This window comes from Rhodobium gokarnense, assembly GCF_025961475.1.
Classification (GTDB): Bacteria; Pseudomonadota; Alphaproteobacteria; order Rhizobiales; family Rhodobiaceae; genus Rhodobium; species Rhodobium gokarnense.
Genome location: NZ_JAOQNS010000008.1, coordinates 171758 through 228117, shown reverse-complemented (window position 1 = coordinate 228117; position 56360 = coordinate 171758). Strand labels below are relative to the sequence as shown.

The following is a 56360-nucleotide window of genomic DNA, read 5'->3' as shown; positions in this document are numbered from 1 at the left end:
GAGGCGCGTGGTCGCCATCCAGCACGGACGGGCGATCTTTTCCATGGCCGCCTCGTTCCAGGTCCGCGAGGACGGGCTCGACCACCACGTCGCCATGCCCGAGGTGCCGATGCCGGAGGACCTGCCGGGCGAGGCGGAGATGCGCGACTATTTTCTGGAAAACGGGCCGGAAAATGTGCGCCGTTACTGGGAGCGGGAGCGGCCGCTGGAGCTCAGGCCGGTCAACCTCGCCCACTACCACAGCCGTGAGAAGTTCCCGCCGGTCCAGCATGTCTGGATCCGCGCCACCGGCCCCCTGCCGGACGACCAGGACATCCACGACTGCGCGCTCGGCTATGCCTCGGACATGACGCTCCTCGACACCGCCCTGTTCGCCCACGGCCGATCCGTCTTCGACAAGGACCTGCAGCCGGCGAGCCTCGACCACGCGATCTGGTTCCACCGGCCGTTCCGGGCCGACGACTGGCTGCTCTACGCCCAGGACGGGCCGAACACGTCGGCCGGGCGCGGGCTCGGGCGCGGGCTGGTGTTCACGCGCGACGGCACGCTCGTCGCCAGCGTCGTCCAGGAAGGCCTCTTGCGGATCGCCGGCTGACACCCGACATGGTGAGCGATTCGGATTTGGGCATTGGCGCGCGAATTCGCATCTTCCTTGTGCATTTTTCCATTTTTGCATGATTTTTGGGCAGCGGATACGCGCTGGATACGCGCAAAATTGCGCCAATTCTTAACAGACCGTTGATTCTTGGCGGTTTTTCCCCTTTGGCACACGGCTTGAAAGTAGCCGCGCGGTCGCGACCGGTCTTGGAGGCAACAAACCCTTCCGGTCGTCCCCAGTAAACGGAGTCCGGTCCTTGGGGCCGGTCTCAAGGCAACGAAGTCCGTCGTGAGAGTCGACGGCGGGCAAAGCGAGCGGGAGAGCCGCACATGAAAATCGTTATGGCCATCATCAAGCCGTTCAAGCTCGAGGAGGTGCGCAACGCACTGACGAGCATCGGCATCGAGGGGCTCACCGTCACCGAGGTCAAGGGCTACGGGCGTCAGAAGGGCCACACGGAGATCTACCGTGGCGCGGAATACGCGGTGAACTTCCTTCCGAAACTGAAGATCGAAGTCGCCGTGCCGGCCGACCGCGCCGATGCGGCGGTCGACGCGATCGTCGGCGCTGCCAAGACCGGGCAGATCGGTGACGGCAAGATCTTTGTCGTTGATCTCGTCAAGGCCGTCCGCATCCGGACGGGCGAAGCGGACGCAGCCGCGCTGTAAGCGTCGCGTATCATATCCAGGAGACAACCATGAAACCCCTTTCCATCTTCTCCACTGTGACTGCGCTTACGGCGCTGGCGGCATTTGCCGACCCGGCGCTGGCCCAGGACGCGGCAACGACCGCGCCGGCGGCCGCGCCCGCCGGCTCCGGCACGCTTTCCGCCGAGGCCCAATACATCTTCAACACCTTCCTGTTCCTCTCCATGGGCTTCCTGGTGATGTGGATGGCGGCCGGCTTCGCGATGCTGGAAGCCGGTCTCGTCCGCTCCAAGAACGTCTCGATGCAGTTGCTGAAGAACATCGCGCTCTATGCGATCGCCGGCATCATGTACTGGGTCGTCGGCTATGCGCTGATGTACACCGACGTTGCCGCCAATGGCGGCTGGTTCGGCACCCCGATGCCCTATTCCTGGCCAGCGGCCGGCGCGGGCTCGACAGCCGACGGCGGCTATTCGGTGCCGTCCGACTGGTTCTTCCAGATGGTGTTCTGCGCCACCACCGCCTCGATCGTCTCCGGCACCCTTGCCGAGCGCATCAAGCTGTGGCCGTTCCTGATCTTCACCGTCCTTCTGACCGGCATCATCTATCCGCTCGCCGGTTCGTGGAAGTGGGGCGCGGGCTGGCTCGACCAGATGGGCTTCCAGGACTTCGCCGGTTCGACCCTCGTGCACTCCGTCGGCGGCTGGGCCGCTCTCGCCGGTGCGCTCATCCTCGGCGCGCGTTCGGGCAAGTACGGCACGAACGGCGAAGTGAACGCTCTTCCGGGTTCGTCCATGCCGCTCGCCACGCTCGGCACCTTCATCCTGTGGCTCGGCTGGTTCGGCTTTAACGGCGGCTCGCAGCTCGCCCTCGGCACCGCCTCGGACGCCGCCGACGTGTCGCGCATCTTCGCCAACACCAACCTGGCCGCGGCCGGCGGTGTCGTCGTCGCGATCATCCTGACCCAGATCCTCTACGGCAAGGTCGACATCACCATGGCCCTCAACGGCGCCCTGGCCGGCCTCGTCTCGATCACCGCCGAACCGCTGACGCCGAGCCCGCTGATGGCGATCATCATCGGTGGCGTCGGTGCCGTCATCGTCGTCTTCGCCGTGCCGCTGCTCGACAAGCTGAAGATCGACGACGTGGTCGGCGCCATTCCGGTCCACCTTCTGGCCGGTATCTGGGGCACCATCGCGGTTCCGATCACCAATGGCGACGCCAGCTTCGCCGTCCAGGCCATCGGCATCGTCGCCTACGGCGTGTTCGCCTTCGTCGTCTCGCTCGTCGCCTGGGTCATCCTGAAGATGGTCATCGGCATCCGCGTCTCGGCCGAGGAAGAATATGCCGGCCTCGACAAGGCGGAGATCGGCGTCGAAGCCTATCCGGAATTCGGCACGGGCAGCCAGCGCGTCTGACGCCCCGCCCGAAACCGACACCACGACATCAGGCGCCGGGGGATTTTTCCCCCGGCGCTTTTTTTGTGCGTTGGCATGAGGCCCTCGTTGCGGCGCAATTATCTGAACGGCACACCGTCGACGCCGGCGCCCGGCACGGCCCGCTGCGCCCCGCAAATCGGGCCGCTGGAACTGCCTCGGAACCGAGGTCGAAAAACAGGCATTTGCCCGCCCAGACGGCACAAACCCGCCGCCGGGCCGGTTCCAGCAGTCAACGTAGAATGCGAGCAGTTCCGAGTTTCCCCGCATTTCCAGGGGTTTCAGCGCGCCCGACGCGGTTGGCACGGAACTTGTGAGTAGAAATGCGAGGTATCAGGATTCCCGGCGCGTTTGCCGAAGAATCCGGCAGTTTGCTTTTGTGACCACCGTGATTGCCGGTGGCGCCGTCCCGGAGACCGCCCGGGTTCCCTTGCGGTCAGCGTTCATCTCTCCCAAGCCGTGACCGCTCTGTCGGTGGGCTTCATAACTACCCGGACCGTTTCGCACGGTCCGGGCTTTTTTCTTGGCGTTCGAAAAAATTCTCGCGGCGCGGGAATCCGGGCGCTTGCGGGAGCGGAGCCTACCCCTCGAAGCGGGCGATCACCGGTACGTGGTCGGACGGCTTTTCCCAGCCCCTGGCGTCGGCCACCACCCGCATGTCGCGGTAGGCCGGGGCAAGGGCGGGCGTCGCCCAGACATGGTCGAGCCGGCGGCCGCGATTGGAGGTCTGCCAGTCGCGCGCCCGGTAGCTCCACCAGGTGTAGAGCTTTTCCGTCTCCGGCACGGTCTTGCGCATGACGTCGACCCAGCCGCCGGCGGCCTGCACCTCCTTCAGGAGGTCGGTCTCCACCGGGGTGTGGCTGACGACCTTCAGGAGCTGCTTGTGGGACCAGACGTCCTCTTCGAGCGGCGCCACATTGAGATCGCCGACGAGGATCGCCGGGCGGGCGGTCTCCTCCCCCCTCAGCCAATCCTTCATCTCGGCGAGGAAGTCGAGCTTGTGGGCGAACTTGTCGTTGACCGCGGGGTCCGGCTCGTCGCCGCCGGAGGGGACATAGAAATTGTGGATGACGACGTCGGCGCCGGCAAAGGGGAGCGTCACGGCGAGGTGGCGGGCATCGCCCTTTTCGCAGAAGTCACGGGTGTCGACGGCGGTAAACGGCCGTTTTGAGAGGACGGCGACGCCGTGATAGCCCTTCTGGCCCTTCATGGCGATGTGCTCGTAGCCGAGCTGGCGGAACCCCTTTTCCGGAAAGGCGGCGTCGGGGCACTTGGTCTCCTGCAGGCAGACGACGTCCGGCGCCTCCTCCGTCAGGAGCCGTTCGACCAGGCCCGCGCGCAGGCGCACGGAGTTGATGTTCCAGGTGGCAACCTTGAGGGCGTCGGTCATGGCTCGTCGTGTCCGGAAAGAGAATCGGCGGGAAGTGCCTCCCTTGATACCCAATCGGCCGGCAAAAGGCACCACGTCGCGAACGCACTTGGCAAAGGGGAGCGGAATCGAAAGCGCCCAGCCCCGGGGGGAGGCTGGGCGCCTGCGCGATGATGGCGCATGGCGCTGGGAGGGAATTCCAGCGCCGAAAGGGAAACCGTCCCCGGCGAGACGGGGGGCTTACCGAAGGAACGGACGGACCCTTTCTTGCCGTGAAGGTGGTGCGGGTGAAACGCCCGTCAAGCCTCGCGCGATGCCGTGCCGTCCGCGCGCCGCTCAACTAAATGTGACCGCCTAGAGCGCTTCAGCCTTATACGGCAGCCTCGAAAACCACCAGCAGGTCCTTGGCATCGATCTGCATGCCGGGCTGGACGACGACCTCGGCGACGGTGCCGTCGCGGTCGGCGTGGAGCGCCGTTTCCATCTTCATCGCCTCGATGGAGAGCAGCATGTCGCCGCTCTTGACCTCCTGGCCGGCCTTGACGTTGACCGTGGAGACGACGCCCGGCATCGGGGCCGCCACATGGTCGGCGTTGCCGGGCTCGGCCTTGCGGCGCACGGCGGCATCGCCCGCACCATGGGCGCGGTCCGGCACCTTGACGTAGCGCGGCTGGCCGTTCATCTCGAAGAACACCCGCACCTGGCCCTCGTCGTCGACGTCGCCGACCGCCTGGCAGCGGATCACCAGCGTCTTGCCGCGCTCCAGGTCGACGAAGATCTCCTCGCCGGCCGGCAGGCCGTAGAAATAGACCGGCGTCGGCAGCACCGCCACCGGGCCGTAGAGCGCCTCGGCCTTGGCGAATTCGGTGAAGACCTTGGGGTACATCAGGTAGGAGGCGAGCTCGTTGTCGGTGAGCTCACGGCCGATCGCCTCCTCAGCCTCCTTGCGCACGGCATCGAGGTCGGCGGGCTTTAAGAGCGAGCCCGGGCGCACCGTCACCGGCTCGGTCGACTTCAGCACCTTCTTCTGCAGCGCCGGCGGCCAGCCGCCGGTCGGCTGGCCGAGATCGCCGTGCATGAGCTGCACGACCGATTCCGGGAACGCCACGTCGCGCTTCGGATCCATCACGTCGTCGACGGTGAGGTCCTGGGAGACCATCATCAGCGCCATGTCGCCGACGACCTTCGACGTCGGCGTCACCTTGACGATGTCGCCGAACATGTCGTTGACGTCGGCATAGGTCTGGGCGACGTCGTGCCATTTGCGCTCAAGGCCGAGGGAGCGGGCCTGTTCCTTCAGGTTGGTGAACTGGCCGCCCGGCATTTCGTGCAAATAGACCTCGGACGCACCGGAGCGCAGGTCCGGCTCGAACGCCGTGTACTGCTTGCGCACGCCCTCCCAGTAGAACGAGATCTCGCGGATCTTGGCCGCATCGAGGCCGGGATCGCGCGGGCCGCCGCGCAGCGCCTCGACGATGGAGCCGAGGCAGGGCTGGGAGGTCATGCCGGAAAGCGCGTCCATCGCCCCGTCGACCGCATCGACGCCGGCATCGACCGCGGCAAGGACGGTCGCCGCGGAAATGCCCGAGGTGTCGTGGGTGTGGAAATGGATCGGCAGGTCGGTCGCCTCGCGCAGCGCCTTGACGAGGACGGTGGCGGCCGCCGGCTTCAGGAGGCCGGCCATGTCCTTGATGCCGATGATATGGGCGCCGGCATCCTCCAGCTCGCGGGCAAGGCCGACATAGTATTTGAGGTCGTACTTGGCCCGCTCGGGATCGAGGATGTCGCCGGTGTAGCACATGGCGCCCTCACACAGCATGCCGGCCTCGCAGACGGCATCCATGGAGACGCGCATGTTCTCCACCCAGTTGAGGCAGTCGAAGACGCGGAAGAGGTCGACGCCGGACTTTGCCGCGCGGTCGACGAAATGGCGCACCACATTGTCCGGATAGTTGGTGTAGCCGACACCGTTGGAGCCACGCAGGAGCATCTGCAGGAGGAGGTTCGGCACCCGCTCGCGCAGGGCTGAAAGCCGCTCCCAGGGGTCCTCGGTCAGGAACCGCATGGCGACGTCGAAGGTCGCCCCGCCCCAGCATTCCAGCGACAGCAGTTCAGGCAGGCCGTGGGCGTAGGTCTCGGCGATGCCGGTGATGTCGTGGCTGCGCATGCGGGTGGCGAGCAGCGACTGGTGGGCGTCGCGCATAGTGGTGTCGGTGACCAGCACCTTCTCCTCGCCGCGCATCCATTTGGCAAACGCCTCCGGCCCTTCGGCATCGAGGCGCTGCTTGGTGCCGGCCGGCGGCGTTCCGGTCGGCTTCGGCATGTCGGGCCGGCGCGCCTCGGCCGGCGGCAGCGGCCGGTCGCGGGTCTCCGGATGGCCGTTGACGGTGACGTCGGCGATGTAGGTGAGGAGCTTCGTTGCCCGGTCGCGGCGCGAGACCTGGGAGAACAGGGCCGGCGTCTCGTCGATGAAGCGGGTGGTGTAGTCCGCGTTCTGGAATTGCGGATGGGAGATGACGTTTTCCAGGAACGTCAGGTTGGTGGCGACGCCGCGGATGCGGAACTCGCGCAAGGCGCGGTGCATGCGGGCGGTCGCCTCTTCGGCCGTCGGCGCCCAGGCGGTGACCTTTTCCAGGAGCGGGTCATAGAAGCGGGTGATGACGGCGCCGGAATAGGCGGTGCCGCCGTCGAGCCGGATGCCGAAGCCGGTGGCACCGCGATAGGCGGTGATGCGGCCATAGTCCGGAATGAAGTTCTGCTCCGGATCCTCCGTGGTGATCCGGCATTGCAGGGCGTGGCCGTGCAGGTCGATGTCGGCTTGTGCCGGGACGCCGGAATCGGGCGTTCCGATCACCGCACCGTCGGCGATCTTGAGCTGCGCCTTGACGATGTCGATGCCGGTGACCTCTTCGGTCACCGTGTGCTCGACCTGGACCCGCGGATTGACCTCGATGAAGTAGAAGGCGCCGGTATCGGCGTCCATCAGGAACTCGACCGTGCCGGCGCCGACATAGCCGGCCTCGCGGCCGATGGCGAGCGCGTAGCCGGTCAGTTCGGCACGGCGGGCGGCGTCGAGATAGGGCGCCGGCGCGCGCTCGACGACTTTCTGGTGGCGCCGCTGCACGGTGCAGTCGCGCTCGTTGAGGTGGACGATGTTGCCGTGGCTGTCGCCGAGGAGCTGCACCTCGACATGGCGCGCTCGCTCCACCAGCTTTTCCAGATAAACCTCGTCGCGGCCGAAGGCGGCCTTGGCCTCGCGCTTGGCGGCAATGGTCTCCCTGGCGAGGTCGTCCTCGTTGCGGATCACCCGCATGCCGCGGCCGCCGCCGCCCCAGGAGGCCTTCAGCATCAGCGGATAGCCGATCTCTTCGGCGACCCGTTTCGCCTCGGAAATGTCGTCGGACAGCGGCTCGCTCGCCGGCATCACCGGGACGCCGGCCTTGATCGCCAGGTTGCGGGCGGCGATTTTGTCGCCGAGCCGGCGCATGGTTTCCGGCGTCGGGCCGACGAAGACGATGTTGGCCTCAGCGCAGGCCTCGGCGAAGTCGGGGCTCTCGGAGAGAAAGCCGTAGCCCGGATGGATGGCATCGGCGCCGGATTCCTTGGCGACGCGGATCACTTCCGGGATCGACAGATAGGCCTCGATGGGGCCCATGCCCTGGCCGATGCGATAGGCCTCGTCGGCCTTGAACCGGTGCAGCGCCAGCTTGTCCTCGTCGGCATAGACGGCGACCGTCTTCAGCCCCAGCTCATTGGCGGCGCGAAAGACGCGGATCGCAATTTCGGACCGGTTGGCGACGAGCAGCTTCTGGATCGGCATTCGGCAATATCCTCTTTCTCCCGGCCGTGGCAGGCGCGGGGCAAACGGCCGGCGGCGACGACAGGGAGGAGACGTCGTCTCGGCGCGGGCCATCCCGAAAACTTCGTACCCGATTCGTACACGCAGGCCGCTGTGATGAAAAGAGCGACGGCGGCATCCCGGCCAGCCAATGCTGCAACGCAAAACGGCGCGGAGCGGGTCCACGCCGTTTTTTGTTGTCAGCGCTGAAGCGGTCAGTGCTGCAGGCGCAGCTCGCCGACGGGCATTTCCTCGCGATCCGGCTCCAGCACGCTGTGCGGGATACCGACGACGCTGCGGGTCGTCTCCAGGGTCTTGTCGCTGAACGTCATCTTCACCGCGACCACCGGGCCGTCATCGATGACCTCCGGCAGGCCGAGCGGATCGACGTCGAAGCCGAGCTGCAGGAAGCCGGAGATCCAGACCGGATCGCTCTCGCCGGTGCATTCGGTGATGCCCCGCGGCAGGCAGTATTCCAGCACGCCGAGGATCAGCTCCGCGCCGACGCGGCTCGGCTGGCCGCCGTCGCGCCAGGCCTTGGCGACGCAGTGGCGGCCCCACTCGATGATGTGCGGTCCGCGGGGGATCGGTCCCCTCTCGCAGAGCCAGGGATAGACGTCGGTGAGGAGGTGCGGGCCGACGGTCGGAAGCAGGCGGGCACAGCCGGCCGCCTCGCCGTTGCGGAACGCTGCGATATGCACCGCGCTTTCCGTATCGAACTGATCGATCTCGCGGCCGTCCGGCTTCCAGAGGTCTTTCCAGCCCCGCTCTTCGACGAATACCTGGTGCCGGAGCCGGTAAATTTTTTCCAACTCGTCGCGGTAGAGATGGGCCTTATGACCCTCGATTACGCATGCCATATGTACGCCCCCGTTAAGGTGGCGTTAACTATGACCGACGCGTTAAGGTTAACAAGCCCCTAATTTTTCGTATTGGCAAAACTACAGGGAAGGCCGCTTTCGGCGCCCTGCAGGTCCAGGTTGTCCGGGGATTTCTGGCGGATCGGCCGGGGCCGAAAGGCGTTTTGCCGGCCTGCCCCAGCCCTTAGATTTGGGCGGAAATCGGGCGAAGCGGACGGCCCCGCCGGGGCCTAGTGCAGGAAGCCGCGGCGGAAGCCCTCGGCGACGGCCTGGGTTCGGTTGACGGCACCGAGCTTGCGCCCGAGGGAGCCGAGATACCAGTCCACCGTGTGCTGGGAGATGTTGAGGATCTTGGAAATTTCCCAGCTCGTCTTGCCGGCCGACGTCCACTTCAGGCATTCCAGCTCACGCGGCGTCAGGCGCACCGACGGCAGCTCGACGCGGTCGCGCATCAGGAGCTCGCGAATCTGGTTGTGGACGTAGATGGAGATGAGATGCAGCGCGCCGCGGTGACGCTCGGAAAGATCGACGTCCGGGGCGCCTAGGGAGACGCCGGCCTGGAAGCCGTCGGCGCCGTGGATCGGCACGCAGAAGCCGTCGCCGAGGCCGTGTTCATGGGCCTCGTTCATGATCTTGGTGCCGAGCTCGTTGGTGGTGCGGTCGTTCAGCGTATCGCGCCAGACGAAGGGCTGGGCGCTGGAACGCAGCCTTTTGACGACCGGATCCTCGCCGACATAGTTCTCCTGCATGTAGCGCTCGAACCACGACAGCGGCAGGCCGGAGGCCATATGATAATCGTCGAGCCGTTCGCCGGGCAGGGGCACGCCGGCGATCAGATAGGACTTGAAACCGAAGGCGGTGATGGTCCTGGCGAACTGATCGCGCACATCGTCGATCGACGTCTTCTTCTTGACGTCCTCGACGAAACTCATGGCAAGGTCTAGTTCGGTCATCGTTTTTTGCATGGCTGGATTCGGATTATCAGGCGCCTACAATGCGCCCGCCGCGTTAACGAGCGGTTAAATCCTTCGTGGAAATACCGATCCGATGCTTCCAGGTGCCTGATTTAAAATCGGAATCTACTGTATAAGCTCTCGGGAAATTATTTTCCGGGAAAGCGTCGCCCCGGCCGCGCTTTTTGCTCTTTTCGCCGTGCTTTCGAATATTATAATATGAATATGTATTTGCGACGGCGACGCGCGCCGGCGGCATGGAACGCTGCCGGACGGGCTTTCCGGACCGTCCTTTCTGGGGAGAAAACGACCTATGTCCTTGACCTTCAACGGAACCGAGATCGCAACCAATGCCGGCGGGTACCTGGAAAACCAGGACGACTGGTCGAAGGACCTCGCCGTCCACATGGCCGAGGCGGAGAACATCACGCTGTCCGACCGGCACTGGGACGTCATCGACTATCTGCGCGACGAATATTTCACCAACAACCAGACCCAGCCGAACACCCGCGCCATCGTCAAGGCGATGTCCGACAAGTGGGGGGCGAAGGTCGGCCAGAAGGATCTCTACGATCTCTTCCCGCTCGATCCCTCCAAGCAGGGCGGCCGCATCGCCGGATTGCCGGAGAGCCGGCGCAAGGGCGGCTACTGATCCCCGCAAAAAAGCGGGCCGCACGAGGCGGCCCGCCATTCCTGTCCGTTCCGTTGACCGGCGATGCCGCCGGTCGCCTCTGCCGCTTTAACGCAGCGAGATCTGCATGCCCGACGTGGCGAGCGAGGCCTCGATGCCGGCCTGCTTGCCGTGCAGGAAGATCTCCACGCCCTTGGAGTTCTTCAGGCGCATTTCGCCCTGGCCGCCGCCGGCGGTGACCGAGCTTTCAATCGCCGTATAGATGCCCTCGATGTCGCTGGCGCGGCGCAGATTGTAGACGTCACCGACGAGGTCGGCCTCGGCGGCACCGATGGTCAGGCCGACGCTCATGCCGGCAACGCTGAGCGGATAATGCTGGCCGCGATAGGCGAGCGTGCCATTGCCGCCGGAAGCGCCGACGATGAAGCCGACCTTGCCGACGCGCAGCGAGATGGTGGCGTCCTGGGCCTTCGCCTGGTCGGGCAAGAAGGCGCCGGCGGCGATCGTCATCATGAGCGCGGCAACAATGGTGCGCAGCCCAAAAAAGGTGGTCATTGGAAAGTCCTCTCGTCCGAATTCGCGAAATCCATAACCGCCCTTCGGGACGGCAACGCACAGCCTGCAGCCGAATGGCGGCGTTTTCGCGTCAACTGTACGGGTTTCTGGATCCGCCGGCGTTGAAACGCCCGGTAACGGGTTATTGTTCCGTGTCTTCAACTACGGCGTCGCCCTTTTCCGGCGCCTTCTCCTCGGCCTGGCGCTCCTCCCGGCGCTTGCGGAAGCGCTCGCGGAGCTCGGCGCAATGGTCGATGAGGGTCGCCCGGGGCGTGAACCAGACGAAATCGTAGATCGGCCGGTCGGTCCCGACCCCGTCGCTTTCGGCGTCCAGATAATCGGTGACGGCGGGCTTGTCGGCCATCGCCTCGATAAAGGCGAGGCTCCTGACGCGCAGCTTCGGCGCCCTTTGGGTGAGGTACCACGGCACCGCCCAGTCGCGGCGCACATGGCCGGCGCCGGCGATCAGGACCGAGCCTAGCTTTTCCGCCGATTCCAGGAGCACCGTGTCGGCCATCACCGCATCGCGCAGGCGCTGGACGCCGAGCATCGGCCTCAGCGCCTCCTTGGGCATCATGCCGCAATGGCCGGCATGGAGGGTTTCCAGCAGCCCGTCCTCCGCCACCGGGTCGAGCGGGCGGTCCATCATCAGCCGTTCCCGGTCGCCCGGCGCGACGGCCTTGATGCCCTTGCGGCCGACCTGGCGCTGCAGGTCGCGGGCGACGTCGCCGGCCTTGATCGGCAGGTTGGCCTTGAGCGCCACCTCGGCGATCGGCTGGTAGATTGTCCAGTCGGGCCAGCCGCGCTCGTTCCATTCCAGCACCTTGCCGAGATCGGCCGGATCGCGCCGCGAGCGCTTGAGGAACGCGGCGAGCGTGCCGGCAAGGTCCTGGGGCACCATCTCGAACACCACGGCCGGCCGGCCGCCGCGCTCAAGGAGCTGGCCGATCGCCCAGGCCTGCAGGGTGTGGTGGTCGGGATTGTCGTGGATCTCGCCGAGGAGAACGGAATTGGCCCCGGCAAGGCTGTCGACCAGCTCCTTCGCGCTCACCTCCCGGTTTTCCCGCAGCGACCAGATGCGGCCGACCAGCGGGTGGTCGACATTGTGGGTGCTTTGCCAGCCGCCCGGCGGCGCCTCGGCAAGAACCGTCCCCGGAAGCAGAAACAGACCGGCAAGGGCGCATGCAAAGAGGCCGCCCCGCCTGAGGCTCGATCCTTTGGTCACGTCGATCCTTTCAAAGGCAGGAAAATAACTAGGTATGCGTATACAAGATAGGTTGCGACGCGCGCCCCGGCCATGGACTGCTGGTCGCACGACCGTAAGTCGTGCGCCTCAGTAGCCGACGGTTGCCGCGCCGCGGCGGCGCGGATCGGAAGCGCCGGTCAGCATGCCCGGCCGGACACGGATCGACTGGGTCGAGCCCATCGTCGTCTTGACGGCGATCTCGTGGCCGCGCTCGGTCAGAAGCCGGATCGTGTCCGGGCTGAAGCCCTCCTCCACGCGCAATTCGTCCGGCAGCCACTGGTGGTGCATGCGCGGCGCCACCGTCGCCTCGGCGATGTTCATGCCGTGGTCGACGACGTTGACGATGATCTGCAGCACCGTGGTGATGATGCGGCTGCCGCCGGGCGATCCGGTGACCAGCACCAGGGCGCCGTCCTTGAACACCATGGTCGGGCTCATGGAGGAGAGCGGCCGCTTGCGCGGCGCCACGGCGTTGGCCTCGCCTCCGATCAGGCCGTAGGCGTTGGCAACGCCCGGCTTTGCGGAAAAGTCGTCGAGCTCGTTGTTGAGGAGGATGCCGGTGCCGGGCGCGACAATGCCGACGCCGTAGGAGAAATTGAGCGTGTAGGTGTTGGAAACCGCATTGCCGTCGGCGTCGACGACGGAGAAATGGGTCGTCTCGGCGCTCTCATAGGGCGCCGGATCGCCCGGCTTGATCTCCGCGGCCGGCCGCGCCCGCTCCTTTTCGATGGTCTTGCGCAAGTCGTCCGCATAGGCCTTGGACGTCAGCGCCTTCACCGGCACCGCCACATGGTCCGGATCGCCGAGGAATTCGGAGCGGTCGGCAAAGGCGAGCTTCATGGCCTCGGCCATCTCGTGCATGGTCTCGGCGCTGCCGAAGCCGGAGGCGGCGAGCGGAAAGCCCTCCAGGATGTTGAGAATCTGGACAATATGGACGCCGCCGGAAGAGGGCGGCGGCATGGAGACGACATCGAAGCCGCGATAGCTGCCGCGCACCGGTTCGCGCTCCTTGACCTCATAGGCGGCAAGGTCGTCCTCGGTCATCGCGCCGCCGGCATCCGTGACCGCCTTGGCGATCGCCGCCGCGACCGGTCCCTTGTAGAAGCCGTCGGGGCCTTCGTCGGCGATGCGTTGAAGGCTGTCGGCGAGGTCCTTTTGCACCAGCGTGTCGCCGACGCCGTAGGGCGCGCCGCTCGGCTGGTAAAATATCCGGGCGGCGTCCGGGTCCTTCTTCAGGCGCAGCATGGCAAGGCCCAGTGACCAGGCGAGGTCGTCGGAGACGGCCATGCCGCCCCGCGCCAGCTCTTCCGCCGGGGCGATCAGCTCGGCGAGGGTGAACTTGCCGCTGCCATAGGTTTTGTGGGCATGGGCGAGGCCGGCAACGGTGCCGGGCACGCCGACGGCAAGGCCGGAATAGCGCGACCTGTCGCTGTCGGCGTTGCCCTCCTTATCGAGGAACATGTCCCGGAACGCCGCCTTCGGCGCCATCTCCCGGTAGTCGATGGCGACTATCTTTCCGCTCGCCTCACCCTCCTTTGCGGCCAGATGCACGATCATGAAGCCGCCGCCGCCGAGATTGCCCGCCCGCGGCAGGGTGACGGCAAGGGCAAAGCCGACGGCGACCGCGGCATCGACCGCGTTGCCGCCCTTCTTCAGCACCTCAAGGCCGATCTCGCTCGCCCGCGCCTCCTGACTCGCCACCATGCCGTGGCTTGCCGCAACGGGGTGGACCCGGTCGTTGCCGGACAGGATCGCCGGCTGGGCGGCAGCGGACCCCGAAGCAAGGACGGCCGGCACGAAAGCGAGGCTGGCGGCGAGGACAGAGCCGAGGAGGGTTCGCCCCACCTTCCGTCGCTCGCGGGCCGGGTGTGCCTTAAATTTGCACAATGTCATGTTGATCCTCCGCTTCTCCGCGGCCCATAGTAGACCGTTGCACAGTTTCGAATACGATTCGTCCCCCGCCAGTGGAGACTGCCGATGGCCTATCGATCCGCCCCGCTCGTGACCACCGCCGTCCTTGCCGGCCTTATTGCTGCGTCCGGCCCGGCGCTCGGCCAGGGAACGGGCAATCCGGCCGCCGGCGAGAGGATCGCCCGGACCTGGTGCGCCAACTGCCACGTCGCCTCGGCCGACCAGACGACGGCGAGCCCCGACGTTCCGACCTTCAGGAGCCTGGCGGAGCGGGAGGACGTCACCGAGGACGGGCTTTCCGTCTTCCTCGTCACGCCGCACCCGCCGATGCCGGACATGCACCTGACCCGCGACGAGATCGCCGACGTCATCGCCTATATCATGAGCCTTGCCGAGAAATAGGGAAGGGCTCGGGGACTAGGTTTCCATTGCCAAACAGGATGGGACGCCTGCTCGACTCTCCGTTCGGCGAAAGGCGGTGCATTGATTGCTGACCGTGCCGTTCAACGCCCTCGGCGTCATTGCCGGACTTGACCGACCGCCATCCGGTTTGCGGCTAAAGTACCACCGTACCCACCGCTCTGCGTCACTACCGGGCTTGACCCGGTAGTCCATAGGGCGCCAACGGATTGTTCTGAAAGGCAGAATGGATTGCCGGGTCAAGCCCGGCAATGACGCGGAGAGGGGGCAGGTTGGGGAGAGAGTCCACAACTGAATCGCCTTGCGCTCGGGCGCTGCCTGGGTTTTCGACGACAAGACGCGATCCCTCGCAATCCAAAAAAGGCTTGGCAGATCCGCTTCAATCCACGAACCGCGCGACCACCGGTGCGTGGTGGGATTCCGGCGCCCTTCGGCCGGTCGCCTGGGCGACCAGTTCGTCGGTCAGCGTCTCGTTGTGGATCTCCACCCCGTCGAAGCGGCCGAGCAGCGCCCGGCTGATCAGCACGTGGTCGAGCATCAGCGGCCGGCCGTGGTGCAGCACCGTGTAGCGCCGGTCGCCGGAGACGCTGCGCTCCACCGGGGTCAGGGAGCGGGATGCGAGATCGCCGTTGCCTGTGTCGTCCTCGCCGGCAATGGCGATCCTCAGCGGCGTTTCCAGGGCATCGGCGTTGAAGTCGCCGACGGCGGCGACGAAGGCGTCGTCGTTCGCATCGAAGATGGCATCGATCGCAAGCCGCAGTTCCACCGCCTGGCCGAGGCGCTTGACGGCGGCCAGCGCGAAGCCTTCCGCCCAGGCATCCGTGCGGCCCCAGGAGGTGGCCGTCAGCTTGCCGCCGGGGATCGGGGCGGCGAGCGGCGCGCGCAGATGGACGTTGAAAAGGTGCAGCGGCCGCCCGCCCGGCAGCGCGATTTCCGCCTGAAGCATCGGCCGGTCCCAGGTGACGGGCCCGGCCGCCTCATCGGGCGGGACAGCGGTGCGGCGACGCCAGGTCGGTGGATCGAGGAGGTCGTGGTGGAGCGCGCGGGCGGAGACGATCGGATGGCGCGACAGCACTACGAGATTGTGGACGTCGGCGGCGCCGCAGGACAGATCGCCGCTGGAGACAAGGTGGAAGCCGGCGCAGTCGAGGTCGGCAACAAGATCCTCAAGGGCATCGAGCCGGCGCGGGCCGCCGCCATGGGGCCGCTGGCCGTTGACTTCCTGGAAACAGATTATGTCGGCGCGCAGCCGCTCGATCTGTGGCTTCAACACGTCGATGCGCGCCGCGACGTCGGGATCGCCGGCCCGTTCGCCGCCGAAGGATTCCAGGTTGAAGGTGGCAAGGCGCATCGCCGCCGGGCTCCCGAACCCCGCCGAAGATCCTCGGTCGGCCCAGCATAGGACGCCGGAACGCGGCTGTCAGCCGCGCCCGATGGGCGCGGCATCCGGCGCAGCGGCGCGGTTCAGCCGGCGGACTTCGCGGCGATAGCCTCGGCGATGTGGACGGTACGCCGGGCCATCTCCAGGTGCAGCAGCTCGACCATCTTGCCGCCGATCTTGATCACGCCCTTGCCCTCGTTCTCCGGCTCCTCGAAGGCGGCGATGACCTTGCGCGACCAGGCGATGTCCTCCTCCGGCGGCGCGAAGACGGCGTTGCACGGCCCGAGCTGGCGCGGATGGATCAGGGTCTTGCCGTCCATGCCGAAATCGCGGCCCTGGACGCATTCGGCTTCAAAACCGTCCATGTCGTCGAGGTCGTTGAAGACGCCGTCGATGATGTCGAGGCCATAGGACCGGGCGGCAAGCACTGAGGTGGAGAGCCAGCCCAGCATCGGCTGGCGGCCGGCGACGAAGCGCGCCCGGCTGTCCTTGGCGAGATCGTTGGTGCCCATGACGAGGGCAGCGAGCCGGCGTCCGTACTGGCTGGCCGCGGCTGCGGCGATTTCGCCGGCATTGAGCATGGCGAGCGGCGTTTCCATCATCGCCCACATGCGCACATGGGCATCGGCATGGAGCTCGGCGAGCCGGCGTCCGACCTGGTGGATGTCCGCCGCCGTGTTGACCTTCGGCACCAGCACCGCGTCGGGGCCGGCCTCGGTCGCCGCCTCCAGGTCGGCGGCGCCCCAGGGCGTGCCGGCCGGGTTGACGCGGATGATCAGTTCCCGGGCGCCGTAGCCGCCGGATTTGACCGCTTCGACCACCTGCTCGCGGGCGAGATCCTTTTCCTCCGGCGCCACGGCGTCTTCCAGGTCGAGGATGAGGGCATCGGCGTCAAGGGTCTTGGCTTTTTCCAGTGCCCGGGCATTCGATCCCGGCATATAAAGGACGCTGCGTCGCGGACGGAAGAGTTCGCTCATAGTGCTACCTTTCGGGGCTGACGGAGTTGGCCGGACACTAGTCGTTGTCGGCGAACCGTGCCAGTCTCAAAATGGGCGTATCGGAGGACAAGGGTGACGACCGGTTTCGACGTGGTCATTGTCGGCGGTGCCGCCATCGGCGCCAGCACGGCCTATTTCCTGACCGAGACGGCGGGCTTCGCCGGCTCGATCGCCGTCATCGAGCGCGACACCACCTTCGCGCGCTCGGCGACGACACTCTCCGCCGCCTCGATCCGCCAGCAGTTTTCGACCCCGGAAAACATCGCCATGTCGCGCTTCGGGCTCGCCTTCATCCGGGAAATCCGCGAGCGCTTCGGCTTCGAGGCCGACATCGCGTTCCGGGAAAACGGCTATCTGCTGCTTGCCGGACCGGCCGGGCTCGACATTTTGACGGCCAACCACCGCGTCCAGCGGGCGGCCGGCGCCGATATCGACCTCCTCGGCCCGGACGTTCTTTCCGAGACCTTTCCATTCCTCAATGTCGACGACCTTTCCGCCGGCGCCTTCGGGCGCTCCGGCGAGGGCTGGTTCGACGCCCATTCGCTGCTGTCCCTGCTGCGCTCGGCCGCGGCCGCCCACGGCGTTGCCACCATCACCGGCGAGGCAAAGGGCTTTTCGCGCAGCGGCGACCGGCTGACGGCGGTGCACCTTGCCGACGGCACCGTCGTTCCGGCCGGCATCATCGTCAACGCGGCCGGGCCCGAGGCCGGTGCCCTTGCCGGCCTTGCCGGCGTCGCACTGCCCGTCGAGCCGCGCAAGCGCTCCGTCTTCGTCTTCGACTGCCGGGAAAAGATCGGCCCGATGCCGCTGATGGTCGACCCCTGCGGCGTCTATGTGCGGCCCGAGGGCCATCACTTCATCTCCGGCATGTCGCCGGCCGAGCCCAATGACGGCCCTGCGGAGCCGGGCGACTTCGACCCCGACTGGCACCTCTTCGACGAGGTGATCTGGCCGGCGCTCGCCCACCGGGTACCGGCCTTCGAGGCGATCAAGTGCCTCAACGCCTGGGCCGGCCATTACGACTATAACCGCTTCGACCAGAACGCCATTCTCGGACCCCACCCGGAGCTTTCCAACTTCTTCTTTGCCAACGGCTTTTCCGGCCACGGCCTGCAGCAGGCGCCGGCGGCCGGGCGGGCGCTCGCCGAACTGATCACCACCGGGGCCTACCAGACCCTCGACCTGTCGGTGTTTTCCTACGACCGGATCGCCCGGGAAAGCCCGGTGCGCGAGCTTGCCGTGATCTGACCCGTCCTGGCGCTTGCCGAAGCGGACCGTTCGGGTGAATGCTTTGAGTTCTGCGATTCGCGTGCGCCTTCGTACGCCAAAGGCCGACCCGAACATGCTGCTTGCGCCGAAAAAACCCGCCATCGTCGTCATCAACTCGCTGGTCTCGCGCGGTGCGGTCGGCGGACGGGGGGCGCTCTTTGCCCTGCAGCGCTTCGGCTTTCCGGTCTGGTTCGTGCCGACGGTCGTGCTGCCCTGGCATCCGGGCCATGGCCCCGCCACCCGGTTCGCGCCGCCGATGCGGGATTTCGCGGCGATCCTCGACGATCTCGCCAGCTCCGATTACTTAAGCGAGGTCGGCGCCGTCCTCAGCGGCTATCTCGGCGATGCGGAACAGGCCGAGGCGATCTCCTGCTTCCTGGCGATCGCCCGGGAGAAGAACCCGGACCTCAAATATCTCTGCGACCCGATCGCCGGCGATCGCGGCGCGCTCTACGTGCCGGAACCCGTCGCCGAGGCGCTGAAGGAAAAGCTGCTGCCGGTCGCTGATATCGCAACGCCGAACCTCTTCGAACTCGGCTGGTTCACCGGCACGTCGCCGGAGACGGCCGACGAGGCGGTGATGGCTGCCCGTGGTCTCGGGCCCGAACAGGTCCTCGTCTCCTCCCTTCCCGGCTATCTGCGCGGCGGCATCGGCAACCTTCTTGTGACCGGGACGGAGGCGATCATGGCCGAGCACACCACCGTGCCGGAGGCGCCGCACGGGCCGGGCGACCTCCTCGCCGCCCTGTTCCTTGCCCATCTCGTCGACGGCCGTGATCGGGAAGCCGCGCTGTCGCGGGCGGCGGCGGCCGTCTATGAACTGGTCTCGCGCAGCGTCAAGCGCGGCGACGACGAACTGGCGATCGCCGCCGAACAGATTGCCCTCGACAAGCCGATGGCCATGGTCACCATGCGCCGGATCGGCACCAAGGCCGCCAATGGCTGACAGACACGGCTGATCAAAATGGGTGATCGGGCGACCGTCATCGCCGGCGTCGACGGCATCCGGGGCGGCTGGGTCGCCGCGTTCCACCCGTCCGGGGACCCCGGCGCCACGGTCCTCAGGACCTTTTCCCGCTTCGCCGACATTCTGGATGCGCCGGAAGCGCCGGCGGTTGTCGCCGTCGACATGCCCATCGGCCTGCCGGAGCGGATTTCGGGAAGCGGGCGGGCCGCGGAAAAGGCGGTGCGGTCATTGCTCGGGCAGCGCCAGTCCTCTGTGTTTTCCATCCCCGCCCGCGCCGCGGTCATGGAGGAGGATTACCGAACAGCCTGCGCCCTCGCGCTTGCCGCCTCCGATCCGCCGAAGAAGATTTCCAAGCAGGCCTTCAACATTTTTCTAAAAATCCGCGAGATCGACGCGCTGATGACGCCGGCGCTGGAGGCCCGCGTCTACGAGGTCCATCCGGAGCTCGCCTTCTGGCGGCTCAATGGGGAAGCGCCGATGTCCCTGCCGAAGAAGGTGAAGAGCCGGGCGAACCCGGCGGGCATCGCCGAACGGGCGCAACTGCTGGAGCGTTTCGGCTACGATCCGAAGCTCTTCGAGCGCCCGCTCCCGGGATGCGGCCTCGACGACATGGTCGATGCCTGCGCCTGCGCGGCCATCGCGGTGCGTATCGTCAACGGCACCGCGACCCCGTTCCCGCCCGACCCGCCGCGGGATGCCAAGGGGCTCCGAATCGCCATCTGGGCGTAACCGGATTCTTTCGCGACCCAAGCCGCCGTCATTGCGAACGAGCGAAGCGAGTGCGGCAATCCAGTACGGCATTTCTGTCTGCGCGGAACGGCAAGCACCCTCTTCGGTCATCCCGGGCGGAGCGAAGCGCAGACCCGGGACCCATTGCCCGCCTCGGCACAGTAGCCCGTCGAGGGTCCTGCCGTGACGGATCCTCACGCCCACGCCTTGCGATGCCAACATCCGGCATACCGTGTGGACAGGGGCAATGGGCCCCGGGTCAAGCCCGGGGCGACGGCCGAGTGCGGGGCCGACGCGCGTGCATCCAAATGAATGCGGAGCCGGCCGCCGTCGTTGCGAGCGAGCGTAGGGAGTGCGGCAAGCCAGGGCCAGACGCTCCGAGCCAATTGCTCTGGATCGCCGCGTCGCCTTCCCAGGCTCGCGTCACGTGCCGCTCCCCGTCCTTCGGACCCTCGCGACGACGGAACTGCCGTGTACGATTTCAAGAAACCGGACACCTCAGGCGTCCGCGCGGGCCAGCACTTCCGTCAGCCTCTCGTGCAGGGCCGCGGGCTGGAACGGCTTGGCGATGAAGGCGGCAAAGAGGGTTTCGTCGGCCGCGGGCGATCCCGGCTCCGGCACGTCGGCGGACAGGCCGATGACCGGCGGTGGCGCGGCCATGGTGGCGATGTGCCTTGCGACGTCGACGCCGCTCATGTCGGGCATGCGGATGTCCATCAGGACGGCGTCGAAGCGCTCTGAGCGGAGCGCCTCCAGCGCTTCGCCGCCGCTTGCCGCCATCCTGTAGGTGGCGCCGAAGCCGTCGAGGCAGGCCGCGATCAGGCGCCGGCCGAGGGCGTTGTCGTCGACGACGAGGAACCGGGCGCCCGAAAGGCCCTGCCGCTCCGCCGGTGCCGCATCGGGCATGGCGGACGCCTCGACGTCGACATCCGGCTCCGCTCCGCCGGCATCGAGCACTTCGACCGGGAAATGCAGCCGGAAGGACGCACCGGCCTCCACGTCGTCGCTGAGGCCGAGGCTGCCGCCGGCCGCCTCGGCCAGCTTTGCCGTGATCCACAGGCCGAGACCGTAGCCGGAGGAAATGCCGTCGGCGCCGGTGCCGCGCTGGAACGCCTCGAACACCCGGGCCCGCTCGCTGCCGGCAATTCCGGGCCCGCTGTCGCGGATCGTCACGACGAGGTCGGCCGAGCCGCCATCCCCGCCGGCAAGCTCGGCCTGAAGCGCGACCGTGCCCCGGTCGGAATACTTGACCGCATTGTCGAGGAGCGCGGTGACCGCCTGGCGCAGGGTTTTCGGCCGCCCCGAGACCCTGCGGTGCGTCGCCGCAGGAAGGTCTGCCGCCATTTCCAGCCCCTTGTGCCCGGCCAGTGGGCGGAACAGGTCGACGACGGAGCCGATGACGGCGGCCGGCTCGAACGCGGCCGCCTCCTCGCGCACGCCGGCCGGTCCGCGCCGGCCCACGGCCAGCAGCAGTTCCGCCAGCATCAGGCTGCCCTCGGCCGCCTGTTTCAGGGTCTTCAGGTAGCCGCGCTGGCGCTCCGTCAGCGACGTTTCGCCGAGGAGATCGGCCGCCGTCATCATCGCCGCCAGCGGCGTGCGTAACTCATGACCGATCACCGCAAGGAAGGGTGCGTCCTCCTCGGCAACCTTGGATTCCACCGCAGGTGTCTTGTCATCGGGGCTGTCATCGGTCATGACCAAAATGCTGCTCGGTTGTCCTGTCAGCGCCGCACTCTACTCGAACTGCTCCCGAGGTCGACCGGAGCTGCGGTAAAAACTCGAAATTGTTCGGAATTCCAGACGGCGCAAGCGCGACATATCGCGCTCCGCCGGCGTGCCCGGAGGCACGCGCATGACTGACGTTGCCCTCATTGTCCTTCCCGCATTCGCGCTCATCGGCCTCGGCTATGCGATTGCCTGGTTCAACATCCTGAAGACCGAGACCGGCGAAGCGCTCGGCGATTTCGTCTTCACCATCGCCATGCCCGTGCTGATCTTCCGCACGCTGGCGACCGCCGACTTCCCCGACATCTCGCCCTGGCCGGTGTGGATTTCCTATTTCTCGGCGGTCGCGATCATCTGGGTCATCGCCGACCTCCTCATCCGCAAGGGCTTCAAGCGCAACGTCCATGCCGGCGTCGTCGCCGGTTTCGCCGCCGGCTATTCCAATCTGGTGCTGGTCGGCGTGCCGATCACCTACACCGCCTTCGGCGAGGCCGGCACCGTTCCGCTGCTGATCCTGATTTCGGTGCACCTGCCGATCATGATGGTGGTCGGGACCATCCTGATCGAACGGGCCAACCGGCTCGAGGACGTCGGCGGCGAGAAGCCGAGCCGGGCAAAACTGGTGCGCACCCTGGCGCGCAACCTGATCGTCAACCCGCTGATCCTGGCCATCCTCGTCGGCATCGGCTTCCGCTACACCGGGCTCACGCTCGACGGCCTGCCGAAGGCGCTGGTCAACCAGCTCACGGCGACCGCAACGCCCTGCGCCCTCTTTGCCCTCGGCATGGCGCTGAAGCGCTACGGCATTGGCGGCAATGTCGGGCCGGCACTCGTCCTGTCGGTGCTGAAGGTGGTGGTGCTGCCGATCATCGTCTTCGTGTTCGCGTACTACCTCACCAACCTGCCGCCGCTCTGGGTTACGGTCATCACCATCGGCGCGGCCTGCCCGGCCGGCGTCAACACCTACCTGATGGCCAACCGCTTCCGGACGGGCCTGGCGCTCGCCTCCAACACCATCACCATTACGACGGCCGCCTCGGTGGTCACGGTGACCATGCTTCTGGCGATCCTCGGCGTGAACTGAGCCCGCTCAAACGAAAAAGGCGGCCCGATCCGCGGGGCCGCCTTCCGTCTTCGTACCCGTGCCTCGACGTCAGAGCGCCGGGATGCGCAGCACCTGGCCGGGATAGATCTTGTCCGGATCGCTCAGCATCGGCCGGTTGGCCTCGAAGATCGCGGTGTATTTCGAGCCGTTGCCATAGTGCTTTTCGGCGATCGCCCAGAGCGTGTCGCCCTTGGCCACGGTATGGAACACGGCCGGGTCGGCCGCCTCGTCGGTGCCGATCTCCTCTTCCACCTTGCCGATGCCGGCGACGTTGCCGGCGGCGAGGATGATCTTTTCCTTGATCTCCTGGCTCGGCGCCATGCCGGCGATCTTCACCGTGTCGCCGTCGACCTTGATCTGGACGTCGCCCCCAAGGCCGAGATCCTTGACTTCCTTCTCGATCGCCTCGGCGGCCTCCGCCTCGTCGTCACCGCCCCAGAGCGACTTGCCCGCGTCCTTGACGAAATCGAAAAATCCCATCCTGCTTTCCCTCCATGATCTGCAGAATTACGTAGCTATTCCGAGATAGGGATTTGTCGAGGCCTTTGCCAGTAGAAGCAGCGCAGGGAAATCGACCGGCTCAGAGCCCGACGAGGCGCCGGATATCGGCCGGCGTGGCACCGGCGGCGCGCAGTTCCGAAAGGCTGGTGTCGCGGCGCGACTTGGAGAGCTTGCGGCCGTCCTCGTCGAGGATCAGCCGGTGGTGGTGGTAGACGGGCGCGGGCAGGCCAAGGAGGGTCTGCAGCAGCCTGTGCACCGACGTCGACCAGAACAGGTCACGGCCGCGCACCACATGGGTGACGCCCTCCAGCGCATCATCGACGACGACGGAGAGATGGTAGCTCGTCGGCACATCCTTGCGCGCCACCAGCACGTCGCCCCAGGCGTCGGGTTTTGCGGTCACCTCGCCGGTTTCGCCGTGCGGACCCTCACCCGTTTCCGTCCATGAAAAGTCTTGGCCGATGCGGTCGATGGCCGCTCGCATGTCGAGCCGCCAGGCGGACGGGACGTCATCTGCCGACGAATCGCTGGAACCAAAAGGATAGAGCGGCGCGCCGTCGGGATCGCGCGGCCAGGCCTTTCCGGTTCCCGCTTCGCGGGCGGCGATTTCGTCGGCGACCTCCTTGCGGGTCGCGGTACTTCGATAAACGAGGCCGGCCACCTTCAGGCGGTCCAGCGCCGCCTCATAGTCGGAAAAATGCTCCGACTGCCGGCGCACCGGCTCCTCCCAGGTGATGCCGAGCCAGTCGAGGTCCTCGTAGATCGCCTGCTCGAATTCCGGCCGCGCCCGGCCGAGATCGATGTCCTCGATCCTGAGCAGAAGCCGGCCGCCGGTCTCCCTCGCCATCTCGAAATTCTTGAGCGCGGAGAGCGCGTGGCCGAGATGGAGGCGGCCGTTGGGGCTGGGCGCGAAGCGGAAGACGGGAGCGGTCACGAACGGCACTTCCTTGCGGCGACGGATCGGAAACTCATAGACGGGTGAAAGTCATGGCGCAAAACCCGTCGCGCAGGTTCCGGCTTGACGGGCGGCGCAGAGACGCGATGCTTTCGAGCGAACAGGGAGCTAGCCATGCGCCGCATCGAAACCGAGGCCGACATCGCCGAGGGCCTGTCCCACATCGCCAGGGCCGACGCGCGGCTTCAGCCCATCATCGAGGCGGCAGGAAGCGTGCCGCTGCGGCGGCGCCATGGCGGCCTCGACGGGCTGTGCGAGATCGTCGTCGCCCAGCAGCTTTCCAAGGCCAGCGCCGATGCCATCTTTCGCCGGCTGGAAGCGGCACTGGCGCCCTTTACCGCAGACGGCCTGCTGGCGATCGACGAGACCGATCTCCGCGCGTGCGGCCTTTCCGCCCCGAAAATCCGCACGCTGCGGGCGATCGCGGAAGCGGCTTCGGGCGGGCACCTTGCGATCGACGCCCTTGGCGAATTGCCGCAGGAGGAGGCGATCGCCGTCCTCACCGCAATCCGCGGCATCGGGCCCTGGACCGCCGAGGTCTATCTGATGTTCTGCGCCGGCCATCCGGACATATTTCCGGCCGGCGACCTTGCGCTCCAGGTCGCCGTCGGCGAGGCGTTCGGCTTTGCGGAGCGGCCGAAACCGAAGGCGGTCGCTGAGATGGCGGAGGGCTGGGCGCCGTGGCGCAGTGTAGCCTCGCGGCTGTTTTGGTCCTACTATAGCGTCTGCCGGAAGGGCCGGGACGTCATGCCGATCTGACGATACGGCGGACAAGAACCGGCCTGGTCCGGCGGTAAGGACGCTTGAGACGGGGCACGAAATGGCCGCCCGCGGCCGCTCGGGACCCCTCAGAAGGAGCCGGGGTCTTCACAAATCTGACACCTCAACCTAACAATATTGCGCCGCCGAGCGGAAATCCATGATTCGACGCGAGGATCTGGCGTGACAGTTGCCGTATCACCCGGAGCGCATCCGGCGCTTGTCCTCAACGCGGACTACCGGCCGTTGAGCTACTACCCGCTGTCCCTCTGGGCCTGGCAGGACGCCCTGAAGGCGGTGTTCCTCGACAGGGTCAACATCGTCTCCGAATACGACGTTACCGTTCGAAGTCCGAGCTTCGAGATGCGCCTGCCGAGCGTGGTCTCGCTCAAGAACTACGTCAGACCGAACCGAAGTCCCGCCTTCACCCGCTTCAACGTTTTCCTCAGAGACAAATTCCAGTGCCAGTATTGCGGCGCGCCGGTCGACCTCACCTTCGACCACCTGGTGCCGCGCTCCCGGGGCGGCATGACCACCTGGGAAAACGTCATTACCGCCTGCGCGCCCTGCAATCTCAAAAAGGGCAACAAGTCCTGCGGCGACATCGACATGTGGCCGATGCAGATGCCGTTCCGGCCCTCCCTCAACGACCTCCACCGCAACGGCCGCCGCTTCCCGCCGAACTACCTCCACGATAGCTGGATGGACTTTCTGTACTGGGACACCGAGCTGGAACCGTAGGGCGCGGTGTTTTTCCCGGAATTGATTTCGGACGATCTTTCCCCGGACGCCAAGGTTTTCTGGATTGCTTAACTGCGCCCGCAATGACGGCGAACTGAAATTTACTCGTCATTTCAGTGTCATCGCGAGCGGAGCGAAGCGATCCAGGCAACGGCATTCCAACAATAACGGACATACCGTTTTGAGATGGGCATTGGACGCCGGCCCTCCGCTCCGCTGCGGCCGGGGTGACGGCAGAAGATCATGCACGCGGAACCGCCAAAAGCCTCAGGCGTCGAGGCGCACCGATACCCCGGCCGCGGCCATGTGCTCCTTGGCTTCGCGGATCGAATGGGTGCCGAAGTGGAAGATCGAGGCGGCGAGGACCGCCGTCGCGTGGCCCTCGGTGATGCCGTCGACGAGGTGGTCGAGCGTGCCGACACCGCCGGAGGCGATCACCGGCACCGGGACGGCATCGGCAATCGTGCGGGTCAGTTCCGTGTCGAAGCCGATCTTGGTGCCGTCGCGGTCCATAGAGGTCAGCAGGATCTCGCCTGCGCCGAGGGAGACCACCTCGCGGGCGTAGTCCACCGCGTCGAGCCCGGTCGGGTTGCGCCCGCCATGGGTAAAAATCTCCCAGCGCGGGGCCTCGCCCTCCTTCGACACAAGCTTGGCGTCGATGGCGACGACGATGCACTGCTCGCCGAATTTCTCCGCCGCCCGGCGCACGAAGTCGCGGTCGTTGACGGCCGCCGTGTTGATCGAGACCTTGTCGGCGCCGGCGACCAGCAGCTTGCGGATGTCCTCGGTGGTGCGCACGCCGCCGCCGACCGTCACCGGCATGAAGCACTCCTCTGCCGTCCGCCGCACCACGTCGAGGATGATGCCGCGGTTCTCGTGGCTCGCCGTGATGTCGAGGAAGCACAGCTCGTCGGCGCCGGCGGCGTCATAGGCCTTGGCGGCCTCGACCGGGTCGCCGGCATCGATCAGGTCGACGAAATTGACGCCCTTGACGACGCGGCCGTCCTTGACGTCGAGGCAGGGGATGACACGGGCTTTGAGAGTCATAGCGCGGTTTCCATCGCGGAAAGGAAGTCTGCCAGAAGATCGGCAACGGCCGCGGGGACGCGGGCCTGAAGGTCGTAAGCCGGATCATAGGCGCTGAGGGTGATACCACAAACCGGCCGGGCGCGGGCAATGGCGGAAACGGCCGCACGCAGCTCGGCTGGTCCGGGGCCGCCCGCCGTTCCGTAGCGGTTGACGCGAAGGGCGCGCGGGTCGTGGATGTCGAGGTCGACGTGGATATGGGTCGCAAGGCCCGCTCCGGCCGAAGCAAGGCTGTCGGCGACGGCCCCGGTCTCCACCCGCGAAACGGGTATTTCCTCAAGGAGCTCGACCTCGTCTGGGTCGAGGTCGCGCGCATCGACCAGCAGGCAATGCGCCGGGTCGATCGGACGAAAGCCGGGGATTGTCGCCGCCATCGGCCGCCAGCAGAGGCCGAGGACGGTGGCAAGCGCCATGCCGTCGAGGAACCCGTAGCCCGAGGTCTCCGGCGTGTTGAGGTCGCCATGCTGGTCGAACCAGCAGATCGCCTCGGCGCCTTCGCCGGCGACCGCACCGGCCGCGGTGAGGCAGTTACCGGCAAGCACGACCGGGAAACGGCTCCCGGCGCGCGCCGCGGACGCTGCTTCGGCAACGGCGGAACAGACGGCAAAGCCGGTGGCGATCTCGCGGCCCTGGTCGTCGCCGGCCCGGCCGATATCGACAAGCTCGACGTGATGTCCGACGGCCTCCAACCGGCCCCTCAGCCCGCCGGCAAGGAGCGCCTCGGGGCCAAGGCCCATGCCGGCGCGATGGTGGCCACTGTCATAGGGCGCAAGAATGAGGGCGACGTTCACGGCCGGCTCACCCCTTCAGCACCGCCAGCGCCTCTGTCGCATCGAGCCGCCCGTCATAGAGCGCGCGGCCGGAGATGGCGCCTTCAAGGATCGCGCAGTCGGGCTCGGTCAGGCGCCTGACGTCGTCGATGGAGGCTAGGCCGCCGGAGGCGATGACGGGGATGGAGACGGCATTGGCCAGCTCCAGCGTCGAGGGAATGTTGAGGCCCTTGAGGACGCCGTCGCGGTCGATGTCGGTGTAGATGATGGCGGCAACGCCCGCGTCCTCGAATTTCTTGGCGAGGTCGATGGCGGAGAGCGTCGAGGTCTCGGCCCAGCCTTCCACCGCCACCTTGCCGCCCTTGGCGTCGATGCCGACCGCAATGCGCCCCGGATGGGCCTTGCAGGCTGCCTTGACCAGCTCCGGATCGCGCACGGCGACGGTGCCGAGGATCACCCTTGTGATGCCCTTTTCCAGCCAGGCCTCGATGCCGGCCCTATCCCGGATGCCGCCGCCGAGCTGGATCGGAATTTTTATGGCCGCGCGAATGGCTTCTACGGCCGCGCCGTTGACGCTGCGGCCCTCGAAGGCGCCGTTGAGATCGACGACGTGGAGATACTCAAAGCCGGCGTCCTCGAAGGCCTTCGCCTGCGCGGCCGGGTCGTCGTTGAAGACAGTGGCCTCGTCCATATCGCCGAGCTTCAGGCGGACGCACTGACCGTCCTTCAGGTCGATGGCGGGAAAGAGGATCATGGCGTCCACTTCAGGAAATTGGCGATCAGGGTGAGACCCAGCGCCTGGCTCTTTTCCGGGTGGAACTGGGTGCCGACCTTGTTGCCCTTTGCGACCATCGCCGTCACCGGCCCGCCATAGTCGGCGACGGCGACCACGTCGGCCGCGTTCTCCGCCTTCAAATGGTAGGAGTGGACGAAATAGGCGTGTAGGCCGTCCGGGCCAGTGTCGATGCCGTCCATCAGCGGGTGGTCGCGCAGGAGCCGGATGGTGTTCCAGCCCATATGCGGGATCTTCAGGGTCGGATCGTTGGGCGCGATGCGCGTCACCTCGCCGGGGATCCAGCCGAAACCTTCCGTCACGCCGTGTTCCAGGCCGCGCGCGGCCATGAGCTGCATGCCGACGCAGATGCCGAGGAACGGCGTGCCTGCCGTCTCCACGGCCTCCATCAGCGCCTCGGCCATGCCGTCGACGGCGAAAAGCCCGGCCTTGCAGTCGGCAAAGGCGCCGACGCCCGGAAGCACGACCCGATCGGCCTTGGCGACCACATCCGGGTCGGAGGTCACGACGATCTCCTGGCCGGTGCCGGCCTCGCGGGCGGCGCGCTCGAAGGCCTTCGCGGCGGAGCGCAGATTGCCGGAGCCATAGTCGATAATCGCAACGGTCATTGAAGCCCCCCTGGCATTCACGCCCCCCTTGGCGTCGGCATCGAGCCGATGACGCCGGTGCCTGTCGCGCGGGCCCGCGGCGGCTCGGCGCGCCGGCGTTCGGGCGCCGGTGTCGATGGGTCGTCCTGCGGCTGACCGGCGGCCAGCAGGCGATCGAAATAGCGCCGCTCATACTCTTCACGGTCGCGCCCGACGACGACGCCGGAAAGCTGCCAGCCGCGGCGCTGCAGGGTCCAGCGGCGGAGCTGGTTGGCCTCCAGCGCAAAGAGCAGCGAAAACGCCAGCGACAGCACCTGGCCGGCACCCATGCTGAAAAAGTCGCCGACCGCGCCGATGGCAAGGCTGATGACGATCCAGCAGGTCAGCACCAGCCAGAGGCCGTGATAGAGCGCCCAGAGCGGCGCGAAGAAGAGGGCCGCCCACGAGAAGCCGTCCTTGACGAAGGCCGTCTTCACCGCATCGCTCACCGGATCGCCGGAGGCCGGCGGAGTCATCACCATGAAGGCTGCCATGGCCGAAATGCCTTATCCGCCGAGCTGGCCCTTGGTGGAGGGAACGGCGCCGGCGCGGCGCGGATCGATCTCCAGCGCCTGGCGCAGGGCCCGGGCGAGCGCCTTGAACGAGCTTTCCACGATGTGGTGGCTGTTGGTGCCGTAGAGGGTTTCCACGTGCAGCGTGATCCCGGCATTCATGGTGATGGCGCGGAAGAACTCTTCCACCAGCTCGGTGTCGAAGTCGCCGATCTTGGCTTTCGGGATGTCCACCTTGAAGACCAGGAACGGCCGGCCGGAGACGTCGATGGCGGCCCGGGTCAGGGTTTCGTCCATGGGCAGGAGCACGTCGGCATAGCGGGTGATTCCGGCCATATCGCCGAGCGCCTGGGCGATCGCCTGGCCGAGCGCGATGCCGGTGTCCTCCACGGTGTGGTGCATGTCGATGTGGAGGTCGCCTTTCGCGCGGACGGTCAGGTCGATCATACCGTGGCGCGAAAGCTGGTCGAGCATATGGTCGAAAAAGCCGATACCGGTCTCGATATCGCCCTTTCCGGTGCCGTCGAGATCAAGGCTGACCGAGATCTCGGTCTCCTTGGTGGTGCGGGTAACGCTCGCCTGGCGCATGGTCGCGGTCTCCTTCATGCGAGCGGTCTTTTATCAAGCTGGTGGGGTCCTGCATAGGCCGGTCCTGCATAGGCCTCGGGCGCGCTAGGCAAATCGGCGACAGCCTGCGATATAGACGCGGACCCTTGCTGCCAGAGGAGCCCCCGCCATGACCCTTCGCCCTGAAACCGCCACCGACCGGCTGATGGTCGCCCTCGACGTGCCGACCGTTGCCGAGGCCCGCGCCATCGTCGAGGAGACGAAAGGCGCCGTCGGCGTCTACAAGATCGGCATGCAGCTCCAGTTCGCCGGCGGGCTGGAATTTGCGAAAGAACTGGCGGCGGAGGGCCAGAAAATCTTCCTCGACGTCAAGCTCCTCGACATCGACAACACCATCGCCAAGGCGGTGGAGAACATCGTCAAGATGGGCGTTTCCTTCGTCACCATCCACGCCTATCCGAAGGCGATGCGCGCGGCCGTGGCGGCACGGGGCGAAGCGCCCTTGGCGCTCCTCGGCGTCACCGTTCTGACGTCGATGGACGACGGCGACCTGGTCGAGGCGGGCTATGCGGAGGGCGTTGCCGATCTCGTGGCCAATCGCGCGCTTGATGCAAGGGCCGCCGGCATGGCGGGCGTCATCTGTTCGCCGCAGGAGGCAAAGGCCCTGCGGGAGAAGGTCGGCGACGACCTGTTACTGGTGACCCCCGGCATCCGCCCGGCGGGCGCCGATGTCGGCGATCAGAAGCGGATCATGACCCCGGCCGACGCGATCCGTGCCGGCGCCGACTACCTCGTCATCGGCCGCCCGGTCGTCGGCGCGCCCAACAGGCGCGCGGCGGCAGAGGCGATCGTTGCCGAGATCGAGGGAGCGCTCGGGGAGTAGGGGTGCGGCGCCTGTCTTTGACCGATCAAAGGGCGGCCGCGTCGGCCATCCGGTAGCAGGTATCGCTTTTTTCCGGACGCACGCCGCTCGCCCAACCCTCTGCCGTCACCCCGGGCGACGCGGGGGCCAATGTCCGTTTCAACGCGGTACGCCCGGTGTCGTGAAAGGGGCATGAGCGTGGATCGACACCGGGAACGGAGCCGTGGCGGCATACCGTGTCGATAGGGGCAATGAATCCCGGATCAAGTCCGGGATGACGGCTGAGTTTGACGAGAGGTCCACCGAAACCCGCGAGGCTTCGCGAAGCACGACCGCGCGGCGGGCGGTCAGGCCGCCTTCGCGGAGGCCAGCAAGCGCAGGCGAGCGCTCGGCCGCGAGCGCAAAAAACCACGTGAGCGCAAAAATCCCTACCGCAACAGCTTGCCCACCACCTTCGCCGTGTAGTCGACCATCGGGATGATGCGGCCGTAGTTGAGCCTTGTCGGGCCGATGACGCCCAGCACCCCGATGATGCGCTGTTCGGTGTCGCGGTACGGCGCGACGACCAGCGACGAGCCGGAGAGCGAGAAGAGGTTGTTTTCCGAGCCGATGAAGATGCGCACGCCGTCGCCGCGTTCGGCCGAGCCAAGGAGGTGGATCAGCTCCTGCTTGGTCTCCAGCTCGTCGAAGAGCCGGCGGATGCGCTCCAGGTCTTCTTGCGCGCGCACGTCTTCAAGCAGGTTGGCGCGGCCGCGGACGATGAGCTGGCCGGGGGAATCCTTCGATGCGCCGGACCAACTCGCAAGGCCCTCGTCGACGATGCGCCGCGTCAGGGCGTCGACTTCCGCCTGGGCCTCGGCCCGGCGGCGCTCGATCTCGGCGCGGGCATCGGCCAGCGTCTTGCCGCGGATCTGGGCATTCAGGTAGTTGGTCGCTTCCGTCAGCGCCGAGGCCGGCAGGCCGGCCGGAAGCTCGATAATGCGGTTTTCCACCGAGCCGTCCTCGCCGACGAGGATGACCAGCGAGCGCGTCGGCTCCAGCCGCACGAACTCGATGTGCTTGACCCGCATGTCGCTCTTGTGGGTGAGCACAACGCCGGCGCCGCGCGACAGGCCGGAGAGCGTCTGGCTCGCCTCGGTCAGCAGCGATTCGACCGAGCGGTCGGCGCCGGCCGCCTGCATGTCGGCCTCGATGCGCTTGCGCTCGTCGGAGGAAAGGTCGCCGACTTCCAAAAGGGCGTCGACGAAGAAGCGCAGCCCCTGTTCGGTCGGCAGCCGCCCGGCGCTGACATGGGGCGCGAAGATGAGACCCAGATGCTCCAGGTCGGCCATGACGTTGCGCACCGAGGCCGGCGACAGCGCCATCGGCAGCAGCCGCGACAGATTGCGCGAGCCGACCGGCTCGCCGGTCTCCAGATAGCTTTCCACGATCTGCTTGAAGATGTCGCGCGAGCGCGCGTCCAGATCCTTCAGGCTGATCGAGGAGGAAAGGCTGGTCACAAGGTCACCCAACGGGCTCTCCGGGTCTCGGGGACAAGGTCGAACGGCGATTCTAATGGCAAAACGTGGCGAAGATGCAAGCCGGACTTTACGGCGCCGCGCCGGCAACGTTACAAGGCGCCATCCGACGCCGCGCCCGATCGCGGCCTTATGAACGCCGCCGCGATGCGGCGCAAATGGAGAGATCGATGCGCCCATCGAAACGCGCCGCCGACGAGATGCGCTCGGTGACCCTGGAACGCGGCTATTCGCGCCATGCCGAGGGCTCCTGCCTCGTCAAGTTCGGCGAGACCCATGTCCTGTGCACCGCCAGCCTGGAAGAACGCGTGCCGCCCTGGCTGCGCGGCCAGAACCGCGGCTGGGTGACGGCCGAATACGGCATGCTGCCGCGCGCCACCGGCGAGCGCATGCGCCGCGAGGCGACCGCCGGCAAGCAGTCCGGCCGGACCCAGGAGATCCAGCGCCTGATCGGACGCTCGCTCAGGGCCGTCGTCAACCTGGAAGCCCTCGGCGAGCGCCAGATCACCGTCGACTGCGACGTCATTCAGGCCGATGGCGGCACCCGCACGGCCTCGATCACCGGCGCCTGGGTCGCCCTCAACGACTGCCTCTCGTGGATGAAGGCCCGCGACATGGTCCGCGACAACGTGCTGACCGACCACATCGCGGCGATCTCCTGCGGCATCTATGGCGGAACGCCCGTCATCGACCTCGACTATCTGGAGGATTCCGATGCCGAGACCGACGCCAATTTCGTCATGACCGGCGCCGGCGGCATCGTCGAAATCCAGGGCACCGCGGAGGGCGCGCCGTTCTCGCGCGACGAGTTCAACAGCCTGCTCGATCTGGCGTCTGCCGGCATCGCGCGGCTGGTCGATCTGCAGAAGATGGCGATCTCCTGAGGACGTGAAGCCATGACCGCTCGCAAACTCACCGAGCCGCGCCTGGTGGTCGCCAGCCACAACGCGGGCAAGGTGCGCGAGATCAACGATCTCGTCTCCCATTTCGGGATCGAAACGGTCTCGGCGGGAGCCCTCGATCTGCCCGAGCCGGAAGAGACCGGCACGACGTTTACCGAGAACGCCGGCATCAAGGCGCTCGCCGCGGCAACGGCGTCGGGACTGCCGGCACTCGCCGACGATTCGGGGCTCGCCGTCGAAGCGCTCGGTGGCGATCCGGGCATCCACTCGGCGCGCTGGGCCGGCCTAGGTCGCGACTTCGCCATGGCCATGCGCAACATCGAGGAAAAGCTGCAGGCGGCCGGCGCGACGACGCCGGACAAGCGCCGGGCGAAGTTCGTCGCCGCGCTCTGCCTTGCCTGGCCCGACGGCCACCGCGAGGATTTTCTTGGCGAGGTGGAAGGCACGCTGGTCTGGCCGCCGCGCGGGACCGCGGGTTTCGGCTACGACCCGGTGTTCCTGCCGGACGGTCATGACCGCACCTTCGGCGAGATGACGGCGGAGGAAAAGCACGGCTGGCGGCCCGGCGAGCCGGAGGGGCTTTCCCACCGTGCCCGCGCCTTTGCCAAGTTTGCCGCGGCGTGCCTTCAAAAATGACAGAACCCTTCGGCGTCTACGTCCATTGGCCGTTCTGCGCCGCCAAATGCCCCTATTGCGATTTCAACAGCCACGTCCGCCACGGCGGCATCGACGAGGATCGCTTCACGGCGGCCTACCTGAAAGAAATCGCGACGACGGCCGAGCGCATTCCCGGCCGCAGCGTTTCCAGCGTCTTTCTCGGCGGCGGCACGCCGTCGCTGATGAAGCCTGAAACCGTCTCGGCCATCCTTGAGGCCATCGCCCGGCACTGGACGCTGGAAGACGGCGCGGAAATCTCGCTGGAAGCGAACCCGAACAGCGCCGACGCGGAAAATTTCGCCGGCTACCGCGCGGCTGGCGTCAACCGGCTGTCGCTGGGCGTCCAGGCGCTGAACGACGTCGACCTGAAATTCCTCGGCCGGCTGCACGATGCCAATGAGGCGCTCGGCGCCATCGAGCTTGCGAGAGCAACTTTTCCGAGGCTGTCCTTCGACCTCATCTATGCCCGGCCGGACCAGACCCTGGCCGAGTGGAGGCGCGAGCTGGAGCGGGCCATCGGCTTTGCCGCCGACCATCTGTCGCTCTACCAGCTCACCATCGAGCCGGAGACCCCGTTCGCGCGGCTGCGGGCCGCCGGCAAGCTCTCCGTGCCGCCCGACGACCGGGCTGCCGACCTCTATACGGCAACCGCGGAAATCTGCGCCGCCAACGGCCTTCCCGGCTACGAGATCTCCAACCACGCGGCCCCCGGCGCGGAATGCCGTCACAATCTCCTTTACTGGCGCTACGGCGAATATGCCGGCATCGGCGCAGGCGCCCATGGCCGGCTGATCGAAGGCACGACCCGCACGGCGACGGCGACGGAGCCCAATCCGGAGCGCTGGCTGGACCTCGTGGAGCGCCAGGGCCATGGCCGGATCGCCGACGATCTTCTGACCGCCGAAGAAGTGGGCGACGAATTCCTCTTGATGGGCCTCCGGCTCGCCGAGGGCGTCGACCTTGCCCGGTTCGAGCGGCTGTCCGGGCGCACGCTCAGTCCCTCGCGGCGCGCCGACCTGATCGCCCATGGGCTCGTCGAAGAACTCGGTCCCGCGCGCCTTCGCACCACGCCTGCCGGCGCCCTCGTCCTCGACGCCGTCGTTGCCGACCTCGCCGCGTGAGCAAACGGCCGCGCCAATCCGGCGCTTGCCAAGCCGCGAACGGACCGCAATAACGGCTGAATGACCTACAGACACGGACGATACGGCGCCGTTGCCGCCGGCCATGGCGTCACCGCGGCGGCCGCCGAAGAAATCCTCGCAGAGGGCGGCAACGCCTTCGATGCGGCGATCGCGGCGCTGTGGACGGCGTGCGTTGCCGAGCCGGTGTTCGCCTCGCCCGGCGGCGGCGGGTTTCTGATGGCGCGGCCGGCGGCCGGCGCGCTGACGCTCTACGATTTCTTCGTCGACACGCCGCTGAAAAAGCGTCCCGAGGACGACATCGAATTCGCCGAAATCCTCGCCGATTTCGGCACCGCCACCCAGGCCTTCCACATCGGCGCAGGCGCGGCGGCGACGCCCGGCTTCGTCCCCGGCCTCTTTGCCGTCCATGCCGCCCATGGTCGCGTGCCGATGAAACGCTTGGTCGAGCCGGCAATCCGCGCGGCCCGCGAGGGCGTTACCGTCACCGCCTTCCAGGCGTTCCTCTTCAAGGTGGTGAACCCGATCCTCGTCTGGACCGCGCCGGCCCGCGCCGTCTTTTCGCCGGACGACAAGCTGCTGGAAGAGGGCGCGCCCTACCGCAATCCCGACCTTGCCGATGTCCTCGACGAGATCGGCCGGGAGGGCGAGCGCTTTGCCCGCGAGGGCGAGCTCGCCGCTGCCATGCTCGGCGAGACGCGCGAGGCCGGGCACCTGACGCGCGAGGATCTCGTTGCCTACGAAGTCGCCCGGCGCGAGCCGATCCGGCGCAAGCTTCCCGGCTGGGAGATCGCGCTCAATCCGGCCCCGTCCATGGGCGGCACGCTGATTGCCGCGATGCTTGCCGCCCGCGATCCTTTGCGCCGTCCGGACGCGCTTTGTCTTGCGGAGGCGATCGATGCCACCGACCGACGCTGGCGCGAGGCGCCGACGGACCCCGGCCGGCTGCTCGGCGCCGCGCAGCCGCTCGTTGCCGGCCTTGCCACCCGCGGCACCACCCATGTCGGCGTCGCCGACAGGGAGGGCAACGTCGCCGCCGTCACCGTCTCCAACGGCGAGGGCAACGGGCGCATCGTTCCCGGCTGCGGCTTCATGCTCAACAACATGCTGGGCGAGGAGGACGTCAATCCGGGCGGCTTCCACCGCTGGGCGACCGGCGCGCGGCTCTCCTCCATGATGGCGCCGACGGTGGCAGTCTCCGGGGCGGGCGATCTCGTCGCGCTCGGCAGCGGCGGCTCCAACCGCATCCGCACCGCCGTGCTGCAAGTGCTGATCCACCGGCTGGAAAAGGGCCTCGACCTTGAGGCCGCCGTCGCCGCGCCGCGCATGCACGTGGAAAAGGGCCATCTCGATTTCGAGGATTTCTTTGGCGAGGACGCGCGGTCGGCCCTCATGGAGGCGTTCCGCGACCATCGCGCCTGGCCAGAGCCGAGCCTGTTCTATGGCGGCGTCCACTCGGTGGAACGCCGCGCCGACGGTGCCTTCGCCGGCAGCGGCGACCCGCGCCGGGAGGGCGTTTTTGTCGTGGTGTGACGGGGATAGCGGTTTTTCGGGTGATTTGATCGCGCCGGTGGTCGCCTATTCGCGCCATCCGCCGACGACCTCATTCGACCCATAGCTCTCAAGCTGGCGGTTCCTGCCGCTCCGCTCTCTCCACTCTCCGCGTCATCACCGGGCGTGACCCGGTGATCCATGATGCCTCGCGGCTCACATCGACTTTCTCGTTTGAAATCAATGCCTCATGGATTGCCGGGTCAAGCCCGGCAATGACGCCGAGAGAGGTTGAAAGGCGCAGGGCAGATTCGCGGCGGGCCACCTTGCCAGAACGCCAAATGGTTGATGCACCGGCCAAAACCGTATTTTTCGCCCTCATCACAGGGACAGCAGTGGATTCCGCCCGCCGATGGCGCCAAACTCGTTCTCGGATTTTTGAATAACGAAGGACAGCCGCCATGGCCAAGGGCTACTGGATCGCCCGTATGACCGTCGACGACCCGGAGGCCTACAAGGGCTATGTCGAGGCGGGCAAGGCCGCCTTTGCCAAATACGGCGCCAAATTCCTCGTCCGCGGCGGGGCCTTCACCGCGCCGGAGGGCACGCCCCGCGATCGCAACGTCGTCATCGAATTCGAGGACTATGAGACGGCGCTTGCCTGCTACAACTCTCCGGAATACCAGGCGGCGCGGGAAAAGCGCCGGCCCGTTTCCGAAGGCGAACTCATCCTCGTCCACGGTTATGACGGGCCGCAACCGTGAGCCCCGACATGATTCCTGACGACATCGAGGTCCGCACAGCCCGGGCGCCGGAGACCGTGGCGCTGCATGAGATGTGGCTCACGGCGCCCGATCGCTACGACTGGGCGCCGGCCGAAAGTGATGATGCGCCGCTCCTTGCCGAACTCGACGTTCTGGTCGCCGATCGCCGGGTCTGGGGGGCGTTCGATGCAAACGGCAGTCCGGTCGGGCTGGCGGCGGCCGGCGAGATCGATTCCCAGCTCTTCCTTGCCGTTCTCGGCGTTGCCGAAGAGGTCCGCCTCCAGGGCATCGGCCGGGCGCTTTTAGAACCCGTCCTGGAGTTCGGCGTCGCCGCGCAATACCCGGCCCTCGTCACCGTCACCGCGCGGCACGGCGCCGGCGCAACGTTCCTGCGCCATTGCGGCTTCGTCGACCTGCCGGAGGGGCGGGAATCCGCGGGCCTTGCCGCCCTCCTCGGCGACGATCCCTCCGCCCCGACCAAGGCGGCCTTCGCCCGCCCGCTATAGCCTTCCCGCAACCGCTCACCCCTTTGCCCGCGAACAGTCGCCTGCTATAGACCGCACTGAACGTTTTTTGCGGAGCAGCATATGTCCGACATGCGTCTGGTCGTGGTCGGTGCCGGTGGCCGGATGGGCCGCGCCCTTATCACCGCAGTGACCGAAATGGACGGCGTCGTCCTGTCCGGCGCCATCGAGCGCGAGGGCTCGGACTGCCTTGGCATGGACGCCGGAACGCTCGCCGGCGTCGGCGAGAACGGCGTTCCCGTCACCGAGGACGCGCTCGCCGCCTTTGCCGCCTCCGAGGGGGTGCTGGACTTCACCACGCCCGAGGCGAGCCTCTGGTTCTCCGAGCTCGCGGCCCAGGCGCGCATCGTCCATGTCATCGGCACCACCGGCATTTCGGCCGAGGACGAGGAGCGGATCGCCGCCGCCGGCCGCCATTGCCCGACCGTCAAATCCGGCAATATGAGCCTCGGCGTCAATCTCGCCGCCCAGCTCGTGCGCGAGGCGGCGCGGGCGCTCGATGAGGATTTCGACATCGAGATCCTGGAAATGCATCACAAGCACAAGGTCGATGCCCCCTCCGGCACCGCGCTGATGCTCGGCCGCGCCGCCGCAGAGGGCCGCGGCATCGACCTTGATAGCCGTTCGGTGCGCACCCGCGACGGCCAGACCGGACCGCGCCCGAAGGGCGACATCGGCTTTGCGACGCTGCGCGGCGGCTCCGTCGTCGGCGAGCACAGTGTCATCCTTGCAGGCGAGGGCGAGCGCATCGTCATCTCCCACATCGCCCAGGACCGGTCGATCTTTGCCCGCGGCGCCGTCAAGGCGGCGCTTTGGGCCCGCGGCCGCAAACCCGGACTGTTCTCCATGGCCGACGTTCTCGGGCTGACCGGCGCCTGAGACGCCGCCTCCCCGGCCGCCGGCCGACCACAATTCGACGAAAGGGACAAGAGACTATGGAACGTCTTCTCGTGCTCGTGCGCCATGGCCAGAGCGAATGGAACCTGAAGAACCTCTTCACCGGCTGGAAGGACGTCGACCTGACCGACAAGGGCGTCGCCGAGGCGATCTCCGCCGGCAAGAAGCTGAAGGACGAAGGGCTCCGGTTCGACGCCTGCTACACCTCGGCCCTGAAGCGGGCCCAGAGGACGCTCGACCTGATCCTTGCCGAACTCGGCCAGAACGACCTGCCGATCACCCGCGACCAGGCCCTCAACGAGCGCGACTATGGCGACCTCGTCGGCCTCAACAAGGACGATGCGCGCAAGAAATGGGGCGACGAGCAGGTCCATGTCTGGCGCCGCTCCTATGACGTGCCGCCGCCGGGCGGCGAGAGCCTGAAGGACACCGCCGCGCGGGTGCTGCCCTATTTCAAGGAGCACATCCTGCCGCGCGTCCTCGGCGGCGAGCGCATCCTCGTCTCGGCCCACGGCAACTCGCTGCGCGCCCTGATCATGGACCTGGAAAAAATGAGCGGCGAGGAGATCGTCAAGCGTGAGCTCGGCACCGGCGTGCCGATGATCTACCGGCTCAACGAGGACGCCTCGGTCGCCGAATACCGGGACCTGAAGGACTAGGGAGCCTCGGTACCCGCAGGACGGCGAATTTGAGAGAGCCCGGTGACATCGGATCATTGGGCTCTTTTCTTAGGCTTCGATCCTTCGTGCCAACTCTCTGTCAATTAAGGAAAAACACCGAATCATGGCACCCTCTTTGTCGCGGTCGGAGCGTTGCGGATGGCATTTCGATGAATTTCCTGCTTAAAATCGCAGCGCGTTTGCAGTGCAACATGGCGCCGGCGACTTGCCGGCGAAGATGATGACCGATTTCTCCCTTGACGACCTGGCCGGGATCATCGCGGTCAGGGCCCGATCCGGTGATGAAAAATCCTATACCCGCAAGCTGATCGGCAAGGGGATTTCCAAATGTGCCCAGAAGCTGGGCGAAGAGGCCGTGGAAGCGGCCATCGCCGCGGTGGAAGGGGACCGCGACGGGTTGCGGTCCGAAGCGGCCGACGTGCTCTACCATCTGCTCGTCGTGCTGGAAGCCTCGGGCGTCACGCTCGACGAGGTGATGGCCGAGCTGGAAGGACGTACCGGCCGGACGGGCCTGGAGGAAAAGGCGTCGCGAGCGGGCTGAAGATCCGTCGCCGAGCCAGTGTGTGCACAAGGAGCGGTGGTTGAAGGCCGCAACGACGATGGACCAGATCAATCGCAGCGAACTGACCCCCTACCGGCATTTCTCGCGGGACGAGTGGGCGCGCTTGCGCGCCGACACGCCGATGACGCTGAGGCCCGACGAGGTCAAGCGTCTGCACAGCCTCAACGATCCGTTCTCCATGGACCAGGTGGAGGAGATCTACCTGCCGCTGTCGCGGCTGCTCTCCTTCTATGTCGAGGCGACGCTGAACCTGCACGCCTCGACCAAGCGCTTCCTCGGCACCAATGACGGCAAGATGCCGTTCGTCATCGGCATTGCCGGCTCGGTCGCCGTCGGCAAATCGACCACGGCGCGGCTCCTGAAGGCGCTGCTCGCCCGTTGGCCGGCGAGCCCCAAGGTCGACCTCATCACCACCGACGGCTTTTTGCTGCCGAACGCGGTGCTGGAGGCCGAGGGGCTGATGAACCGCAAGGGCTTTCCGGAAAGCTACGACGTCGGCGCGCTCCTGCGCTTCCTCACCGACATCAAGGCCGGCAACGGAACGGTGCGCGCGCCGGTCTATTCCCACTTCCACTATGACGTCATGCCGGGCCAGACGATCGCCGTCGACCGGCCGGACATTCTCATCCTGGAAGGCCTCAACATCCTGCAGACCGGCAACATGCCGCCGGACGGCAAGGCGATCCCCTTCGTCTCCGATTTCCTCGATTTCTCGATCTATATCGACGCCGACACGGAAGATGCGCACAGGTGGTATGTGGAGCGGTTCATGCGGCTGCGCGAGACCGCGTTCAAGGACCCCGGCTCCTACTTCCACCGCTATTCGCAGCTTTCGGCCGAGGAGGCGCTGGCCACCGCGAACCGGCTGTGGACCGAGATCAACCTTGAAAACCTCAACGAAAACATCCTGCCGACGCGGCTGAGAGCCGACCTGATCCTCGCCAAGGACCCCAACCATCGCATCGAGACGGTGGCGCTCCGGAAGCTTTGAGGGGCAAGCGTCGGCCGGGACGGCAGATTTTGATTGGCCCTTTGCGATGAGCGGCCATGGCCGGATTATTGTTGCACGGCCGGACTGGATTGCTTCGCTTCGCTCGCAATGACGGTGGTGGGGTTTCTGACGTATTTCCAACGTCATCGCGAGGAGCCGTAGGCGACGCGGCGATCCAGACTGGCGTTTGGTGCATCCTCCGCCAACCTACCCACACTCCGCGTCGCAGCCGGGCTTTACCCACCACTTTCCGGTTCTCGGCCTACGTACTCCGGAACCCACCCATTCTGCATCACCACCGGACTTGGTCCGGTGGTCCATGAGGCCGTGCGGTAATTCTTATCTTAAGTGATTGAAATCAAAAGTATCATGAATTGCCGGGTCAAGCCCGGCAATGACGCAGGAGGGGGTTGGCAGGCCGAGTTAATGGCGACGCCCAGGGAGGGACTGCCCAGACGCGCTGAACAGCCACTCCGACGGACCGCAGGTCCCCCTACTCCGCGCGCCCAATCACTCCCCGGCGCTGCCGGAAAGGCCCGCTTCCCAGCCGAGGATGGCGCGCTTGCGGGTCAGGCCCCAGTGGTAGCCTGTGATGGCGCCGGAGCGGCCGAGCACGCGGTGGCAGGGGACGACGAAGGACATCGGATTTCGCCCGACCGCGCCGCCGACGGCGCGTGCCGCCTTCGGCTTGCCGAGGTGCCAGGCGATGTCCGAATAGGTCGTCGCCTTGCCGAACGGTATCGCGAGCAGCGTCGACCAGACCCGGACCTCGAAGTCGGTACCGATAAAGACGACGCGGAGCGGCGTTTGCGGGTCCCAGCGGTTCGGATCGAATATCCGCGCCGCATAGGGGGCGGTGGCACCGGTATCCTCCACGTAGTCGGCGTTCGGCCAGCGCGCGGCCATGTCGTCGAATGTGGCGCTCTCGGCGCTGGCATCGTCGGCAAAGGCAACGCCTGCGAGCCCGTGCTCAGTGATCATGACCAGCGCGCGCCCGAACGGCGAGGGGTGGAACCCCCAGCGAATCTCGATGCCGCCGCCCTTGGCCTTGTAGTTGCCCGGGGTCATCGCCTCGTAGGTGACGAAGAGATCGTGCAGGCGGCCGGGACCGGAGAGCCCGACCTCGTAGGTCGCATCGAGCACGCTCGCCGAATCGCGCAGGAGCGCGCGGGCGTGGTCCAGCGTGATCGCCTGCAGAAACTGTTTCGGCGACAGGCCGCACCAGCGCGTGAAGAGGCGCTGGAAATGGGCCGGCGACATGCCGACCGAGGCAGCGATCGCCTCCAGCGGCGGCTGGTCGAGCCGGTTCTCGGTGATGAAGGTGATGGCGCGGCGGACGACGTCGTAGTCTCGGGCGGATTGCGGGTCCACAGGAAGAACCCCGTTGCGGTCCGGCATGATGACCGATCCCTGGATCGCGTTCATGGCTGCTCACTCCCTTTCTCAGCCAACACTAGGAAGAGGGAAAAAGCGAGACCACCCGAAACTTGCTCTGGTAAAAAAACGTCAGGCGGGCTGCAGCGTGCCGGAGCGTGCCGCGTGGAGGGCGCCGGAAAAGGCGCTGGCAAAGCTTTCGCGGTCATCCGGGTTGAGGAAGCCGCCGAGCACCAGGTCGATGCCGCGGCCGACCAGCGAGATCTTGACGCAGCCCTCGTCTTCCAGCCGCGTCACCGAAAGCCGTATCCAAAGCGGATTGAATCGGTAATCCTCGATCCGGCCCGACGGTGAGACCTTGCGCACATGGACCTCGTGGTGGGAGACGTTGACCTCTTCATAGGCGCGCCCGGAGCGGTAGCTGAGCCGGAAGGCGAGCCACAGGGCCGCGATGTCGAGGCCGAAAAAGCCGGCGACCGGCCAGGCGCCCATGGACCAGAAGACGAGACCGGAGGACAGGCAGACCAGTCCGGCGACGACCATGACGGCCCTGAATCCGCTACGCGGCAGGGAGCGGTGCGGCGTCACCAGGGCCGAAAAGAACGGCCGGTCTGTTTCCGGATTGCGGTCACCCATAACGACTAAGTATATCTACGTGATGGCGAAAACAAAGACGGAAAATAATTCTTCGGCGAAGGCATCGGCGGCCAAACCGGCAGCTGGCAAGGCTTCGGGGGCCAAGAAGGCCGCCGCGAAAAAGCCTGGGGCCGCTAAGCGCCGGGCCCGCTGCCGCTATTCGCGTGAGGAGATTTACGAAATCTTCTCAAGGCTTTCGGAGATGAACCCGGAGCCGGCGAGCGAGCTTGCCTATGTCAATCCGTACACGCTTCTGGTCGCCGTCGTGCTGTCGGCACAGGCGACCGATGTCGGCGTCAACAAGGCGACGAAGCCGCTCTTTGCGGTGGCCGATACGCCGGAGGCGATGGTCGCGCTCGGCGAGGACACCGTCCGCGACTACATCAAGACCATCGGGCTCTATCGCAACAAGGCCAAGAACGTCATCGCGCTTTCCGAGGCCTTGATCGCCCAGCATGGCAGCGCGGTGCCGCGCTCGCGCGAGGCGCTGGAGGCGCTGCCGGGCGTCGGCCGCAAGACCGCCAATGTGGTGCTCAACGTCGCCTATGGCGAGCCGACGATCGCCGTCGACACCCACATCTTCCGGATCGGCAACCGCACCGGCCTCGCCCCCGGAAAGACGCCGCTGGAGGTGGAGGAGGAGCTGGAGCGGATCGTGCCGCAGGATTTCCTCACCCACGCCCACCACTGGCTGATCCTGCACGGGCGCTATGTCTGCAAGGCGCGCAAGCCCGCCTGCCCGAACTGCGTCATCCGCGACATCTGCAAGGCGCCGGACAAGACCGTCGAAGCGGCGTAATTAAAGCCTTTCCATAAATTTTTGCCGGTGGCCGGCCGTCGTTTCAGGAACCGCCACCGCCGGCGACGCGTTGGCCGGGAGAGTGGCAAGGCCGCCAAGGCTGTTGCGCATCGAGATGTGGCGCATGGTCCAGGTGGCCTGCCGTGCGGGCATTCCGGCCCGTTTTCAGGAATTCGAACGATGCGGGGCGCCCGTTTTCGGGCGCCTTCTGTTTCAGGAGTTTTTTCGCCATGACGACCCGACACACCGCCATCCGCGCGCTTGCCGGCGCCGCCCTTATCGCCGCCCCGGTGGCGCTTGCCACGACTGGGCCGGCGCAAGCCGGCGCCCTCAGCCAGGTATGCCGCGCCTATGCCAAGCGGGCCGCGGCAGCCAACGAGAAGAACGTCTCCATGCGCTGCGGCTTCCAGGGCAATCGCTGGAATGCCTCGCGCCAGTTTCACGCCCACTGGTGCCGCACCCAGAACGGCGATCCGCGGGCGCTGCGCAACCAGGCGCAGGAACGCCGGGCGCAGCTCCGGCGCTGCCGGGCCGACGCACGCCGTACGGGCCACGAGCGCGATGGTCGCGAACACCGCGGCGTCCTTGACCTGCGCGACGATCACAGAGCCGACTACGGGCGTCCCGATTACAGGGGCGACCGCAGACGCAATCACTGGAGCAATCGCGAACCGGACCGTCATGACGACCGTGGACGCCACCATCGCAGTGACCGGGGACGCGACGACTGGAACGATCGCGGACGCGGCCATCGGGACGACCGCGGGCGCCATCACAGGCGCGACGACGACCGCGCGCGGCACGACGACCGGGGCCGCAGCATGCCGCACCGCACCCGCGGCGACGACCGGCGGCCCGGACACATGAATCCGGGTGGCCGACCGCTGCTGCCGCGCTTCGGCACCGACAGCTAACCATGCGGCCATCCGGGAGCGACGGGCGGACCGCCTGCCGCTCCCGGCGGAATGCATTCGCTGCCCTATTCATGAACCATTCACGCGGTCTGATAGAGAACGGTTACCGAATCGGCGCCCGGCAACGGGCGCCTTTCAATTCAAAAAGGAGTTTTTCGAACCCATGACGCCGACCCGTATTTCGACACGCCTCGCTGTTGCCGCCGCCCTTGCCGCGCCGCTGATGTTCGGCATCGCCGCCCAGCCGGCCGCCGCCAAGGACATCCAGGACATCTGCCGCAACTACGCCCAGCGCGCCGTCGACGACAACGCCGAGAACGTCAGGATGAACTGCGGCTTCAATGGCAACCGCTGGAATGCCTCCAAGCAGTTCCACGCCGCCTGGTGCCGCGAGCGCAAGGCCAATCGCGGCAAGATGCGCGACCAGGAGCAGGAGCGCGCCAAGCAGCTCCAGAAATGCGCCAACAAGAAAGGGCCGCGCCGCGACAAGAAGGGCTAAACGACCTTTCGATCGGGACTCGATCCGAACCCGGATGCAATCCGGGTTCGGCAAGCGCGACTGCGCACCGGCGCCGTTGTGCCGAAAAGCCTCAGTGGCGCCTGAACACCACGAAAAGCCTCAAGCCTCCGGCGGAACGACCATCGACAGGCCGTTCTCGTCGAGGGCCACATAGGTGAAGATCGCCTTGGTCACCCGTTCGCGCCGGCCGAGGCGGTCGCGCAGGGCCCAGGCCTCGATGCCGACGCGGATCGAGGTCCGGCCCACATGCAACAGCTCGGTGTAGACGCACATGACGTCGCCGATCTTGACCGGGCGGATGAAGGTCATCGCCTCGACGCCGACGGTGACGACGCGGCTGCGGGCGCGATCGCCGGCGCACAGGCCGCCGGCCACGTCCATCTGCGACAGCACCCAGCCGCCGAAGATATCCCCGGCCGGGTTGGCATCGGCCGGCATGGCAAGAATGCGGATGGTCAACTTGCCGCGCGGCTGGTTTTCTTCTTCGCTCATATCCGTTTCGTTCCTGGCTCGGCGCACCCCTTTGCGGCGCGGCCGATCGTTCGCATGCAGAGACGCCGGCACGGCTTTTCCGCGCCGGCATTTTGTTCCTTCTGCCCTGGCCGCCCGGTGCTGTTTCTAAGGCACCTGAAGGGCCGGCGTCATGCTCCCAGATTATAGGCGGAGATCGCCGCCATGTTGACGATGTCGGAGTCGCGGGCGCCGAGCGGCAAGATCTGCACCGGCTTGTCGAGGCCGGTGAGCAACGGCCCGATGACCGTTGAGCCGGCCAGTTCCTGCAACATCTTGGTGGAGATCGAGGCGGCGTGGAAGGCCGGCATGATGAGGACATTGGCGGGTCCCGACAGCCGGCAGAACGGATAGCGCGCCATCAGCTCGGGATTGAGAGCCACGTCGGCGGCCATTTCGCCGTCGAACTCGAAGTCGACGCGCCGGCGCTCCAGGATCTGCACCGCTTCCATCAGCCGTTCCGCGCGCTCGCCCGGCGGATGGCCGAAGGTGGAATAGGCGAGCATGGCGACCCGCGGCTCGTAGCCGAGGCGGCGGGCGACGGCGGCCGCCTCCTCGGCGATGTCGGCAAGCTCCTCCGACGTCGGCATGTCGATGACGGCGGTGTCGGCGACGAGCACCGTGCGACCGCGCGACAGGGCGATGGAGACGCCGATGACCCGGTGGCCGGGCTTCGGATCGATGACGTCGCGGATGGCGCCGAGGGCGATGGAATAGTTGCGGGTGAGGCCCGTGACCATGGCATCGGCATCGCCGAGCGCCACCATGCAGGCGCCGAAATAGTTGCGGTCGTTGTTGGCCAGCCGGATGCAGTCGCGCTTCAGGAAACCGCGGCGCTGCAGGCGGCTGTAGAGGAAGTCCGCATAGTCGCCGGCGCGCGCCGAGGTCCTGGCGTTCTCCACCACGATGCCGTCGCGCAGTTCGACGCCGGCCTCGGCCGCCCGTTCCTGGATCTCGTCGGTGCGGCCGACGAGGATCGCGGTGCCGAGCCCCTGGGAGACGAAGCTCGCCGCGGCGCGGATGACCTGGTCCTCCTCGCCCTCGGCGAAGACCACCCGGCGCGGGTTCTGGCGGACCTTCGAAAAGATGCTCTGTAGCGTTCCGGCGACCGGGTCGCGGCGGGCGTTCAGCCCTTCCGCATAGGCGTGCATGTCGACGATCGGCCGGCGGGCAACGCCTGAGTCCATCGCGGCCCTGGCGACCGCCGGCGGCACCTTGGAGATCAGCCGCGGGTCGAACGGCACCGGGATGATGTAGTTGGGGCCGAATTTCGGCCGGTTGCCGCGATAGGCCGAGGCGACCTCGTCGGGCACGTCTTCCCGCGCCAGTTCGGCGAGCGCCTCCACGGCGGCGATCTTCATGGCGTCGTTGATGGTCGTCGCCTGGACGTCGAGCGCGCCGCGGAAGATGTAGGGAAAGCCGAGGACGTTGTTGACCTGGTTCGCATAGTCGGACCGGCCCGTCGCCATGATCGCGTCCTCGCGGACCTCGGCGACCTCCTCCGGCGTGATCTCCGGGTCCGGATTGGCCATCGCGAAGATGATCGGGTTTGGCGCCATCGACGCGACCATGTCCTGGGTCAGCGCGCCCTTGGCGGAGACGCCGAAGAAGACGTCGGCGCCGTCAAGCGCTTCGGCGAGGCTGCGCGCCTTGGTGTTGGTGGCGTGGGCCGACTTCCACTGGTTCATGCCGGCCTCGCGGCCGACATAGATCGGCCCCTTGGTGTCGCACAGCGTGATGTTTTCGTGGCGCATGCCCATCGCCTTGACCAGCTCCACGCAGGCGATGCCGGCCGCGCCGGCGCCGTTGCACACGAGCTTGACGTCGGCCATCTCGCGGCCGGTCAGGTGCAGCGCGTTGAGGATGCCGGCAGCCGCGATGATCGCCGTGCCGTGCTGGTCGTCGTGGAACACCGGGATGTCCATGAGCTCGCGCAGCCGGCTTTCGATGATGAAGCAGTCCGGCGCCTTGATGTCCTCAAGGTTGATGCCGCCGAAGGAGGGGCCGAGATAGCGCACGCTGTCGACGAAGGCGTCGACGTCCTGGGTGTCGATCTCAAGGTCGATGGAATCGACGTCGGCGAAGCGCTTGAACAGCACCGCCTTGCCTTCCATCACCGGCTTGGAGGCGAGCGCACCGAGATTGCCGAGGCCGAGAATGGCCGAACCGTTGGAAATAACGGCGACGAGGTTGCCCCGCGAGGTGTAGTCGAAGGCGCGGCTCGGGTCGTCGGCGATGGCGCGTACGGGAACGGCGACGCCGGGCGAATAGGCCAGCGACAGGTCGCGCTGGGTCGCCATCGGCTTGGTCGGGGTGATTTCCAGCTTTCCCGGCCGGCCCTGCTGGTGGAACAGCAGCGCTTCCTGGTCGGTAAAGGACGGTCCCGACTTATCGGACTTGTCGCTCCCTGGCATTCTCTTGCTCGCTTGTTCTGGGTCTTTTTGACGGTTGCCGCCCCGGGGGCGGGGGTGAGGACAATATCCGCGCAACTGACTATCCACAACCCGGCCGAATGGCTGCTCTGAAGCGATGAATCCGCATGGCGCTTCTGCTAGTGTCGCCGGCCATGAGTGAAGCGATGTCAAAGAGTTCGCCCGAAACGGGCCGGGTCACGCCGATGATGGAGCAATTCATCGAGATCAAGGCGGCCAATCCCGATTGCCTGCTGTTCTATCGGATGGGCGACTTCTACGAGCTGTTCTTCGAGGACGCGGAGGAGGCATCGCGGGCGCTGGGCATCACGCTGACCAAGCGCGGCAAGCATCTGGGCGCCGATATCCCCATGTGCGGCGTGCCGGTCCACGCCGCCGACGACTATCTGCAGAAGCTGATCGCCCTCGGCTACCGGGTCGCCGTCTGCGAGCAGATCGAGGACCCGGCCGAGGCGAAAAAGCGTGGCGCCAAATCCGTCGTCAAGCGCGACGTCATCCGGCTGGTGACGCCGGGAACGCTGACCGAAGAAAGCCTCCTGGAGGCCGGGCGCTCCAACTATCTCGCCGCCGTCACCCGCATCCGCGCCGGCACCGACGATCCGCACGGCGTCTTCGGCCTTGCCTGGATCGACATTTCGACCGGCGTCTTCCGGGTCGGCGAGACCACGTTCGAGCGGCTTTCCGCCGACCTGTCGCGGATCGACCCGCGCGAGCTCATCGTCTCCGACGCGCTGTTCGAGGACGAGGCGCTCGCCGGCTTCTGGCGCCAGCTCTCCTTTGCCGTGATGCCGGTGCCGCGGGCCTATTTCGACGGCGCGACGGCGGCCGATCGCATCGCCCGCTTCTACGGCGTTGCCACCATCGATGCCTTCGGCGGCTTTTCGCGGGCGGAAACGGCTGCCGCGGCCGGCGCCATTGCGTATGTCGAAAAAACCCAGCTCGGCGAACGCCCGCCCCTCGATCCGCCAACGCGCCAGGATTCCGGCCGGCTGATGCATGTGGACGGGGCGACGCGGGCGAACCTTGAACTCCTGAAGACCCTTTCGGGCGGCCGTGCCGGCAGCCTGATCGATGCCATCGACCGCACGGTGACCGGCGCCGGCGCGCGCCTGCTCGCCGAGCGGTTGTCGGCGCCCCTCGCCGATCCCGACGAAATCCGCAAGCGGCTCGCCTCCGTCGGCTTTTTCCTCGGCGATACGGGGCTTCGTGCCCGGCTGCGCGAAGCGCTTGCCGGCGCGCCGGACATCTCGCGGGCGCTTTCCCGCCTCTCCCTCAACCGCGGCGGCCCACGCGACCTCGATGCGATCCGCGCCGGCCTTGATGCGGCACGCGACATCGCGGCCCTGCTTGCCGAGGCCGATGCCAGCAGCGCCGAAGAAATCGCTGAGGCCGGAGCGTCGCTTGCCGCCCTTCCCGATCCTCTTCGCATTGAGCTCACCAGCGCGCTCGCCGAGGAACTCCCGGTCTTTCGCCGCGACGGCGGCTTCGTTGCCGGCGGCTATCGCGACGATCTCGACGAGCTTCGGGCGCTGCGCGACCAGAGCCGGCGGATCATCGCCGAACTGCAGGCGCGCTACCAGGACGAGACCGGCATCCGGTCCCTCAAAGTCCGTCACAACAACGTGCTCGGCTATTTCGTCGAGGTCACCGCCAACCACGCCGACAAGCTGACGGCGGGTGCGACCGCGGCGACCTTCATCCACCGCCAGACCATGGCCAACGCCATGCGCTTCACCACCACCGAGCTTGCCGACCTGGAATCGAAGATTTCCAGCGCCTCGGACCGGGCGCTCGCCATCGAGCAGGAGGTGTTCGACGACCTTTGCGCGCGGATCACGGTGGAGGCCGAAATCCTCAAGGACGCGGCGCGGGCGCTTGCCGTCCTCGACGTCTCGGCGAGCCATGCGGTGCTGGCGGAGGCCGAGGACTACACCCAGCCGAGGGTCGACGACGGCCTTGCCTTCGATATTTCCGGCGGCCGGCACCCGGTCGTGGAACAGGCGCTCCGCAAGCGCGGCGAGGACCCGTTCGTTGCCAATGACGCAACGCTCGGGCCGGCGGAAGGCGACGACGACGGCCGCATCTGGCTCGTCACCGGGCCGAACATGGCCGGCAAGTCGACCTTCCTGCGCCAGAACGCGCTCATTGCCGTGCTTGCCCAGATCGGCGCCTATGTGCCGGCGAAGGCCGCCCATATCGGCGTCGTCGATCGCCTCTTTTCCCGCGTCGGCGCGGCCGACGACCTTGCCCGCGGGCGCTCCACCTTCATGGTGGAAATGGTCGAGACGGCGGCGATCCTCAACCAGGCCGGCCCGCGCTCGCTGGTGATTCTCGACGAGATCGGCCGCGGCACGGCGACCTTCGACGGGCTCTCCATCGCCTGGGCCGCGATCGAGCACCTGCACGAGGTCAACCGCTCGCGCAGCCTGTTCGCCACCCACTATCACGAGCTGACGGCGCTGTCGGAGACCCTTTCACGGCTCCACAACGCCACGGTCAGGGTCAAGGAATGGGAGGGCGACGTCGTCTTCCTGCACGAGATCGTCGCCGGCGCGGCCGACCACTCCTACGGCATCCAGGTCGCCCGGCTCGCCGGCCTTCCCGAAGCGGTGATCGCCCGCGCGCGCCAGGTGCTGGCGCAGCTTGAGGAGCACGAGCGCAAGTCGCCGGTGGAAATGATGATCGACGATCTGCCGCTGTTCTCGGCCTTGCGCGACAAGCCGGTCCCGACTGCCGGCGCGCCTGCGGCAGAGAACCCGGCGCTGACACTCCTTGCCGACAGCAACCCGGACGAGCTCACGCCGCGCGAGGCGCTGGAGCTGCTCTACCGGCTGAAGGCGGAGGCCGCGAAAGGCTGAGCCCTCCCCGGTTCCGGGTCGTCCTGGCGCCCCTGCCCTCCGCAATGGTTCACAACCGGCGCGAACTGCACTAGCTATTGGGGGCGCGGCCGGCGGCATTCGGGCCCCGGATTGCCGCCCACCCATCGACGAAACGCGGAGCGCATGACCAAGCTTCCCCCCTACGTGACCGACTGCATCGATTCGGATGCCCTCAGGGCCTCCCTCACCGCGCTGACGCTCGAGACCGACGGCGACGGCTCGAGCACGAAAATCCGCGCCGAGGTCCTGAAGCTCCTGAAGACGGCACTGGCCGAGGCGCGCACCGAGGTGCAGCAGCGCTTCGAGACGGACAATGACGGAACGCTCTGCACCCGGCGACTGTCGCACATCCAGGACGAGATCATACGCGTCATCTACGATTTCGCGGTCGTCCACGTGTTCCGCTCCATCAACCGGTCGGCCGCCGAACGGATGGCGCTGGTCGCCGTCGGCGGCTATGGCCGCGGCATGCTGGCGCCGTTCTCCGACGTCGATATCCTGTGCCTGCTGCCCTACAAGCAGACGGCCTGGGGCGAAACGATCAACGAATACCTGCTCTACATGCTGTGGGATCTCGGTCTCAAGGTCGGCCACGCAACGCGCAATCTCGACGAATGCGTCCGGCTCGCCAAATCTGACCTGACGATCCGCACCGCGGTCCTGGAAGCGCGCTTCATCTGGGGCGAGGAGAGCCTCTTCGACGAGCTGGTCGAGCGGTTCGATGTCGAGGTGGCGGCGAAGTCCGGCCCGGAATACATCGCCGCCAAGCTGGCGGAGCGGGACTCCCGGCACGTGCGCCAGGGCCAGTCGCGCTATCTGGTCGAGCCCAATGTCAAGGAAGGCAAGGGGGGGCTGCGCGACCTCCATACCCTGTTCTGGATCGCCAAATATTTTTATCGGGTCCGCTCGGCCGAGGAACTGCCGAAGCTCGGCGTCTTTTCACGCCGCGAATACAATCTCTTCAAGAAGGCGGAGAGTTTCCTCTGGGCCGTCCGCTGCCACCTCCATTTCCTCTCTGGGCGGGCCGAGGAGCGGCTCTCCTTCGCCGTCCAGCCGGAGCTTGCCAGCCGGCTCGGCTACACCTCCCATGCGGGCCTGAAAGACGTCGAACGCTTCATGAAGCACTACTTCCTGATGGCCAAGCACGTGGGCGACCTCACCCGCATCTTCTGCGCCGGACTGGAAGACAAGCACGCCAAGCAGACGCCGCCGCTGAACCGGCTCTTCAACACCATCCGCCGGCGCCGCCGCAAGGTCGTGCAATCGGGCGATTTCGTCATCGACAACGACCGCATCACGGTCGCCGACGACGAGGTCTTTGCCCGCGACCCGGTGAATATCATCCGGATCTTCCAGCTCGCCGACCGCTACGACGTCGCCTTCCACCCGGACGCCCTGACGCTGCTCACCCGCTCCTTGAAGCTGGTCGATGCCAGGCTTCGCGACAACGAGGAGGCCAACCAGCTCTTCGTCGACGTGCTGGCCTCGCGCAACGACCCGGAAACGGTGCTGAGGCGCATGAACGAGACCGGCGTGCTCGGCCGGTTCGTGCCCGATTTCGGCAAGATCGTCGCGATGATGCAGTTCAACATGTACCATCACTACACGGTCGACGAGCACCTGCTGCGCGCCATCGGCATCCTGTCGGAGATCGAAAAGGGCGAGCTGCCGCACGACCTCGGCCTTGCCACCGAGCTGATGAACAACCTGCCGAGCCGCAAGGTGCTTTACCTCGCCGTCCTCCTGCACGACATCGCCAAGGGCCGGCCGGAGGACCATTCGCTCGCCGGCATGAAGATCGCCCGCAGGATCGGCCCGCGCTTCGGCTTCACGCCGGCCGAGACCGAGACCGTCGCCTGGCTGGTCGAGCATCACCTTTTGATGAGCATGGTCGCCCAGTCGCGCGACCTCGGCGACCGCAAGACCATCAACGATTTCGCCAACATCGTGCAGAGCCCGGTGCGGCTGCAGATGCTGCTGATCCTGACAATTGCCGACATCACCGCCGTCGGCCCCGGCGTCTGGAACGCCTGGAAGGGCCAGCTCCTGAGGACGCTTTATTTCGAGACCGAGCCGGTGGTCGCCGGCGGATTCTCGCATATCTCGCGCGACCAGCGCGTGGCGGCGGCGCGCGCGGAGCTCGGCAACGCGCTCACCGGCTGGACCCAATCGGAGATCGACGCCTATGCCGAGCGGCACTATCCGGCCTACTGGCTCAGGATCGACCTTGCCCGCAAGATCGCGCATGCGGAACTGATCCGCGCCGCCGACAGGGCCGGCACCAAGCTCGCCACCACCAGCACCTGCCACGAGTCGGAAGGCGTCACCGAGGTGACCGTCTTTGCCCCCGACCATCCGCGGGTGCTGTCGACCATCGCCGGGGCCTGCACGGTCGCCGGCGCCAACATCGTCGACGCCCAGGTCTTCACCACCTCGGACGGCTTTGCGCTCGACACCATCTTCATCCGCCGCGCCTTCGACACCGACGAGGACGAGGACAGGCGGGCGGAGCGCATCCGGACCATCATCGAGCAGACGCTGAAGGGCGAGGAGGAGCTGCCGAAGCGGATCGCCGCGGCGGTGGAATCGCGCTCCAGCCGCGTCAAGGCGTTCCGGCTGGCGACCGAGGTGCTGGTCAACAACTATTCCTCGGACCACTTCACGGTCATCGAGGTCTCCGGCCTCGACCGGCCGGGCCTCCTTTATGACCTGACGCGCGAAATATCCGATCTTCGCCTCGACATCGGCTCGGCCCACATCGCCACCTTCGGCGAGCGCGCCGTCGACGTCTTCTATGTCACCGACCTCACCAACGGAAAGATCACCAACGGCAGCCGCCAGGCCGCCATAAGGCGCCGCCTGACCCGCGCCTTCGAGGGCGGCGACGAGGAGGCCGAGGCAAAGGACGACCGCGCGGCCGTCGCGTGATTTTTTTGCGGGGGTGGGGCAACGACGCTCCCGATTGCGTCGCTCCCTCCACTCACGCGCAATGGCGTTGAAATGCCTCAGGACTCTCCATCGTCATTGCGAAGAGGCCGCTAGGCCGACGCGGCAATCCACGGGGCGTCGGCAGCAGGCTCCGCGTTCTCCTGGATGCACTCCCGCCTGCTCAACACTCAGCCGTCACCCCGGCCCCCGAGCCGGGGCCTATTGCCCGTCTCGACGCGGTATGCCATCGGCTGGCGGAATAATGACGTGACCCGGACATGGGCTTCGCAAGGCCCGATGCGGGCGACAATGTCGCGTCGGGCAATGGGTCCCGGCTCTCCGCTGCGCTGCGGCCGGGATGACGACGGGGGTGTGGCGGCTGTCGGTGCACGGCCTCAAATGCCGCTCTGGATCGCTTCGCTTTCGCTCGCGATGACGAACCAGAGAACAGTTGCCATTACGAGAAGGCCGCGGGTTCAACCCGAGCCCTTTCGCGTCTTCCTCGCCCGCAGTATAACTCGCCGGATTTTCGCGCCATTGTCGCGCTATGCCCGTCATGATCGGCGCATGACGCTGCGGATCGCCGGCGCCCGGAGGGCCGTCCTTGAATCTCTTGCGCAATTTCGCGACCGTCGGCGGCGCCACCATGGTGAGCCGGCTGCTCGGCTTCATCCGCGACGTGGCCATCGCCGCCTTTCTCGGGGCCGGGCCGATCGCCGATGCGTTCTTCGTCGCCTTCAAGCTGCCGAACCTGTTCCGGCGCCTGTTCGCCGAGGGCGCGTTCAACTCCGCCTTCGTGCCGCTGTTCGCCCGGGCGCTTGAAGAAAAGGGCGAGGACGGCGCGCGCACCTTCGCGGAAGAAATCCTCGCTGCGTTCCTGATGACCCTGATCCTCGTCAGCATCGTCGCGGAAATCGCCATGCCGGCGCTGGTCTTCGTGCTGGCGCCCGGCTTTACGGACGATGCGGACAAATTCGCGACCACCGTCGCCTTCTCCCGGATTTGCTTTCCCTATCTTATGTTCGTGTCGCTGGTGGCGTTCCTCTCCGGCATCCTCAACAGCCTCGGACGCTTCGCCGCCGCCGCCTTCGCGCCGGTGCTCTTGAACGTCGTCTTCATCGCGACGCTGGTGCTGATCGGCTTCCTCGATACCGGCCAGAGTTTTGTGTCCGGCACGATGCTGTCGGCCGCCGTTGCCGTTGCCGGCGTCGTCCAGCTCGTTGCCCTGATCCTTGCCCTGCGCCCTACCGGCATGCGCCTGACGCTGCGCCGGCCGCGGATCACCCCCGGTGTCAGGCGGCTGGTGAAACTCGGCGTTCCGGGGGTCATTGCCGGCGGCATTACCCAGCTCAACATCATGGTCGGGACGATCATCGCGTCCTTCTCGGCGAGCGCGGTCTCGTATCTCTACTATGCCGACCGGGTCTACCAGCTGCCGCTCGGTGTCGTCGGCGTCGCCATCGGCGTGGTGCTCCTGCCCGACCTTGCCCGCCAGCTTCGCTCCGGCGACCACTCCAATGTCTTCCACACCCAGAACCGGGCGCTGGAATTCTCTCTCGTACTGACGCTGCCGGCGGCCGTCGCGCTCATCGTTATCGCCGGGCCGATCGTCCAGGTGCTGTTCCAGCGCGGCGCGTTCCTTGCCTCCGACACGGCGGCAACGGCCCCGGCGCTTGCCGCCTTCGGCGCCGGCCTGCCGGCCTTCGTCCTCATTAAGGTGCTGTCGCCCGGCTTCTTTGCCCGCGAGGACACGGCAACGCCGATGTGGTTCGCCGGCGCCGGCATGGTCGTCAACGTCGCCGGATCGCTGATTCTCTTCCCGTTCCTGGCCCATATCGGCATTGCGATCGCCACCTCGCTCGCCGGCTGGGTCAATGCGCTGCTCCTTGGCGTAACGCTCTGGCGGCGCGGCCACTACAGGGCCGACCATCTGCTCGCCCGGCGCCTGCCGCTGACGCTCTTGTGCAGTGTCGCCATGGGCGCGGTCGTCTTCGGGGCGGCAGAGCTGCTGTCCCCCTGGCTCACCGACGCATCGCTCGCCGTCCGGGCCGCAACCCTTGGCCTTATCGTCGTCATCGGCGCTGTCGCTTTCTTCATTCTCGCCACCACCACCGGGGCGGTCGACGCCAAGCGCTACTACGCCATGCTGAAGCGGCGGAAGGTGCCGGCGGAGGATTGAGGGTTGATCTCGCCGGCCCGCTTGGCGATAACCCCGCCAACCACTGAGAACATAAGGACTTGAAGCCATGGCGGCTTTCGAACAGCGCGTCTTTTCCGGCGTCCAGCCGACGGGCAATCTCCACCTCGGCAACTATCTCGGCGCCATCAAGCGCTTTGCGGAACTGCAGCACGACTATCCCTGCCTCTATTGCGTCGTCGACCTGCACGCGATCACCCAGCCGCCGTCCGTCTGGGGCGGGCCGGAGGGGCTTGC

The 56360-nt window shown here is 66.8% G+C and carries 52 protein-coding genes (2 of these 52 running past the window's edge); 29 read left to right on the top strand and 23 right to left on the bottom strand.

Translation table 11 applies throughout. The features are described from left to right. The 3 genes from tesB to M2319_RS15305 all read left to right on the top strand — a co-directional run. A protein-coding gene (gene tesB / locus M2319_RS15315) for an acyl-CoA thioesterase II (protein ID WP_406682169.1) crosses the window boundary here: on the top strand, positions 1-595 show its 3' portion. The gene continues 281 nt to the left of window position 1, outside the view; the window shows 595 of its 876 coding nt (coding positions 282-876); its start codon lies off the left edge, out of view; the stop codon is at positions 593-595. A gap of 332 nt (positions 596-927) precedes the next feature. Then, positions 928-1266 carry a P-II family nitrogen regulator gene (locus tag M2319_RS15310; RefSeq protein ID WP_111433269.1) on the top strand — a complete coding sequence of 113 codons (339 nt, stop codon included), beginning with the start codon at positions 928-930 and terminating at the stop codon, positions 1264-1266. Between the two features lie 29 nt (positions 1267-1295). Next, positions 1296-2663 carry an ammonium transporter gene (locus tag M2319_RS15305; protein ID WP_264602332.1) on the top strand — a complete coding sequence of 456 codons (1368 nt, stop codon included), beginning with the start codon at positions 1296-1298 and terminating at the stop codon, positions 2661-2663. 598 nt (positions 2664-3261) lie between these two features. On the opposite strand, the gene xth is transcribed toward M2319_RS15305, so the two are convergent. From xth to M2319_RS15285, 4 genes are all read right to left on the bottom strand, one after another. Then, positions 3262-4071, bottom strand: coding sequence for an exodeoxyribonuclease III (gene xth, locus M2319_RS15300; protein ID WP_264602331.1), 810 nt, complete (start codon positions 4069-4071; stop codon positions 3262-3264). A 349-nt stretch (positions 4072-4420) separates the two neighbouring features. Further along, positions 4421-7870: a pyruvate carboxylase gene (gene pyc / locus M2319_RS15295; protein WP_264602330.1), complete on the bottom strand. Its 3450-nt coding sequence runs from the start codon at positions 7868-7870 to the stop codon at positions 4421-4423. A 233-nt stretch (positions 7871-8103) separates the two neighbouring features. Continuing rightward, positions 8104-8748, bottom strand: a complete 645-nt coding sequence (locus tag M2319_RS15290; protein ID WP_264602329.1) for an acyl-homoserine-lactone synthase — start codon at positions 8746-8748, stop codon at positions 8104-8106. 230 nt (positions 8749-8978) lie between these two features. Continuing rightward, the gene (locus tag M2319_RS15285; RefSeq protein ID WP_264602328.1) at positions 8979-9701 is read right to left on the bottom strand and encodes a LuxR family transcriptional regulator; all 723 of its coding nucleotides are present in this window, start codon (positions 9699-9701) and stop codon (positions 8979-8981) included. Positions 9702-10014: 313 nt separating this feature from the next. On the opposite strand from M2319_RS15285, the gene M2319_RS15280 reads away from it, so the two are divergent. Continuing rightward, positions 10015-10353, top strand: a complete 339-nt coding sequence (locus M2319_RS15280) for a TusE/DsrC/DsvC family sulfur relay protein (protein WP_264602327.1) — start codon at positions 10015-10017, stop codon at positions 10351-10353. Positions 10354-10440: 87 nt separating this feature from the next. On the opposite strand, the gene M2319_RS15275 is transcribed toward M2319_RS15280, so the two are convergent. The 3 genes from M2319_RS15275 to ggt all read right to left on the bottom strand — a co-directional run bounded on the left by M2319_RS15275 (position 10441) and on the right by ggt (position 14026). Next, positions 10441-10887 carry a lipid-binding SYLF domain-containing protein gene (locus tag M2319_RS15275; protein WP_264602326.1) on the bottom strand — a complete coding sequence of 149 codons (447 nt, stop codon included), beginning with the start codon at positions 10885-10887 and terminating at the stop codon, positions 10441-10443. Positions 10888-11029: 142 nt separating this feature from the next. Beyond that, positions 11030-12112 (bottom strand): ChaN family lipoprotein, encoded by a 1083-nt coding sequence (locus M2319_RS15270; RefSeq protein ID WP_264602325.1) that lies wholly within the window; start codon positions 12110-12112, stop codon positions 11030-11032. A gap of 108 nt (positions 12113-12220) precedes the next feature. Continuing rightward, positions 12221-14026: a gamma-glutamyltransferase gene (ggt, locus tag M2319_RS15265; protein WP_264602324.1), complete on the bottom strand. Its 1806-nt coding sequence runs from the start codon at positions 14024-14026 to the stop codon at positions 12221-12223. An 84-nt stretch (positions 14027-14110) separates the two neighbouring features. Between ggt and M2319_RS15260 the strand changes: the two genes are divergently transcribed. Further along, complete coding sequence (locus tag M2319_RS15260) at positions 14111-14446, top strand: c-type cytochrome (RefSeq protein WP_264602323.1); 336 nt, start codon at positions 14111-14113, stop codon at positions 14444-14446. Between the two features lie 397 nt (positions 14447-14843). On the opposite strand, the gene M2319_RS15255 is transcribed toward M2319_RS15260, so the two are convergent. Beyond that, a complete protein-coding gene (locus M2319_RS15255) occupies positions 14844-15815 on the bottom strand; it encodes an endonuclease/exonuclease/phosphatase family protein (protein WP_264602322.1) in 972 nt (323 codons plus the stop codon). 113 nt (positions 15816-15928) lie between these two features. Further along, positions 15929-16822, bottom strand: a complete 894-nt coding sequence (locus M2319_RS15250) for an HpcH/HpaI aldolase/citrate lyase family protein (RefSeq protein ID WP_264602321.1) — start codon at positions 16820-16822, stop codon at positions 15929-15931. Positions 16823-16915: 93 nt separating this feature from the next. Between M2319_RS15250 and M2319_RS15245 the strand changes: the two genes are divergently transcribed. From M2319_RS15245 to M2319_RS15235, 3 genes are read left to right on the top strand one after another with little or no spacing between them, the layout of a single operon-like run. After that, complete coding sequence (locus M2319_RS15245) at positions 16916-18091, top strand: NAD(P)/FAD-dependent oxidoreductase (protein WP_264602320.1); 1176 nt, start codon at positions 16916-16918, stop codon at positions 18089-18091. A gap of 43 nt (positions 18092-18134) precedes the next feature. Next, a complete protein-coding gene (gene pdxY / locus M2319_RS15240) occupies positions 18135-19058 on the top strand; it encodes a pyridoxal kinase (protein WP_319801787.1) in 924 nt (307 codons plus the stop codon). Positions 19059-19076: 18 nt separating this feature from the next. Beyond that, positions 19077-19808: a DUF429 domain-containing protein gene (locus M2319_RS15235; protein ID WP_264602319.1), complete on the top strand. Its 732-nt coding sequence runs from the start codon at positions 19077-19079 to the stop codon at positions 19806-19808. Positions 19809-20306: 498 nt separating this feature from the next. Here the strand turns inward: M2319_RS15235 and M2319_RS15230 are convergent, their stop codons facing one another. Further along, on the bottom strand, positions 20307-21503 hold the full coding sequence (locus M2319_RS15230) for an ATP-binding response regulator (RefSeq protein WP_264602318.1): 1197 nt from the start codon (positions 21501-21503) through the stop codon (positions 20307-20309). 157 nt (positions 21504-21660) lie between these two features. Here M2319_RS15230 and M2319_RS15225 point away from each other — a divergent pair, with 157 nt between their 5' ends. Then, a complete protein-coding gene (locus tag M2319_RS15225) occupies positions 21661-22617 on the top strand; it encodes an AEC family transporter (RefSeq protein WP_264602317.1) in 957 nt (318 codons plus the stop codon). A 69-nt stretch (positions 22618-22686) separates the two neighbouring features. Here the strand turns inward: M2319_RS15225 and lysM are convergent, their stop codons facing one another. Continuing rightward, positions 22687-23118, bottom strand: a complete 432-nt coding sequence (gene lysM / locus M2319_RS15220; protein ID WP_264602316.1) for a peptidoglycan-binding protein LysM — start codon at positions 23116-23118, stop codon at positions 22687-22689. A gap of 100 nt (positions 23119-23218) precedes the next feature. After that, positions 23219-24073: a tRNA glutamyl-Q(34) synthetase GluQRS gene (gene gluQRS, locus M2319_RS15215; protein WP_264602315.1), complete on the bottom strand. Its 855-nt coding sequence runs from the start codon at positions 24071-24073 to the stop codon at positions 23219-23221. Between the two features lie 135 nt (positions 24074-24208). On the opposite strand from gluQRS, the gene M2319_RS15210 reads away from it, so the two are divergent. Beyond that, positions 24209-24853: a DNA-3-methyladenine glycosylase family protein gene (locus tag M2319_RS15210; protein WP_264602314.1), complete on the top strand. Its 645-nt coding sequence runs from the start codon at positions 24209-24211 to the stop codon at positions 24851-24853. A gap of 183 nt (positions 24854-25036) precedes the next feature. Next, positions 25037-25594: an HNH endonuclease gene (locus tag M2319_RS15205; protein ID WP_264602313.1), complete on the top strand. Its 558-nt coding sequence runs from the start codon at positions 25037-25039 to the stop codon at positions 25592-25594. A 267-nt stretch (positions 25595-25861) separates the two neighbouring features. On the opposite strand, the gene hisF is transcribed toward M2319_RS15205, so the two are convergent. The 6 genes from hisF to hisB are packed head-to-tail and all read right to left on the bottom strand — an operon-like array spanning position 25862 to position 29969. Continuing rightward, positions 25862-26641: an imidazole glycerol phosphate synthase subunit HisF gene (gene hisF, locus M2319_RS15200; protein ID WP_264602312.1), complete on the bottom strand. Its 780-nt coding sequence runs from the start codon at positions 26639-26641 to the stop codon at positions 25862-25864. Then, entirely contained in the window at positions 26638-27471 is an 834-nt protein-coding gene (locus M2319_RS15195; RefSeq protein WP_264602311.1) for an arginase family protein, read from the bottom strand. The genes hisF and M2319_RS15195 overlap by 4 nt, the downstream gene beginning before the upstream one ends. A 7-nt stretch (positions 27472-27478) precedes the next feature. Beyond that, on the bottom strand, positions 27479-28204 hold the full coding sequence (gene hisA / locus M2319_RS15190) for a 1-(5-phosphoribosyl)-5-[(5-phosphoribosylamino)methylideneamino]imidazole-4-carboxamide isomerase (protein ID WP_264602310.1): 726 nt from the start codon (positions 28202-28204) through the stop codon (positions 27479-27481). Further along, positions 28201-28851 (bottom strand): imidazole glycerol phosphate synthase subunit HisH, encoded by a 651-nt coding sequence (gene hisH / locus M2319_RS15185; RefSeq protein WP_264602309.1) that lies wholly within the window; start codon positions 28849-28851, stop codon positions 28201-28203. Before hisH ends, hisA begins: the two co-directional genes overlap by 4 nt. 17 nt (positions 28852-28868) lie before the next feature. Continuing rightward, a complete protein-coding gene (locus M2319_RS15180; RefSeq protein WP_264602308.1) occupies positions 28869-29363 on the bottom strand; it encodes a DUF2628 domain-containing protein in 495 nt (164 codons plus the stop codon). Between the two features lie 12 nt (positions 29364-29375). After that, positions 29376-29969, bottom strand: a complete 594-nt coding sequence (gene hisB, locus M2319_RS15175) for an imidazoleglycerol-phosphate dehydratase HisB (RefSeq protein ID WP_264602354.1) — start codon at positions 29967-29969, stop codon at positions 29376-29378. A gap of 148 nt (positions 29970-30117) precedes the next feature. Here hisB and pyrF point away from each other — a divergent pair, with 148 nt between their 5' ends. Beyond that, positions 30118-30831 carry an orotidine-5'-phosphate decarboxylase gene (gene pyrF, locus M2319_RS15170; RefSeq protein ID WP_264602307.1) on the top strand — a complete coding sequence of 238 codons (714 nt, stop codon included), beginning with the start codon at positions 30118-30120 and terminating at the stop codon, positions 30829-30831. 407 nt (positions 30832-31238) lie between these two features. Here pyrF and hrcA read toward each other — a convergent pair whose 3' ends face one another. Continuing rightward, positions 31239-32321 (bottom strand): heat-inducible transcriptional repressor HrcA, encoded by a 1083-nt coding sequence (gene hrcA, locus M2319_RS15165; protein ID WP_264602306.1) that lies wholly within the window; start codon positions 32319-32321, stop codon positions 31239-31241. 176 nt (positions 32322-32497) lie between these two features. On the opposite strand from hrcA, the gene rph reads away from it, so the two are divergent. The 10 genes from rph to coaA all read left to right on the top strand — a co-directional run bounded on the left by rph (position 32498) and on the right by coaA (position 40934). After that, positions 32498-33211, top strand: coding sequence for a ribonuclease PH (rph, locus tag M2319_RS15160; RefSeq protein WP_264602305.1), 714 nt, complete (start codon positions 32498-32500; stop codon positions 33209-33211). Positions 33212-33223: 12 nt separating this feature from the next. Then, the gene (gene rdgB / locus M2319_RS15155) at positions 33224-33865 is read left to right on the top strand and encodes an RdgB/HAM1 family non-canonical purine NTP pyrophosphatase (protein ID WP_264602304.1); all 642 of its coding nucleotides are present in this window, start codon (positions 33224-33226) and stop codon (positions 33863-33865) included. After that, on the top strand, positions 33862-35007 hold the full coding sequence (gene hemW, locus M2319_RS15150) for a radical SAM family heme chaperone HemW (protein WP_264602303.1): 1146 nt from the start codon (positions 33862-33864) through the stop codon (positions 35005-35007). Before rdgB ends, hemW begins: the two co-directional genes overlap by 4 nt. A 60-nt stretch (positions 35008-35067) precedes the next feature. After that, positions 35068-36558, top strand: coding sequence for a gamma-glutamyltransferase (locus M2319_RS15145; RefSeq protein WP_264602302.1), 1491 nt, complete (start codon positions 35068-35070; stop codon positions 36556-36558). Positions 36559-36977: 419 nt separating this feature from the next. Next, positions 36978-37280, top strand: coding sequence for a DUF1330 domain-containing protein (locus tag M2319_RS15140; protein ID WP_264602301.1), 303 nt, complete (start codon positions 36978-36980; stop codon positions 37278-37280). An 8-nt stretch (positions 37281-37288) separates the two neighbouring features. Then, positions 37289-37786: a GNAT family N-acetyltransferase gene (locus M2319_RS15135; RefSeq protein WP_264602300.1), complete on the top strand. Its 498-nt coding sequence runs from the start codon at positions 37289-37291 to the stop codon at positions 37784-37786. Between the two features lie 81 nt (positions 37787-37867). Beyond that, positions 37868-38683, top strand: a complete 816-nt coding sequence (dapB, locus tag M2319_RS15130; protein ID WP_264602299.1) for a 4-hydroxy-tetrahydrodipicolinate reductase — start codon at positions 37868-37870, stop codon at positions 38681-38683. 56 nt (positions 38684-38739) lie between these two features. Continuing rightward, positions 38740-39360 (top strand): 2,3-bisphosphoglycerate-dependent phosphoglycerate mutase, encoded by a 621-nt coding sequence (locus M2319_RS15125; protein ID WP_264602298.1) that lies wholly within the window; start codon positions 38740-38742, stop codon positions 39358-39360. 241 nt (positions 39361-39601) lie between these two features. Then, positions 39602-39922 carry a phosphoribosyl-ATP diphosphatase gene (locus M2319_RS15120; protein ID WP_264602297.1) on the top strand — a complete coding sequence of 107 codons (321 nt, stop codon included), beginning with the start codon at positions 39602-39604 and terminating at the stop codon, positions 39920-39922. A 58-nt stretch (positions 39923-39980) separates the two neighbouring features. Next, complete coding sequence (gene coaA, locus M2319_RS15115; protein WP_264602353.1) at positions 39981-40934, top strand: type I pantothenate kinase; 954 nt, start codon at positions 39981-39983, stop codon at positions 40932-40934. 510 nt (positions 40935-41444) lie between these two features. Here the strand turns inward: coaA and M2319_RS15110 are convergent. Together M2319_RS15110 and M2319_RS15105 are read right to left on the bottom strand one after the other, a co-directional pair. Continuing rightward, on the bottom strand, positions 41445-42332 hold the full coding sequence (locus tag M2319_RS15110) for a bifunctional helix-turn-helix domain-containing protein/methylated-DNA--[protein]-cysteine S-methyltransferase (protein ID WP_264602352.1): 888 nt from the start codon (positions 42330-42332) through the stop codon (positions 41445-41447). Between the two features lie 108 nt (positions 42333-42440). Next, positions 42441-42944, bottom strand: coding sequence for a DUF2244 domain-containing protein (locus M2319_RS15105; protein WP_264602296.1), 504 nt, complete (start codon positions 42942-42944; stop codon positions 42441-42443). A gap of 22 nt (positions 42945-42966) precedes the next feature. Between M2319_RS15105 and nth the strand changes: the two genes are divergently transcribed. The 3 genes from nth (at position 42967) to M2319_RS15090 (ending at position 45156) form a co-directional block, all read left to right on the top strand. Further along, positions 42967-43743: an endonuclease III gene (gene nth, locus M2319_RS15100; RefSeq protein WP_264602295.1), complete on the top strand. Its 777-nt coding sequence runs from the start codon at positions 42967-42969 to the stop codon at positions 43741-43743. Between the two features lie 230 nt (positions 43744-43973). Then, positions 43974-44657, top strand: coding sequence for a hypothetical protein (locus M2319_RS15095; RefSeq protein WP_264602294.1), 684 nt, complete (start codon positions 43974-43976; stop codon positions 44655-44657). A 163-nt stretch (positions 44658-44820) separates the two neighbouring features. Next, positions 44821-45156 carry a hypothetical protein gene (locus tag M2319_RS15090; protein WP_264602293.1) on the top strand — a complete coding sequence of 112 codons (336 nt, stop codon included), beginning with the start codon at positions 44821-44823 and terminating at the stop codon, positions 45154-45156. Between the two features lie 120 nt (positions 45157-45276). On the opposite strand, the gene M2319_RS15085 is transcribed toward M2319_RS15090, so the two are convergent. Further along, the gene (locus M2319_RS15085; protein WP_264602292.1) at positions 45277-45669 is read right to left on the bottom strand and encodes an acyl-CoA thioesterase; all 393 of its coding nucleotides are present in this window, start codon (positions 45667-45669) and stop codon (positions 45277-45279) included. A 149-nt stretch (positions 45670-45818) separates the two neighbouring features. Then, positions 45819-48101, bottom strand: a complete 2283-nt coding sequence (locus tag M2319_RS15080) for an NADP-dependent malic enzyme (RefSeq protein WP_264602291.1) — start codon at positions 48099-48101, stop codon at positions 45819-45821. Between the two features lie 125 nt (positions 48102-48226). On the opposite strand from M2319_RS15080, the gene mutS reads away from it, so the two are divergent. From mutS to trpS, 4 genes are all read left to right on the top strand, one after another. Further along, positions 48227-50977 (top strand): DNA mismatch repair protein MutS, encoded by a 2751-nt coding sequence (gene mutS, locus M2319_RS15075; protein WP_406682158.1) that lies wholly within the window; start codon positions 48227-48229, stop codon positions 50975-50977. Between the two features lie 144 nt (positions 50978-51121). Then, positions 51122-53926 (top strand): [protein-PII] uridylyltransferase, encoded by a 2805-nt coding sequence (locus tag M2319_RS15070; RefSeq protein ID WP_264602289.1) that lies wholly within the window; start codon positions 51122-51124, stop codon positions 53924-53926. A 604-nt stretch (positions 53927-54530) separates the two neighbouring features. Then, positions 54531-56105 carry a murein biosynthesis integral membrane protein MurJ gene (gene murJ / locus M2319_RS15065; protein WP_264602288.1) on the top strand — a complete coding sequence of 525 codons (1575 nt, stop codon included), beginning with the start codon at positions 54531-54533 and terminating at the stop codon, positions 56103-56105. A 67-nt stretch (positions 56106-56172) separates the two neighbouring features. After that, positions 56173-56360 carry the beginning of a tryptophan--tRNA ligase gene (gene trpS, locus M2319_RS15060; RefSeq protein WP_264602287.1) on the top strand. The gene runs 871 nt beyond the window's last position, so only the first 188 of its 1059 coding nucleotides appear in the window; its start codon is at positions 56173-56175; the stop codon falls past the right edge of the window.

Bases quoted from the DNA above. Each gene is read 5' to 3' on its own strand.
- M2319_RS15255 (WP_264602322.1), bottom strand. From the start codon at position 15,815: ATGCGCCTTGCCACCTTCAACCTGGAATCCTTCGGCGGCGAACGGGCC.
- M2319_RS15135 (WP_264602300.1), top strand. From the start codon at position 37,289: ATGATTCCTGACGACATCGAGGTCCGCACAGCCCGGGCGCCGGAGACC.
- M2319_RS15180 (WP_264602308.1), bottom strand. From the start codon at position 29,363: ATGGCAGCCTTCATGGTGATGACTCCGCCGGCCTCCGGCGATCCGGTG.
- hisA (WP_264602310.1), bottom strand. From the start codon at position 28,204: ATGATCCTCTTTCCCGCCATCGACCTGAAGGACGGTCAGTGCGTCCGC.
- M2319_RS15260 (WP_264602323.1), top strand. From the start codon at position 14,111: ATGGCCTATCGATCCGCCCCGCTCGTGACCACCGCCGTCCTTGCCGGC.
- M2319_RS15110 (WP_264602352.1), bottom strand. From the start codon at position 42,332: ATGCCGGACCGCAACGGGGTTCTTCCTGTGGACCCGCAATCCGCCCGA.
- M2319_RS15235 (WP_264602319.1), top strand. From the start codon at position 19,077: ATGGGTGATCGGGCGACCGTCATCGCCGGCGTCGACGGCATCCGGGGC.
- M2319_RS15280 (WP_264602327.1), top strand. From the start codon at position 10,015: ATGTCCTTGACCTTCAACGGAACCGAGATCGCAACCAATGCCGGCGGG.
- pyrF (WP_264602307.1), top strand. From the start codon at position 30,118: ATGACCCTTCGCCCTGAAACCGCCACCGACCGGCTGATGGTCGCCCTC.
- M2319_RS15120 (WP_264602297.1), top strand. From the start codon at position 39,602: ATGACCGATTTCTCCCTTGACGACCTGGCCGGGATCATCGCGGTCAGG.
- nth (WP_264602295.1), top strand. From the start codon at position 42,967: ATGGCGAAAACAAAGACGGAAAATAATTCTTCGGCGAAGGCATCGGCG.
- rdgB (WP_264602304.1), top strand. From the start codon at position 33,224: ATGACCGCTCGCAAACTCACCGAGCCGCGCCTGGTGGTCGCCAGCCAC.
- hemW (WP_264602303.1), top strand. From the start codon at position 33,862: ATGACAGAACCCTTCGGCGTCTACGTCCATTGGCCGTTCTGCGCCGCC.
- coaA (WP_264602353.1), top strand. From the start codon at position 39,981: ATGGACCAGATCAATCGCAGCGAACTGACCCCCTACCGGCATTTCTCG.
- M2319_RS15095 (WP_264602294.1), top strand. From the start codon at position 43,974: ATGACGACCCGACACACCGCCATCCGCGCGCTTGCCGGCGCCGCCCTT.
- M2319_RS15210 (WP_264602314.1), top strand. From the start codon at position 24,209: ATGCGCCGCATCGAAACCGAGGCCGACATCGCCGAGGGCCTGTCCCAC.
- M2319_RS15090 (WP_264602293.1), top strand. From the start codon at position 44,821: ATGACGCCGACCCGTATTTCGACACGCCTCGCTGTTGCCGCCGCCCTT.
- M2319_RS15310 (WP_111433269.1), top strand. From the start codon at position 928: ATGAAAATCGTTATGGCCATCATCAAGCCGTTCAAGCTCGAGGAGGTG.
- M2319_RS15085 (WP_264602292.1), bottom strand. From the start codon at position 45,669: ATGAGCGAAGAAGAAAACCAGCCGCGCGGCAAGTTGACCATCCGCATT.
- M2319_RS15080 (WP_264602291.1), bottom strand. From the start codon at position 48,101: ATGCCAGGGAGCGACAAGTCCGATAAGTCGGGACCGTCCTTTACCGAC.
- xth (WP_264602331.1), bottom strand. From the start codon at position 4,071: ATGACCGACGCCCTCAAGGTTGCCACCTGGAACATCAACTCCGTGCGC.
- lysM (WP_264602316.1), bottom strand. From the start codon at position 23,118: ATGGGATTTTTCGATTTCGTCAAGGACGCGGGCAAGTCGCTCTGGGGC.
- M2319_RS15230 (WP_264602318.1), bottom strand. From the start codon at position 21,503: ATGACCGATGACAGCCCCGATGACAAGACACCTGCGGTGGAATCCAAG.
- hisH (WP_264602309.1), bottom strand. From the start codon at position 28,851: ATGACCGTTGCGATTATCGACTATGGCTCCGGCAATCTGCGCTCCGCC.
- M2319_RS15145 (WP_264602302.1), top strand. From the start codon at position 35,068: ATGACCTACAGACACGGACGATACGGCGCCGTTGCCGCCGGCCATGGC.
- M2319_RS15125 (WP_264602298.1), top strand. From the start codon at position 38,740: ATGGAACGTCTTCTCGTGCTCGTGCGCCATGGCCAGAGCGAATGGAAC.
- pyc (WP_264602330.1), bottom strand. From the start codon at position 7,870: ATGCCGATCCAGAAGCTGCTCGTCGCCAACCGGTCCGAAATTGCGATC.
- M2319_RS15225 (WP_264602317.1), top strand. From the start codon at position 21,661: ATGACTGACGTTGCCCTCATTGTCCTTCCCGCATTCGCGCTCATCGGC.
- hisF (WP_264602312.1), bottom strand. From the start codon at position 26,641: ATGACTCTCAAAGCCCGTGTCATCCCCTGCCTCGACGTCAAGGACGGC.
- rph (WP_264602305.1), top strand. From the start codon at position 32,498: ATGCGCCCATCGAAACGCGCCGCCGACGAGATGCGCTCGGTGACCCTG.
- M2319_RS15290 (WP_264602329.1), bottom strand. From the start codon at position 8,748: ATGGCATGCGTAATCGAGGGTCATAAGGCCCATCTCTACCGCGACGAG.
- dapB (WP_264602299.1), top strand. From the start codon at position 37,868: ATGTCCGACATGCGTCTGGTCGTGGTCGGTGCCGGTGGCCGGATGGGC.
- M2319_RS15140 (WP_264602301.1), top strand. From the start codon at position 36,978: ATGGCCAAGGGCTACTGGATCGCCCGTATGACCGTCGACGACCCGGAG.
- M2319_RS15105 (WP_264602296.1), bottom strand. From the start codon at position 42,944: ATGGGTGACCGCAATCCGGAAACAGACCGGCCGTTCTTTTCGGCCCTG.
- M2319_RS15305 (WP_264602332.1), top strand. From the start codon at position 1,296: ATGAAACCCCTTTCCATCTTCTCCACTGTGACTGCGCTTACGGCGCTG.
- hisB (WP_264602354.1), bottom strand. From the start codon at position 29,969: ATGCGCCAGGCGAGCGTTACCCGCACCACCAAGGAGACCGAGATCTCG.
- ggt (WP_264602324.1), bottom strand. From the start codon at position 14,026: ATGACATTGTGCAAATTTAAGGCACACCCGGCCCGCGAGCGACGGAAG.
- M2319_RS15250 (WP_264602321.1), bottom strand. From the start codon at position 16,822: ATGAGCGAACTCTTCCGTCCGCGACGCAGCGTCCTTTATATGCCGGGA.
- M2319_RS15070 (WP_264602289.1), top strand. From the start codon at position 51,122: ATGACCAAGCTTCCCCCCTACGTGACCGACTGCATCGATTCGGATGCC.
- mutS (WP_406682158.1), top strand. From the start codon at position 48,227: ATGGCGCTTCTGCTAGTGTCGCCGGCCATGAGTGAAGCGATGTCAAAG.
- M2319_RS15285 (WP_264602328.1), bottom strand. From the start codon at position 9,701: ATGACCGAACTAGACCTTGCCATGAGTTTCGTCGAGGACGTCAAGAAG.
- M2319_RS15275 (WP_264602326.1), bottom strand. From the start codon at position 10,887: ATGACCACCTTTTTTGGGCTGCGCACCATTGTTGCCGCGCTCATGATG.